Source organism: Bosea sp. BIWAKO-01 (assembly GCF_001748145.1).
Classification (GTDB): domain Bacteria; phylum Pseudomonadota; class Alphaproteobacteria; order Rhizobiales; family Beijerinckiaceae; genus Allobosea.
The window spans coordinates 3233110-3288144 of record NZ_BCQA01000001.1 but is presented as its reverse complement, the minus strand read 5'-3'; the positions used below and the strand labels follow the sequence as shown (position 1 = coordinate 3288144).

At 64.9% G+C, this 55035-nt stretch carries 57 protein-coding genes and 1 pseudogene (1 of these 58 only partly in view); 36 read left to right on the top strand and 22 right to left on the bottom strand.

Annotated elements, in window-relative coordinates:
• Positions 1 to 78: 78 nt before the first annotated feature.
• From BIWAKO_RS15160 to BIWAKO_RS15135, 6 genes are all read right to left on the bottom strand, one after another.
• Positions 79 to 468 carry a VOC family protein gene (locus BIWAKO_RS15160; RefSeq protein WP_244523453.1) on the bottom strand — a complete coding sequence of 130 codons (390 nt, stop codon included), beginning with the start codon at positions 466 to 468 and terminating at the stop codon, positions 79 to 81.
• A 118-nt stretch (positions 469 to 586) separates the two neighbouring features.
• Positions 587 to 1261, bottom strand: a complete 675-nt coding sequence (locus BIWAKO_RS15155; protein ID WP_069879363.1) for a GntR family transcriptional regulator — start codon at positions 1259 to 1261, stop codon at positions 587 to 589.
• Between the two features lie 25 nt (positions 1262 to 1286).
• Complete coding sequence (locus BIWAKO_RS15150) at positions 1287 to 2183, bottom strand: dihydrodipicolinate synthase family protein (RefSeq protein ID WP_069879362.1); 897 nt, start codon at positions 2181 to 2183, stop codon at positions 1287 to 1289.
• Positions 2184 to 2277: 94 nt separating this feature from the next.
• Positions 2278 to 3096, bottom strand: coding sequence for a carbohydrate ABC transporter permease (locus tag BIWAKO_RS15145; RefSeq protein WP_069879361.1), 819 nt, complete (start codon positions 3094 to 3096; stop codon positions 2278 to 2280).
• A complete protein-coding gene (locus BIWAKO_RS15140; protein ID WP_141740366.1) occupies positions 3093 to 4007 on the bottom strand; it encodes a carbohydrate ABC transporter permease in 915 nt (304 codons plus the stop codon). The genes BIWAKO_RS15145 and BIWAKO_RS15140 overlap by 4 nt, the downstream gene beginning before the upstream one ends.
• Before the next feature lie 148 nt (positions 4008 to 4155).
• On the bottom strand, positions 4156 to 5508 hold the full coding sequence (locus BIWAKO_RS15135) for an ABC transporter substrate-binding protein (RefSeq protein WP_069879360.1): 1353 nt from the start codon (positions 5506 to 5508) through the stop codon (positions 4156 to 4158).
• Between the two features lie 188 nt (positions 5509 to 5696).
• Here BIWAKO_RS15135 and BIWAKO_RS15130 point away from each other — a divergent pair, with 188 nt between their 5' ends.
• From BIWAKO_RS15130 to BIWAKO_RS15105, 6 genes are all read left to right on the top strand, one after another.
• The gene (locus BIWAKO_RS15130; RefSeq protein WP_069879359.1) at positions 5697 to 6725 is read left to right on the top strand and encodes an aldo/keto reductase; all 1029 of its coding nucleotides are present in this window, start codon (positions 5697 to 5699) and stop codon (positions 6723 to 6725) included.
• 4 nt (positions 6726 to 6729) lie between these two features.
• A complete protein-coding gene (locus BIWAKO_RS15125) occupies positions 6730 to 7569 on the top strand; it encodes an amidohydrolase family protein (RefSeq protein WP_069879358.1) in 840 nt (279 codons plus the stop codon).
• 1 nt (position 7570) lies between these two features.
• Positions 7571 to 8026 (top strand): RbsD/FucU family protein, encoded by a 456-nt coding sequence (locus BIWAKO_RS15120; protein ID WP_069879357.1) that lies wholly within the window; start codon positions 7571 to 7573, stop codon positions 8024 to 8026.
• A gap of 100 nt (positions 8027 to 8126) precedes the next feature.
• Positions 8127 to 8522, top strand: coding sequence for an OsmC family protein (locus BIWAKO_RS15115; protein WP_069882519.1), 396 nt, complete (start codon positions 8127 to 8129; stop codon positions 8520 to 8522).
• A 128-nt stretch (positions 8523 to 8650) separates the two neighbouring features.
• Positions 8651 to 9625, top strand: coding sequence for an ornithine cyclodeaminase family protein (locus BIWAKO_RS15110; RefSeq protein ID WP_069879356.1), 975 nt, complete (start codon positions 8651 to 8653; stop codon positions 9623 to 9625).
• Between the two features lie 83 nt (positions 9626 to 9708).
• The gene (locus BIWAKO_RS15105; RefSeq protein ID WP_069879355.1) at positions 9709 to 10620 is read left to right on the top strand and encodes an MBL fold metallo-hydrolase; all 912 of its coding nucleotides are present in this window, start codon (positions 9709 to 9711) and stop codon (positions 10618 to 10620) included.
• A 15-nt stretch (positions 10621 to 10635) separates the two neighbouring features.
• Here BIWAKO_RS15105 and BIWAKO_RS15100 read toward each other — a convergent pair whose 3' ends face one another.
• The 3 genes from BIWAKO_RS15100 to BIWAKO_RS15090 are packed head-to-tail and all read right to left on the bottom strand — an operon-like array spanning position 10636 to position 12563.
• Entirely contained in the window at positions 10636 to 11733 is a 1098-nt protein-coding gene (locus BIWAKO_RS15100; protein WP_069879354.1) for a YeeE/YedE family protein, read from the bottom strand.
• A 30-nt stretch (positions 11734 to 11763) separates the two neighbouring features.
• Positions 11764 to 12147 (bottom strand): ArsR/SmtB family transcription factor, encoded by a 384-nt coding sequence (locus BIWAKO_RS15095; RefSeq protein ID WP_069879353.1) that lies wholly within the window; start codon positions 12145 to 12147, stop codon positions 11764 to 11766.
• The gene (locus tag BIWAKO_RS15090; RefSeq protein WP_069879352.1) at positions 12144 to 12563 is read right to left on the bottom strand and encodes a thioredoxin fold domain-containing protein; all 420 of its coding nucleotides are present in this window, start codon (positions 12561 to 12563) and stop codon (positions 12144 to 12146) included. Before BIWAKO_RS15090 ends, BIWAKO_RS15095 begins: the two co-directional genes overlap by 4 nt.
• Before the next feature lie 50 nt (positions 12564 to 12613).
• Between BIWAKO_RS15090 and BIWAKO_RS15085 the strand changes: the two genes are divergently transcribed.
• Positions 12614 to 13354 carry a cytochrome c biogenesis CcdA family protein gene (locus BIWAKO_RS15085; protein WP_211201783.1) on the top strand — a complete coding sequence of 247 codons (741 nt, stop codon included), beginning with the start codon at positions 12614 to 12616 and terminating at the stop codon, positions 13352 to 13354.
• Between the two features lie 13 nt (positions 13355 to 13367).
• Positions 13368 to 13931 (top strand): thioredoxin family protein, encoded by a 564-nt coding sequence (locus tag BIWAKO_RS15080; protein ID WP_069879351.1) that lies wholly within the window; start codon positions 13368 to 13370, stop codon positions 13929 to 13931.
• A gap of 82 nt (positions 13932 to 14013) precedes the next feature.
• Here the strand turns inward: BIWAKO_RS15080 and soxX are convergent, their stop codons facing one another.
• Positions 14014 to 14637, bottom strand: a complete 624-nt coding sequence (gene soxX, locus BIWAKO_RS15075) for a sulfur oxidation c-type cytochrome SoxX (protein ID WP_069879350.1) — start codon at positions 14635 to 14637, stop codon at positions 14014 to 14016.
• A 13-nt stretch (positions 14638 to 14650) separates the two neighbouring features.
• Positions 14651 to 15442: a sulfur oxidation c-type cytochrome SoxA gene (gene soxA, locus BIWAKO_RS15070; protein WP_069882517.1), complete on the bottom strand. Its 792-nt coding sequence runs from the start codon at positions 15440 to 15442 to the stop codon at positions 14651 to 14653.
• Positions 15443 to 15658: 216 nt separating this feature from the next.
• On the opposite strand from soxA, the gene soxY reads away from it, so the two are divergent.
• The 10 genes from soxY (at position 15659) to BIWAKO_RS15020 (ending at position 23514) form a co-directional block, all read left to right on the top strand.
• On the top strand, positions 15659 to 16123 hold the full coding sequence (gene soxY / locus BIWAKO_RS15065) for a thiosulfate oxidation carrier protein SoxY (protein ID WP_069879349.1): 465 nt from the start codon (positions 15659 to 15661) through the stop codon (positions 16121 to 16123).
• A gap of 52 nt (positions 16124 to 16175) precedes the next feature.
• Positions 16176 to 16505, top strand: a complete 330-nt coding sequence (soxZ, locus tag BIWAKO_RS15060) for a thiosulfate oxidation carrier complex protein SoxZ (protein WP_043238560.1) — start codon at positions 16176 to 16178, stop codon at positions 16503 to 16505.
• A 100-nt stretch (positions 16506 to 16605) separates the two neighbouring features.
• Entirely contained in the window at positions 16606 to 18303 is a 1698-nt protein-coding gene (gene soxB, locus BIWAKO_RS15055) for a thiosulfohydrolase SoxB (protein ID WP_069879348.1), read from the top strand.
• A gap of 48 nt (positions 18304 to 18351) precedes the next feature.
• Positions 18352 to 19623, top strand: coding sequence for a sulfite dehydrogenase (soxC, locus tag BIWAKO_RS15050; RefSeq protein WP_069879347.1), 1272 nt, complete (start codon positions 18352 to 18354; stop codon positions 19621 to 19623).
• Positions 19607 to 20332, top strand: coding sequence for a c-type cytochrome (locus BIWAKO_RS15045; protein ID WP_069879346.1), 726 nt, complete (start codon positions 19607 to 19609; stop codon positions 20330 to 20332). Before soxC ends, BIWAKO_RS15045 begins: the two co-directional genes overlap by 17 nt.
• Positions 20332 to 20682, top strand: coding sequence for a c-type cytochrome (locus BIWAKO_RS15040; RefSeq protein ID WP_069879345.1), 351 nt, complete (start codon positions 20332 to 20334; stop codon positions 20680 to 20682). Before BIWAKO_RS15045 ends, BIWAKO_RS15040 begins: the two co-directional genes overlap by 1 nt.
• Before the next feature lie 33 nt (positions 20683 to 20715).
• Positions 20716 to 21240, top strand: coding sequence for a DsrE family protein (locus BIWAKO_RS15035; protein ID WP_069879344.1), 525 nt, complete (start codon positions 20716 to 20718; stop codon positions 21238 to 21240).
• A gap of 64 nt (positions 21241 to 21304) precedes the next feature.
• Entirely contained in the window at positions 21305 to 22582 is a 1278-nt protein-coding gene (locus tag BIWAKO_RS15030) for an NAD(P)/FAD-dependent oxidoreductase (RefSeq protein ID WP_069879343.1), read from the top strand.
• 82 nt (positions 22583 to 22664) lie between these two features.
• Entirely contained in the window at positions 22665 to 23054 is a 390-nt protein-coding gene (locus tag BIWAKO_RS15025; protein WP_141740363.1) for a c-type cytochrome, read from the top strand.
• Positions 23055 to 23220: 166 nt separating this feature from the next.
• Positions 23221 to 23514 (top strand): Rdx family protein, encoded by a 294-nt coding sequence (locus BIWAKO_RS15020; RefSeq protein WP_069879341.1) that lies wholly within the window; start codon positions 23221 to 23223, stop codon positions 23512 to 23514.
• Positions 23515 to 23595: 81 nt separating this feature from the next.
• Here BIWAKO_RS15020 and BIWAKO_RS15015 read toward each other — a convergent pair whose 3' ends face one another.
• From BIWAKO_RS15015 to BIWAKO_RS14995, 5 genes are all read right to left on the bottom strand, one after another.
• The gene (locus BIWAKO_RS15015) at positions 23596 to 24336 is read right to left on the bottom strand and encodes a helix-turn-helix transcriptional regulator (protein ID WP_176733328.1); all 741 of its coding nucleotides are present in this window, start codon (positions 24334 to 24336) and stop codon (positions 23596 to 23598) included.
• Positions 24337 to 24533: 197 nt separating this feature from the next.
• The gene (locus BIWAKO_RS15010; RefSeq protein WP_069879340.1) at positions 24534 to 25307 is read right to left on the bottom strand and encodes a Crp/Fnr family transcriptional regulator; all 774 of its coding nucleotides are present in this window, start codon (positions 25305 to 25307) and stop codon (positions 24534 to 24536) included.
• A gap of 187 nt (positions 25308 to 25494) precedes the next feature.
• Positions 25495 to 26619: a DegT/DnrJ/EryC1/StrS family aminotransferase gene (locus tag BIWAKO_RS15005; protein WP_069879339.1), complete on the bottom strand. Its 1125-nt coding sequence runs from the start codon at positions 26617 to 26619 to the stop codon at positions 25495 to 25497.
• Positions 26616 to 27131 carry an acyltransferase gene (locus tag BIWAKO_RS15000; RefSeq protein ID WP_069879338.1) on the bottom strand — a complete coding sequence of 172 codons (516 nt, stop codon included), beginning with the start codon at positions 27129 to 27131 and terminating at the stop codon, positions 26616 to 26618. Before BIWAKO_RS15000 ends, BIWAKO_RS15005 begins: the two co-directional genes overlap by 4 nt.
• A gap of 492 nt (positions 27132 to 27623) precedes the next feature.
• The gene (locus BIWAKO_RS14995; protein ID WP_084651420.1) at positions 27624 to 28544 is read right to left on the bottom strand and encodes an alpha/beta fold hydrolase; all 921 of its coding nucleotides are present in this window, start codon (positions 28542 to 28544) and stop codon (positions 27624 to 27626) included.
• Between the two features lie 127 nt (positions 28545 to 28671).
• Here BIWAKO_RS14995 and BIWAKO_RS14990 point away from each other — a divergent pair, with 127 nt between their 5' ends.
• Complete coding sequence (locus BIWAKO_RS14990; protein WP_141740099.1) at positions 28672 to 29595, top strand: LysR family transcriptional regulator; 924 nt, start codon at positions 28672 to 28674, stop codon at positions 29593 to 29595.
• Between the two features lie 48 nt (positions 29596 to 29643).
• Here BIWAKO_RS14990 and hemN read toward each other — a convergent pair whose 3' ends face one another.
• Positions 29644 to 30993 (bottom strand): oxygen-independent coproporphyrinogen III oxidase, encoded by a 1350-nt coding sequence (hemN, locus tag BIWAKO_RS14985; RefSeq protein WP_069879337.1) that lies wholly within the window; start codon positions 30991 to 30993, stop codon positions 29644 to 29646.
• A 309-nt stretch (positions 30994 to 31302) separates the two neighbouring features.
• Between hemN and BIWAKO_RS14980 the strand changes: the two genes are divergently transcribed.
• The 14 genes from BIWAKO_RS14980 (at position 31303) to BIWAKO_RS14910 (ending at position 47692) form a co-directional block, all read left to right on the top strand.
• On the top strand, positions 31303 to 32517 hold the full coding sequence (locus BIWAKO_RS14980; protein WP_069879336.1) for an amidohydrolase: 1215 nt from the start codon (positions 31303 to 31305) through the stop codon (positions 32515 to 32517).
• 558 nt (positions 32518 to 33075) lie between these two features.
• Entirely contained in the window at positions 33076 to 33894 is an 819-nt protein-coding gene (locus BIWAKO_RS14970) for a hypothetical protein (protein ID WP_244523452.1), read from the top strand.
• 151 nt (positions 33895 to 34045) lie between these two features.
• Positions 34046 to 35638 (top strand): arylsulfatase, encoded by a 1593-nt coding sequence (locus tag BIWAKO_RS14965; protein WP_069879334.1) that lies wholly within the window; start codon positions 34046 to 34048, stop codon positions 35636 to 35638.
• An 81-nt stretch (positions 35639 to 35719) separates the two neighbouring features.
• Entirely contained in the window at positions 35720 to 38269 is a 2550-nt protein-coding gene (locus tag BIWAKO_RS14960) for a fused MFS/spermidine synthase (protein WP_141740098.1), read from the top strand.
• Between the two features lie 68 nt (positions 38270 to 38337).
• Positions 38338 to 39336: an HAD family hydrolase gene (locus BIWAKO_RS14955; RefSeq protein ID WP_371332182.1), complete on the top strand. Its 999-nt coding sequence runs from the start codon at positions 38338 to 38340 to the stop codon at positions 39334 to 39336.
• A 2-nt stretch (positions 39337 to 39338) separates the two neighbouring features.
• Positions 39339 to 40244, top strand: coding sequence for a polyphosphate kinase 2 family protein (locus tag BIWAKO_RS14950; protein WP_069879333.1), 906 nt, complete (start codon positions 39339 to 39341; stop codon positions 40242 to 40244).
• Between the two features lie 23 nt (positions 40245 to 40267).
• On the top strand, positions 40268 to 41242 hold the full coding sequence (locus BIWAKO_RS14945; RefSeq protein WP_069879332.1) for a formylglycine-generating enzyme family protein: 975 nt from the start codon (positions 40268 to 40270) through the stop codon (positions 41240 to 41242).
• A 92-nt stretch (positions 41243 to 41334) separates the two neighbouring features.
• The gene (locus BIWAKO_RS14940) at positions 41335 to 42321 is read left to right on the top strand and encodes an AAA family ATPase (protein WP_069879331.1); all 987 of its coding nucleotides are present in this window, start codon (positions 41335 to 41337) and stop codon (positions 42319 to 42321) included.
• A 12-nt stretch (positions 42322 to 42333) separates the two neighbouring features.
• Positions 42334 to 43335, top strand: coding sequence for a DUF58 domain-containing protein (locus tag BIWAKO_RS14935; protein ID WP_069879330.1), 1002 nt, complete (start codon positions 42334 to 42336; stop codon positions 43333 to 43335).
• Complete coding sequence (locus tag BIWAKO_RS14930; RefSeq protein WP_074471557.1) at positions 43332 to 43829, top strand: DUF4381 domain-containing protein; 498 nt, start codon at positions 43332 to 43334, stop codon at positions 43827 to 43829. The genes BIWAKO_RS14935 and BIWAKO_RS14930 overlap by 4 nt, the downstream gene beginning before the upstream one ends.
• A 2-nt stretch (positions 43830 to 43831) precedes the next feature.
• Entirely contained in the window at positions 43832 to 44845 is a 1014-nt protein-coding gene (locus BIWAKO_RS14925) for a VWA domain-containing protein (protein ID WP_069879328.1), read from the top strand.
• Complete coding sequence (locus BIWAKO_RS14920; protein ID WP_244523451.1) at positions 44842 to 45759, top strand: vWA domain-containing protein; 918 nt, start codon at positions 44842 to 44844, stop codon at positions 45757 to 45759. The genes BIWAKO_RS14925 and BIWAKO_RS14920 overlap by 4 nt, the downstream gene beginning before the upstream one ends.
• Complete coding sequence (locus BIWAKO_RS14915; RefSeq protein WP_069879326.1) at positions 45756 to 46397, top strand: tetratricopeptide repeat protein; 642 nt, start codon at positions 45756 to 45758, stop codon at positions 46395 to 46397. The genes BIWAKO_RS14920 and BIWAKO_RS14915 overlap by 4 nt, the downstream gene beginning before the upstream one ends.
• Complete coding sequence (locus tag BIWAKO_RS14910; RefSeq protein WP_176733327.1) at positions 46394 to 47692, top strand: BatD family protein; 1299 nt, start codon at positions 46394 to 46396, stop codon at positions 47690 to 47692. The genes BIWAKO_RS14915 and BIWAKO_RS14910 overlap by 4 nt, the downstream gene beginning before the upstream one ends.
• Positions 47693 to 47972: 280 nt before the next feature.
• Here the strand turns inward: BIWAKO_RS14910 and BIWAKO_RS37105 are convergent, their stop codons facing one another.
• Entirely contained in the window at positions 47973 to 48101 is a 129-nt protein-coding gene (locus BIWAKO_RS37105; RefSeq protein ID WP_274533584.1) for a hypothetical protein, read from the bottom strand.
• A 296-nt stretch (positions 48102 to 48397) separates the two neighbouring features.
• On the opposite strand from BIWAKO_RS37105, the gene BIWAKO_RS14900 reads away from it, so the two are divergent.
• The 3 genes from BIWAKO_RS14900 to BIWAKO_RS14890 all read left to right on the top strand — a co-directional run bounded on the left by BIWAKO_RS14900 (position 48398) and on the right by BIWAKO_RS14890 (position 51213).
• Positions 48398 to 49051 carry a hypothetical protein gene (locus tag BIWAKO_RS14900; RefSeq protein ID WP_141740096.1) on the top strand — a complete coding sequence of 218 codons (654 nt, stop codon included), beginning with the start codon at positions 48398 to 48400 and terminating at the stop codon, positions 49049 to 49051.
• Positions 49052 to 49072: 21 nt separating this feature from the next.
• A complete protein-coding gene (locus tag BIWAKO_RS35960) occupies positions 49073 to 50047 on the top strand; it encodes a hypothetical protein (RefSeq protein WP_069879323.1) in 975 nt (324 codons plus the stop codon).
• A gap of 143 nt (positions 50048 to 50190) precedes the next feature.
• Positions 50191 to 51213 (top strand): LysR substrate-binding domain-containing protein, encoded by a 1023-nt coding sequence (locus tag BIWAKO_RS14890; protein WP_069879322.1) that lies wholly within the window; start codon positions 50191 to 50193, stop codon positions 51211 to 51213.
• On the opposite strand, the gene BIWAKO_RS14885 is transcribed toward BIWAKO_RS14890, so the two are convergent.
• The 4 genes and pseudogenes from BIWAKO_RS14885 to BIWAKO_RS14870 all read right to left on the bottom strand — a co-directional run.
• Positions 51138 to 52502, bottom strand: coding sequence for an MmgE/PrpD family protein (locus BIWAKO_RS14885; RefSeq protein ID WP_069879321.1), 1365 nt, complete (start codon positions 52500 to 52502; stop codon positions 51138 to 51140). The two genes, BIWAKO_RS14890 and BIWAKO_RS14885, sit on opposite strands and share 76 nt — an antisense overlap.
• A gap of 47 nt (positions 52503 to 52549) precedes the next feature.
• Positions 52550 to 53572 (bottom strand): serine hydrolase domain-containing protein, encoded by a 1023-nt coding sequence (locus tag BIWAKO_RS14880; protein WP_069879320.1) that lies wholly within the window; start codon positions 53570 to 53572, stop codon positions 52550 to 52552.
• 31 nt (positions 53573 to 53603) lie between these two features.
• Positions 53604 to 54401 (bottom strand): ABC transporter ATP-binding protein, encoded by a 798-nt coding sequence (locus tag BIWAKO_RS14875; protein WP_069879319.1) that lies wholly within the window; start codon positions 54399 to 54401, stop codon positions 53604 to 53606.
• Positions 54398 to 55035 (bottom strand): annotated as a pseudogene (locus BIWAKO_RS14870) (ABC transporter ATP-binding protein) (its annotated part continues 151 nt past the right edge of the window); the annotation flags it as partial. The pseudogene BIWAKO_RS14870 and the gene BIWAKO_RS14875, both read right to left, overlap by 4 nt.

Sequence of the window (55035 nt, the reverse complement as noted above, 5' to 3'; positions counted from 1 at the left end):
CACCCGCTCCGATGATCTGACCTTCTATGCTTGCATCGGCTTTCCCGAAAACCGCAGTCCCCGTTTCGGGCCGATGCTTCAGACGAGCGCCGACTGCATCTCGATCTGATAGCCCTCCGGATCATCGAACACGAATGCCCTGATCCGGAGCGCCTCGTGGCTGCGCGGCGGCTTCAGCGCAGAGACACCGACACTCTCGACATAGGCATGCCAGGCGTCGACATCGGCGACGCGGATGCAGATCTGCACCGGCTTGACCGGATGGGCGCGATGGCTGCCACGGCTCTCGTCGACGAGGCCGACATAGCCCCCCGCGGTGACGCGGTAGATCTTCGACCAGCCCTGGTCGATCGCAAGCTCGAGCCCGAGCACGTCCTCGTAGAAGCCCATCGCCTGCGGCAGATCGCGATAATAGAGGAAGGTGATGAGCTTCTGGGTCGCGTCATGCGACGGTCTTGCAATCGTCAAGGTTTGTCTCCGAACCACGCTGCTATTTGCCCATCACCAGGTTTGGCAGCCAGGTCGTCAGCTTGGCCGCGCCGGCCAATACGTCGTTCTCCGGCCCCGATATTCAGTAGCCCATGCTTCAGTAACTCATGGCCCGGTTGCGGGCGTTCCCGATATGCGCGCTCATCTCGGCTGCGGCCCGTTCGGGATCACGCGCCTCGATGGCCGAGATGATCTTCAGGTGATCCTGCATCACCGGAACCAGGATGTGGTTCTGGATGCGCGTCTCGTACTGACGGATCAGCCTGATCTTCAGCCAGGTGACGCGGAAGGCCTTGGAGACGATGTCGTTGTCGAGATGATCGATGATCGCCTCGTGCATCAGCCGGTCGACATCCTCGGCGTCCTCGATCAGCGTCTCGTCGCCCCCCGCCTCGGCCCTCCGGATGATTGCTTCGTGGCGTTCACGCTGTTCGGCGATCTCTTCGTCCGTCGCCGTTTTCACGTAGAGCGCAGTCGCCTCCTTTTCGAGGAAGAGCCGGAACTGGAACGCATTGCGGATCAGGTTGAGATCGACATGGGCAACCTGCATGCCGCGCTGCGGCACGGTCTTGATCAGACCTTCCGCCTCGAGGCGCGGGATCAGTTCGCGAATGGCGCCGAGCGGCAGGCCAGTCATCGCCACGAGCTCGCGCTGGGTGACGAACTGACCTGGCTTGATCTCGCGCGCCAGCAGCCGCTCGGTGAAGCTGACATAGGCCTTGTCCCGCAGCTTCAGCGGTTCGCCATCGCGCTCCTGATCGTTCTCGCCCATGCGCTCCTGTTCCTCTCGTGGCTCCTCAGGCGGCCTTGGCCCGCGTAATCGTGTCGAAGGCTGCGAACAAGCGCTGTCGCTGCGCCTCGTTCAAGGCCTCGAGCGGCGGCCGCATCGCGCAATAGCCCTTGTCGCCATGCAGATGGCCGACCAGGGCCTTGACTGCCGGCAGGACCGGATAGCTGCAGACCTCGTCGACCAGCGCATTCACCACCGGGCTCTCCGTCCCTTCATAAACCATCGGCCGAAGCAGCCCCGGCACGAGATTGGCGACGCCGCAGATCGAGCCCTGAGCACCGGCCCTCACCGCGCGGGCGAGCAGCCGTTCGTCACCGACCAGGATGGCAAGCTCACCGTGAGCCTTGAGCAGGGCTTCGGTATTCGCATAGCTGCCCGAGGAATCCTTCACCCCACTGACGATGCCCGGAAACGCCTTCTTCAGCCGCTCGACCAGCCCGACGCTGATGTCGACCGCCGTGACCGATGGGATGTGGTAGAGGATGGTGTTGCGGGCGGACGGCCCCAGCTTCTCGAAGAACTGCGAGAACCAGACAAAGAGGCCCTCGTCGCTGACACCCTTGAAGTAGAAGGGCGGCGCGACCAGCAGGCCCTTGGCGCCGATATCGAGCGCGACCTTGGCCTGCTCGATCGATTCATGCAGCGAGGCAGCGGCGACGCCGGCATAGATCTGCGTGCCAGGATCGACGCCGGCGCCGACCAGCGCGCCCAGCATCGCGGTACGCGCCGGCAAGCCAAGCGCCGCGCCCTCGCCCGTCGTGCCGAACAGCGTGACGGAGTCACAGCCTTCCGCCAGCACGTGGCGCGCATGCTTGACGAGGCGAGGCAGATCGACTGCTCCGCCCTCCCGCATCGGCGTCGTGATGGCGCAGGAAAGGCCAAAGCGGTTTGGGTCGATAGCCATTGGAGGGAGCTTTCCTGAGATATGAATGTCTGACATGTTAGTCTGCAGTCAACCCTGACGCAAGGTCGGGAGGTCGCGGAAATCGGGATGCGGCTCAGCCATCCTTCAGCCCCCCGGCCGACAATCCGGCGACGATCTCACGCTGGGCCAGCACCGTCAGCAGCAACACCGGCAGCGTCACCAGCAGCGCGGCGGCGGCGAGCGGCCCCCAGGAAATCTGCTCGAAGGTCAGGGAGTTGTAGACGGCAGACGGCAAGGTCCGGCTGTTCTTGCCGCCGAGCACGACCGAGAAGATGAAGTTGTTCCAGGAGAAGATGAAGGCGAGGATGCCGCCGACCACGATGCCGGGCCGCGCCAGCGGCAGCGCGACATGGCGGAAGGCCTGCCACGTCGTCGCACCGTCGATGCGCGCCGCATCCTCCAGTTCCATCGGCACATTCTCGAAATAGCCGATCATGATCCAGACGATGATCGGAATGGTGATGACGAGATGGGTGATCACCAGCGCGCTGATGCTGCCGACGAGCCCGGTCATCTGGAACAACAGGAAGAGCGGGATCAGGTAGGACAAGGCCGGCGTCATGCGGGCGACCAGGATCAGGATCGCGAACTTCGTCGCCTTGCCGCGGGCGATGCCGTAGCCCGCTGGCACGCCGACCCCGAGCCCGATCAGCACGGCCCCGCCCGTGACCAGGATCGAATTCCAGAGATAGAGCGCGAAGTTGTTCTTCTCGAAGACGTTGAGATAGTTCGCCAGCGTCGGCGGGTTCGGGATGAAGACCGGCGGGAAAGCGGTGTTGTCGAGTTCGTTTTTGAACGAGAGCGACAGCATCCAGAGGAAGACGAGGACGGCCGGCGAAACCAGTACGAAGACCGAAAGCGCAAAACCGATCTTGGAGGCGAGCCGCTTCATTCCGCGTTCCACTTCGACTTCTGGCGCGCGTAGAGCAGCAGCAGCGAGAGCATGATGATGATGACGAAGAAGATCACCACCACGGCCGAGGCGTAGCCGATCTTGTAGAACTGGAAGGCCTGCAGATAGAGGAAGATGTTGAGCGTCTCAGACGCCGTGCCCGGCCCGCCCTGGGTGATCACGAAGATCGTGTCGAAGGCCTTCAGCGCATCGATGGTGCGGATCACGATCGCCACCATGATGAAGGGCCAGACCAGCGGCAGCGTGATGTGGCGGAACATGTGCCAGGAGTTGGCGCCGTCGATCAGCGCAGATTCATAGGGTTCCTTCGGCAAGCCGGCCAGACCGCCGAGCACGATCAGCATGACGAGCGGCGTCCAGTGCCAGACTTCGACCAGGATCAGCGTCGGGATCACGGTATGGGGATCGTAGACCCAGGGCTGGGGTCCAACCCCGACGAGCGATAGCAGGTAGTTCAGCACGCCGAGCTGCGGGTGGAACATCATCGTCCAGACCAGCGCGACAGCGACGGGCGTCGCCATCATCGGCATCACGAAAATGGTGCGCAGCAGCCCTCGGAACGGGAACTCGCGGTGGAAGACCAGGGCCGCCGCCGTACCGAAGACGATCGGCAGCACCACGGCGAGGACCGTGAAATAGGCGGTATGCCCCATCGATTCGAGGAAGCGCGTATCGCGGAACAGCTCCGAGAAGTTCTGCAGGCCGACGAATTCCGGGCCTCCGCCGATCTTCCAGTCATGGCCCGACATGTAGAGCGTAAACAGCCATGGGAAGACGATCACCCCGAGGATGACCAGCACGGCTGGCAACGAGAACAGCCAGTAGCGCGGCGTAAAATCCGCTGAATGTCTCGCAGGCAGCACCTTGGGCGTCGCGAGATCCGCTGGCATGGCGGTTGTGTTGGTCATGTTCTGCGCTTTGCTGAAAACGGTTTGTCATGCCCGCCCTGTGGCAGGCATCCGCGTCGTGAACATCGCCCTCCCCGAACGGGGAAAGCCATCATGGCCAGGGCATGCCCGGCCATGATGGCGATGGTCGTCAGCCCTGTTCGCTCTTGACCAGGACCGGCGCGAAGGTTTCGGTCGCCTTCTTCAATTCCGCAGCGACATCGGCACCGCCGAGCGCATTGGTCAGCGCCACGCCGAAGACATCGCGGAATTCGGTCACCGGAACAATCTGCGGCAGCGCAGCGCGGGCGACCTTGGCCGAGCCAAGCAGACACTCGAAATACTGCTTGCCGAATTTCGACTGCGAGATGGTCTCGGTGTCGAGATAGGCCGAGGCCCGCCCGGGCGCCCCGGCGCCGGCCTTGAGCATCGCGATCTGCTGCGCCTTGCTTGTCATGAACTGGAGATAGAGCCAGGCGGCCTGCTTTTTCTGCGAGCCGCGCGAAATGCCCATGCCATCGGCGAACATCCCGGCATGATGCGCCTTCGGCCCGGGCGGTGTGATGCCGTAGCCGACCTTGCCGACGATGCGCGACTTCGTCGGGTCCTCGAGCGGCGTGGCAAAGCCGATGCCGTCGAGCCACATCGCGGCGCGACCCTGCATGAAGGTGGTCTGGCATTCATTCCAGTTGAAGCCGACCTGACCGGCCGGGCCGGTCTCCCTGTTCAGCTTCTTGTAAAGCTCGCCTGCCCACGCCGCTTCGGGCGTATCGGTGAGCAGCTTGCCTTCGGGCGAGGTGGTCTCGATGCCCTGGCCGAGCAACAGGCTGGCCCAGACCGGGACATTAGCGTTCTTCAGGCCGCGCGAGACGAAGCCGGCGATCCCCTTGGCCGGATCATGCAGCTTGGCCGCGACCGTGGCGATCTCGTCCATCGTCTTGGGATAGGCCACGCCCTTCGCGTCGAAGAGCTCCTTGTTGTAGTAGATCATCCAGTAATCGACGAAGAACGGGATCGTATCGAGCGATCCGTCGGCCTGGCGGGCGTAGGCGACCGGTCCCGCGCCAAAATCATCGAAATTGAAGTCCGGCGAGGTCAGCGAGGCGTCCTTGATGAAGGGCGTCAGATCCTCGAACCACTTGCCCTTGGCGGCCATGCGCTTCTGCACATGCAGCGAGATGCCGCTGACGTCGAAGCTCGGCTTGCCCGAGGCGAACTCGATGACCGCCTTCTGGCGCTGCTGCTGCTCCGGCACCTGTTCGGCCGAAACCTTGATTCCGGTGAGCTCGGTGAATTCCTTCTCGGCCGCCTGCATCAGGTCGGAACGCGGGTTCTTCACCAACAGCACGTCGATCGTCGTGCCGGCAAAGCGCTTCCAGTTGAAGGCCGCCTGCGCATGGGCTTCGCGCAGAACCATCGGCGAACCGACGGCGCCCGCCGCGCCCAACGCTGCAGCCCCGCGCAGAAGCGCGCGCCGGCTCGGCCTCAGAATGCTGTCTGTCATGATTGTCCTCCCTGTGGACGCGAATTGCGGCCCGTTGACGAGCCTGCCTGATTATCCGGCTGTACGCCGGTCCCGTCGAGACTTTGCTCTTCGGATCCGGTGCTGACGCTAATCGCGTTCGAGGTCGGTTGCAAGCTGACATGTTGGCGTGCACATAGTCGCTGCAGTACATTCATGGACCCGTCGCCATGCCCCCAGCTGCGCCGCCCCTCCCCATGCGAACTCTTGGCCGTACCGGGTTGAGCGTTTCCACGCTCGGCTTCGGCGGGGCGCCTCTCGGCGATCTCTATGCAAGGCTCGACGAGGCTCAGGCCGTCGCAACCGTGGAGGCCGCCGTCGCCGGCGGCGTCACCCTGATCGATACCTCGCCGCTCTATGGCCACGGATTGTCCGAGCATCGCATCGGTGCGGCATTGCGCCGGGTCGGCCGCGAGAATGTGCTGCTCTGCAGCAAGGTCGGCCGCGTCGCACAGCCCTTCGCGGGGCGCGGCACCGGCTCGGGCTATCTGGGCGGCCTGCCGCATGGCATGCGTTTCGACTATTCCTATGACGGGGCCATGCGCTCGCTCGAACAATCGGCCCTCAGGCTCGGCACGGACCATATCGATATCGTCCTGATCCATGACGTCGACATCTGGACCCATGGCGCGGACGCTATCGAGAACCGGTTCTTCGAGGCAATGGCCGGCGCCTACCGCGCGCTCGACAAATTGCGGGCGGCCGGTACGGTCAAGGCGATCGGAGTCGGGGTCAATGAAGCGGAGATGTGCGAGCGCTTTGCCCATGCCGGCGACTTCGACACGATGCTGCTGGCCGGCCGTTATTCGCTGCTGGAACAGCCGGCGCTCGCATCCTTCATGTCGCTCGCGCAGAAGAAGGGCATCGGCCTGATGCTCGGCGGCGTCTTCAATTCCGGCATCCTGGCCACGGGCTCCGTTGCTGGCGCCAGGTACAATTACAAGCCGGCTCCGCCCGAGATCCTCGCGCGGGTTGCCGCCATCGAGACGATCTGCCGGCACCACGAGGTGCCACTGCGCCGTGCGGCGCTGCAGTTCCCGCTGGGCCACCCCGCCGTTTCCAGTGTCGTCCTGGGGGCGGTCTCACCCGCGGAGGTCGCCGACCAACTTGCCGAAATCGCCGCGCCGGTTCCGTCCGAGCTCTGGAGCGCGCTCAAGGCCGAAGGCCTGCTCGGCGCTGACATTCCTGTGCCGGAATAGCCCGATGCGGATCGACGCCCATCAGCATTACTGGCAGCTCTCACGCGGCGACTATGGTTGGCTGACCCCGGCACTGGGCCCGATCCACCGCGACTTCGGGCCACTGGACCTGGCACCGCTGCTGGCACGGCACGGCATCGCGCGCACCATCCTGGTCCAGGCCGCGCCGACCGAGGCAGAGACGGCATTCCTGCTCGGCATCGCAGAGGACGACCAAAGCGTCGCCGGCGTTGTCGGCTGGTGCGATTTCGATGCACTCGATGCGTCCGAGCGGATTGCCCGCCTGAGCGGCAACCCGCTGCTGGTCGGGCTCAGGCCCATGGTCCACGACATTCCCGACGAGAACTGGCTGGCCCGCCCTTCCCTTGCGCCCGCCTTCGCGGCGGTGGCAGCCCATGACCTCGTCTTCGACGCGCTGCTGCGACCGCGGCACATTGCGCCACTATTGGCCGTTCTCGATCGACATCCGACGCTCGCCGTCGTTGTCGACCATGCCGCAAAGCCGGATCTCATCAGTGGGGAGATCGCGAATTGGCGCGAGGATATCGCCGCGGTCGCAGCGCGGCCCCAGACCTTCTGCAAGATCTCGGGCCTCGTCACAGAAGCCTCGGCCGGCTGGACCATCGAGACCCTGCGCCCGGTCGTTTCGCATCTGCTCGCCGTCTTCGGTCCCGATCGCCTGCTCTGGGGCAGCGACTGGCCCGTCGTCACCTTGCGGGCCGACTATTCCCGCTGGTTCGAAACCGTCGCGGAATTGCTGGCGCCCCTGCCCGAAGCCGATCGCGCCGCGATCATGGGCGGCAATGCCCAAAGGCTCTATCTCTCCCACCGAGGACGCAACTGATATGCTGAAGGGCATCGACCCTGTCTTGAGCGCCGATCTGCTCTGGGTTCTGGCCGCGATGGGCCATGGCGACGATCTGGCCATTGTCGATGCCAATCATCCGGCCGATACCGTTGCCAGCGCGACCGCCAGCGGAAGGCTGATCCGACTGCCCGGCCTTTCGATGGCCCGCGCGACCCGCGCCATCCTCTCCGTCCTGCCAATCGACGATTTCGAGCCCGGCTCGCTGCGTCGCATGGAGGTTGTCGGCAAGCCCGACGAGATCCCGCCGGTCCAGGCCGAGGTTCAGGCCGAAATCGACCGCGCCATGGGAGAGCCCGTGCCATGCCTAGGCATCGAACGTTTCGCCTTCTATGCCGCGGCGAAGGCGAGCTTCGCTGTCGTCCAGGTCGGCGACCCACGGCCCTATGGCTGCTTTCTGCTGCGCAAGGGCGTCATCGCGGGTCTTCCAGGCTGAGCCCGCACGAGGGTTGGCAAGCGCGCCTGCGCCGCTCAGGATCGTGACGCCGTCGGCGCAGCTTCGACAGCCTGCGCTGACGAGCCTGGAGGATGGCTTCATGGCCCGCGCGAACGCCCATATTGGCACGACGAATTTTGCGACGACGATCAGGATGGGCGGCGGCCGTACGCTGGTTGCCGACGAACCGGCGGCCTTGGGCGGAGCCGATGCCGGGCCAGCGCCCTATGACCTGCTGCTCGCCAGCCTCGGCGCCTGCACGGCCATCACCTTGCGAATGTATGCCGAGCGAAAGCAGTGGAGCCTGCAGGCTGTCGATATCGATCTGCACCACGTCAAGGTCGAGAACCGCTCGAAGATCGAACGCGTCATCACGCTGACGGGCGATCTGTCTGCGGATCAGCGGGCGCGTCTCGCCGATATCGCCGAGCGTACACCCGTGACCCTGACGCTGAAGGCCGGCGCCGACATTGCGACACGACTGTCCGACGGCTGACACCCTCGTGAGTCTGTTTCCGTTCCGGCACTCACGCCGCTAGAAGAACCACACTGGGCGAGCGATCGCGCCCGTGCGTCTTTGGCCCGATCCAGCTCATCCGAGTCCCGTCTGCTGCGAGCCTGCCCATGCCTGACACTCTCCTCTACCTCCGTGAAGCAGACATCGCCGGGCTCGATCTCGATCCAGCGCTCGCCCGCGCGGCGGTGAGGACGATCTTCAAGGCGCATCACGACGGCCAGACGCTGAGCAAGCCCAAGCTTGCGCTCGAAATCGGCCCCGGCCACGCCTTCCAGTCGCTTTGCGCGGCCTCGCCCGCGATCGGCATGGCGGCGACAAAATGGCTCGGCATGGCACCCGCCGCGAATGGCGCGGGCACGCCCGGCATCCACGCGATGATTGCTCTCAACGATTATACATCCGGCACGTTGCTGGCCGTCCTCGACGGCAACCTCGTCACGGCGATCCGCACGGCCGCGATGTCGGCGGCAGCAGCAGAGTTCCTGGCGCGCCCCGAGAGCCGCACCATCGGCCTCATCGGCTGCGGCCTGCAGGCCCGTTCGCATCTTGCCGCGTTCAAGTCCCTGCTGCCCGGCCTGAGCGAAGTTCGCGCGTTCGGGCGAAGCCGCCGCACCACCGATCTCTTCATAGAGCACGCCCGCGAGCAGGGCTTTGCGGCGAAGGCCCTTGATGATGCCGGCGACGTCGTTCGCACCAGCGACGTGGTCATCACGACCGTGCCCATGCAGCCCGGCTTCGCGCCCTTCCTCGATCCTGCCTGGTTGAAGCCGGGCGCCTTCGTTGCTGCCGTCGACGTTGCCCGCAGCTGGCTGCCGGATGGCTTGCGCAAGCTCGACCTCTTGGCCACCGACGATCACCGGCAACAGGCAGAGAGCCCACCTATCGCCGGGGACGTCGGCCCGCTCGGCAGCTTTGATGCCGACCTGACGGAACTTGCCGGCGGGGTCCGGCCCGGACGCCTCGACGCGGAGCAGCGCGCCATGTTCATTTTCCGCGGCTTCGCGCTCGCCGATCTCGCCGTGGCGGCTACTGTCTATCGCGCGGCCCTGACCAGGGAAGCCGGCCTGCGCCTCCCGCGCTGAGATCGCGTCTGCAAACAGGAAGACAAGGCAACGGAGCTCTGCTAGCGTCACATATTCATCCATAGGAATATGTGAGACCTTCAATGCTTGACCGGCGCGCCTTTACTCTCGGAGCCAGTCTGACGGCGGCGGCCTCGTTCTGCGGCGGTGCGGCACGAGCCCAGGTCGTGGCGCGGGCCGGGCTCGGCAAGGCCGAGATCCTGGTGCTGAGCGATGGGGGCTTCCAGCTGCCGCTCTCGATGATCGCACGCGATACGCCGCTGCCCCAGCTCGAGGCGATGACCGGCAGCAAGGGGCCGGCCGAGACCGTGCTGAACGTCACCTGCCTGAAGCGCGGCAGTGAGACGATCCTGTTCGATTGCGGCGCCGGCGCGCACTTTCTTGCGGGCAGCGGCAAGCTCGCATCAAGCCTGGAGGCTGCCGGTATCGCGCCCGACAGTGTGAGCCATGTCGTCTTCACCCATTTGCACCCGGACCATCTCTGGGGCGCGCTCGACGAGTTTGACAGCCCGGCATTCCCCAATGCGACCTGGCTGGCGGCCCGCGACGAGGTGGCGTTCTGGACTGATGCCAAAGTCTATGAGCGTCTCTCCGAAGACCGGCACGCCTTTGCAGCCGGCGCACAGCGTGTCCTAAAGGGTCTCCAGGACGGGCTGAAGACCTTCGCCGCAGGCGAGGAGGTGCTGCCGGGAATCGCGGCTGTCGCGACGCCCGGGCATACGCCGGGACATGTCTCCTTCGAGATTACGGACGGCAGCGACAGGCTCCTCGTGCTGGGCGACGCGGCGACGCATCCGGTCGCATCCTTCGCACATCCGGAATGGCGCCCAGCTTCCGATCATGACGCGGATCAGGCGGTTCAGACCCGCAAGACCGTGCTTGGCCGGGCCGCCGACGAGAAGCTGCGGGTGATTGGCTATCACCTGTCGAAGGGCGGGATCGGCACGGTCGAGCGTAGCGGGCAGGCCTTCCGCTTCATCCCGTCCGCGGCCTGATCGGCAGGCGAGCGCTCAGTCGCAGCGACGGCGACGCCCGAGGCGTTCGGCCAGCATCTCGCGCACCGAGCCTTCGACCAGAATTGCAATGCCGATGCGGGCGCCGAGCATCATGCCGGCGACCGCCAGTGGCCAGGACAAGGCCATCAGCGAGCCGGCCGTGACGCCCTGCCCGATGGTGCAGCCGCCCGCGAGAATGCCGCCGAACCCCATCAGCGCGCCGCCAGCCAGATGGCGGCGCATCTCGTGGTGATCGTCGAAGGCCTCCCAGCGGAACTCGCGATCGTACAGCGCCGAGGCAAAGGCGCCGAGCATCACCCCCAGAATGGTGCCGACCCCGAAATCGAGGAACCCGATCGGGTGGGTCAGGACTGCATAAAGTGCCCGGCCGATCGGCGAGACGAAGGTCAGGCTCTGCGGGCGCGGAAACGCGGCGAACTCATCGATAGCTACGCCCGTCGCCCACCAACCTGCGACGACACCAAATCCGAGCGTCAGTCCGGCCAGCAACAGCCGCGGCGAACGCCACAGGCGGGGATCGACCACCACAGCCAGGATCAGCACCGGGGCGGTGGCGAGAACGATAGCGAGGCGCGAGTCACCGAGGCCGAACCAGGCGAGCAGCGAGGGCAGGTCGCCTTGCACCCCACCGGGGAGCGGCAGGGCCACAGTCTCGAGCACATCGATTCGAAAGGGCGCCAGCATGCCGCGGAGCGTGGCATAGGCGACGGCGCCAAAAACCATCATCACGATCAGGCTGCGCAGATCGCCGCTACCGAGGCGAACGAGAGAGCCAAAGCCGCAGGTGCCGACCAGCGCCATGCCGATCCCGAAGACCGTGCTGCCGAGCAGGATCGAGAGCCAGGGCAGGGCCGAGGGCACATAGGTCGAGAGCCGGGGCGAAAGCCAGCCGAGTCCGACCAGAAGCTGCGTGCCCAAGAGCGCAACGGCGAGCGCAAGCCCGAAGATGCGCAGGCGGCGCGTATCGCCACCCATCCAGGCATCCTCGATCGCCCCGAAGGAGCAGAGCCGGGCACGCCGCGCAGTGAAGCCGCAGGCTGCGCCGATGACGACGCCGATCAGCGTCACGGCCCAGGTCGGCAGAGGTTCCATGATCGTCAGGCGCCCCTGCCGGCCCGCAATTCAATCACGCGAGCGGTCCGCGCTCTCGGGGCGGTTGCAGAAGATGTCGTAGATCACCGAGATGACCTGGCGCACATCGTCATTGGCAAGGCTGTAATAGATCGCCTTGCCGTCGCGACGCGTAGTGACCAACTGGTCGAGCCGCAGTCGCGCCAACTGCTGCGAAACCATCGGCTGGCGCAGCGAGAGGATGTTCTCAAGTTCCGTGACGGTGCGCTCACGCTCGGCCAGCAGGCAGAGCAGCAGCAGCCGGTTTTCGTGGGACAGGGCCTTCAGGAAATCGCTGGCCTTGCGGGCCTTGCGCATCAATTGATCGAGCTCGGCCGAGAATTCGGCACCGTCGCGCAGCTCGGCTTCAAGGGCCTTGGAGACAATCGCGCTCATTTTCGTTCCATTGTCGCGGACTGGCCGCGGGTTCGATGGCTGGGACTGTCCATGCCAGCAAGCATCTTGCCAAGCAAACCCCAGAATGCGTCGTCGCCGATATAGCCGGTGATCCGGCCGACCTCGCGCCCCTCATCCATCAGGACGAAGGTCGGTGTGAAGCGAACCGGTGCAGCAAGTCCAGGCTCATCAGTACGGGTGGAACCGAGATCGACGCGCCTCAGTGGTGCTGCCTTGCCCTCCCGCGTGTTGGCATAGACAGGGGCGACCTCCCGGTCCCAGCGGGCGCACCAGATGCAGCCGTCGCGTTCGAACATCACCAGCTCTGCCGCCCGCAACGGCAGGCTGACAAGCGCCACCCCCACCAGTGCTGCGAGGCCGGCATGCCCGCTCAGCCATTTCGCGATTGCTTTCATCCGACAAACATAGTCGTATTCATATGTTTAAACAATTGGCGGGTTGAACCTTGTTCGACATCTCGATCGCAGGGGCCTTCGCAGCCGGTCTGCTCTCCTTCCTGAGCCCCTGCGTGCTGCCCCTGGTGCCGCCCTATCTCTGCTTCCTGGCGGGTGTCGGCATCGGCGAACTGTCCGGCTCGGAGGGCGCGCTGACGACCGCGCAGCGCCGTCGCATCATCGCCATGGCCGCCGTTTTCGTGCTCGGTTTCGCCACCGTCTTCGTCGCACTCGGCGCCACCGCCTCGACCATCGGGACCTGGATCACCGCCCATTTCGACACGCTGTCCATCGCCGCCGGCGCAGTCATCCTGGTCATGGGCCTGCATTTTCTCGGCTGGCTGCGGATTCCCCTGCTCTACCGGGAGGCCCGTTTCCAGACATCCGCACGCCCCGCCGGCCTGCTCGGCGCCTATTTCGTCGGGCTTGCCTTCGCGTTCGGCTGGACGCCCTGCGTCGGGCCGGTGCTGGCGACGGTGCTGATGGTCGCGGGCGCCGAGGGCAGCGCCTCGCGCGGCGCGCTTCTGCTCGCATCCTATGCACTCGGCATCGGCCTGCCCTTTCTGCTGGCGGCGGTCTTTGCCGGTCCCTTCCTGACCTGGCTCTCCCGCTTCCGCCGGCACATGGCCGTCATCGAGAAGACCATGGGCGCCGGGCTCGTCGTGACGGGCCTGCTGTTCATCACCGGAATGATGCCGGCGCTGGCCGGCTGGCTGCTGCAGACCATGCCGATCCTCGGCACGATCGGCTGAAGGGAGAGTTTCCATGCTGACCCGACGCGGACTTCTCGGCTCTGCGCTCGCCGCCTGCTTCGCGCCTCGGGCCCTCGCCGCCGCCAGGCTCGGCGACGACGGGCTCTACCAGCAGGACTGGTATCTCGAGAGCTTCCTCGATCTCTCCGAGGACATCGAAACCGCGACCCGCAACGGCAAGCGCCTCGCGATAATGTGGGGCCTCAAGGGCTGCCCGGCCTGCCGGCGAATGCATGAGGTGCATCTCGCCGATCCCAAGATCGAAGGATACATCAAGGCCAATTTCGAGGTGCTGCACCTCAACCATATCGGCGCCCGCGAGGTCACCGATTTCGATGGGCGCAAACTGGGCGAGAAGGCGCTCGGCGAGGCCTATGGCGTGCGCTTCACTCCGACGATCCAGTTCATGCCCGAGAGCGCAGAGGGACTTGGCCAACGAAAGCCGCAGGCCCGCGAGGTCGCGCGCATGCCGGGACTGCTCGAACCACGCGATTTCCTCGCCATGTTCCGCTTTGTGCGAGAGAAGGGCTACGAGACCGCCACCTTCCCGGAATGGCTGAAGCGGCAAGGCGCCTGACGTCGGCGACCTCAAGACGCAATCATCCCGGCCACGGAGGAACCGAGGCCGGGATGGCGTCTACTGCCGCTGGGCATTGCCGCTACTTGTTCACTGGTGATTCCGGGTCGAACAGATAGCCCATCACGTCCTTGATCTGCTGTTCGCTCAGCACCTTGTTGGTGCCGAAGCGAGGCATGTTCGAACAGGGCACCACGGCCTGTGAATTGTAGATCTTGGTGTAGGCGTCCTTGATCGCCTCGGCGTCGTATTTCCGGTCCTTGCCATAGGCGGCGAGGCTCGGGCCGAGCGTGCCATAGCTCAGCTCCTTCGGGTCGAGCTGGTGGCAAGCGAAGCAGTTGCCCCCGGAAACGGTGTCCAGCGGATCCGAAAACTGGCCGCCCCGGCCGTTATTGGCGACCTTGTAGCCTTCCTTCCAGTTGCCGAGGAACTTGCCGTCGGCGGGATAGCTGACCCTGGCAAGCTCGCGCTTGGTGATGGCCTCCGCATCTGCGGACGAAACCTGATTGCGATGGACGTTGCAGGCCGCCAGCGATTCATCCGGCGTGATGCGAGCCTGCCATTCCGCCGGCGCCTTGCCGAAAGTGGACTTCACATAGGCCTCGATCGTCGCCTGGCTCGGCTTGGCGGGCTTGTCCTGCGCCGAGGCCGGAGCGCAGAGCGCGAAGGCGCTGAGGGTGAGGGAGACGAAAGCTGATCTGATCATCGGTTCCGCCCCCTCAGCGCTTGATCGAAGGCACATTGAGCTCACCGCCGGCCGCCTGCTTGTTCAGGAAGACGGTCAGCGCGGTCAGGCTGTCCGAGCCGAAATCCGGCATCGGCCAGCGCTGCTGCCGATAACAGTCCCAAAGCCGGTGCTGCATCGTGCGAAGCGCGCTCTGGGAGACGCGATAGGTCGGCCAGGTCGCCATCGTCGCCTGCGCGGTGGCGCCCGGCACGGACAGGTTTGGCAGGCCTTGCAGGCGGATGCGCTTGCCTTCCTCGGCGTGGCAGGTGGCGCAGGAGAAATCCATCACGCCGCCGCGCCGGTAGAACAGCTCCTCGCCGACAGCCGCCATCTCAAGTTCCTTGGCGTGCTTGAGCTGCGGCTCGAGCTTCATGCCGTTCGACTTGTTGGCGATGAAAGCCGTCAGGTCCTCGAGATCGGAGGCCTTTCCAGGGGAGGAGAAGCGCCGCGACAGCACGTCCTTGGTGTCGAACCCCTGGACCTTGTCCATGCACCAGAGCAGGCGCTGCTCCAGATCCATGACCTTGTCGGCATCAGCGAAATGGCGCGGCAGCCGCGCATAGACGCCTTCCAGCTTGCCGGCGCCCTCGCCGAGATCGCAACCTTCCAGCGAGACATTCTTGGTGCCGCGCTTCGTCGTCCAGATCTCTTCGCCGCGATCGACGGCGAGGTAGCCGGGATTGGAGAACGGGTCCGAGAGCATCTGGCGATAGCGCTCGATCTCCTTCTCGCTGTCGTCCTGCGGCGGCGATTGTGCGGTCAGATGCCCGGCCGCGAGCGTCATGGCCGCGGCAAGAACTGCCGCGCCGATCACAGTGAGCTTCATGCCCTGCCCTTTCGTTTCCCCAGCCGGCCGCTTCATGCGACCTTCATTCCCGGCTTTCTTGATTTGAAAGCCTTTACATTCACAAAAAACAATATCACGATATGTCGAAATGATGTGCGACGGACGGTCGCGTCGTCAAGAGCTAACCAGAATAATTCCAGGGAGGATGTCCGAATGGATTTTCAGCAAGCGGGGCTGTCGCGCCGTCGCGCTCTCAAGGCGGGTGCCTTCGCCGCCGTGGCCAGCCTTCTCGGCGCAAAGCTGGCCTTCGCGGATGAAAAGACGGTCGCGGACGAACTGAAGAAGCTCTATGGCGACAAGCCCTTCGCCGCGGGCAAGATCAAGCTCGACGTTCCCGAGATCGCTGAGAACGGCCTCGTCGTCCCGATCAATATCGAGGTCGAAAGCCCGATGACGGACGCCGACTACGTCAAGGCCGTGCATGTCTATGCCGACGGCAACCCGCTTCCCGGCATCGTCAGCTACAGCTTCACGCCGGCTTGCGGCAAGGCCTCGGCCGCGACCCGCATGCGTCTTGCCCAGACCCAGAACATCGTCTGCGTCGCCGAGATGTCGAACGGCGCGCTGCACATGGCCAAGGCCAATGTGAAGGTCACGATCGGCGGTTGCGGCGGCTGAGGCCTGCGCGCTCCAGCCCCGACAACGACAAGATCACGGTGAGGATACACCCATGAGCACCAAGCCCACCCCGCGGGTCCGCGTTCCCGCCAAGGCCGCCGCAGGCGAGATGATCGAGATCAAGACGCTGATCTCGCACGAGATGGAATCCGGCCAGCGCAAGGACGCCAAGGGCGAGACCATCCCGCGCAAGATCATCAACAAGTTCAGCGCGAGCTTCAACGGCAAGCCGGTCTTCTCCGCCGATTGGCATCCCGCGATTTCGGCCAATCCGTACCAGTCCTTCTTCTTCAAGGCGACGGAATCGGGCGAGTTCACCTTCACCTGGAAGGATGACGACGGTTCCGAATACACCGCCAAGAACAAGCTGACGGTCGGCTGATGTCCGCCGGCCGCGCCTCGGCCGGTTGCTCGCATCGAACGGACAAGCGGGGCGAAACGTCCCCGCATGAGGGCGGCTGCGCGCCGCCCAAGGGTGGATCATGATCTCACGGCGCGATTTTCTTCAGGCAACATCGGCTGCTGCGGCCATCACGCTAGCTTCCGGATTGGGCCCGCTCGGCCGCGCAGCCGCGCAGCAGCGCCTGTCCCAGGCCGACATCCTGCGCTTCGACCCGCTCGGCACCGTGACGCTTCTCTACGTCACCGATATCCACGCGCAGCTCGTGCCGCTGCATTTCCGCGAACCCTCGATCAATCTCGGCGTCGGTGAGGCCAAGGGGCAGCCGCCGCACCTGACCGACGCGGAGTTCCGGGAGCATTTCAAGATCGCCACGGGCTCGGCCGACGCCTTTGCCCTGACTTCTGACGACTTCACCTCGCTTGCCCGCCAATACGGCCGGATGGGCGGGCTCGACCGCATCGCGACGCTGGTCAAGGCGATCCGCGCCGAACGCGGAGACGACAAGGTCCTGCTGCTCGATGGTGGCGATACCTGGCAGGGCAGCTGGAGCTCGCTCCAGACCAAGGGGCAGGACATGGTCGATGTCATGTCGGCCCTGAAGACCGATGCCATGGTCGGCCATTGGGAGTTCACGCTCGGTGCCGAGCGCGTCAAGGAGATCGCCGAGAGCGCATCCTTCGCCTTCCTTGCCCAGAACATTCGCGACAAGGAATGGAACGAACCCGTCTTCAAGCCGCGCAAGGTCTTCGAGAAGGGCGGCGTCAAGGTTGCGGTGATAGGCCAGGCGCTGCCGCGGACTGCCATTGCCAACCCGCGCTGGATGTTCCCGGACTGGGAGTTCGGCATCCGCGAGGAGGAGATTCAGAAGCAGGTCGAGGAGGCCCGTGCCGAGGGCGCAGCCATCGTCGTGCTGCTCTCGCATGACGGTTTCGACGTCGACAAGAAACTGGCCGCGCGGGTCAAGGGCCTCGACGTCATCCTGACCGCCCACACCCATGACGCGATGCCCGGTGTGGTGCGCGTCGGCAATACCGCCCTCGTCGCCAGCGGCTCGCATGGCAAGTTCCTGTCGCGGCTCGATATCGCGGTGAAGGACGGCAAGGTCGCCGATATCCGCTTCAAGCTGATGCCGGTCTTCTCCGAAGCGATCACCCCCGATACCGAAATGGCAGCGCTGGTCAGGGCGCTCCGTAAGCCCTTCGCCGCCGATCTCGCCCGCGAGATCGGACGGACCGAGTCGCTGCTCTACCGGCGCGGCAACTTCAACGGCACCTTCGACGACCTGATTTGCGACGCGATGCTCAGCCAGCGCGACGCCGAGATCGCGCTCTCCCCCGGCTTCCGCTGGGGCGGGACGCTGCTTCCGGGCGAGCCGATCACCTGGGAGGCGATCACCAACGCCACCGCGATCACCTATCCCAACTGCTACCGCATGGAGATGACCGGCGCCCAGCTCAAGGAGATCCTCGAGGACGTCGCCGACAATATCTTCCACCCCGACCCCTATTTCCAGGGCGGCGGCGACATGGTCCGCATTGGCGGCATGGGCTACGCCATCGATATCGGCAAGCCGATGGGCAGCCGCATCTCCGGGCTGACGCATCTGAAATCCGGCAAGCCGATCGATGCCTCCCGGAAATACGTCGTTGCCGGCTGGGCCAGCGTCAACGAGGGCACGCAGGGGCCGCCGATCTGGGATGTGGTTCGCGACCATGTCGCCCGCACCAAGACCGTTTCGATCACACCCAACGACGCCGTGAAGGTGACCGGCGCCTGACCCGCGCCGTCCTCCCTGAACCCTCCCAATCCAGAGGAATCTGCCGCCATGACCTCCCCCCGCAACCGCGAAAGCCTGAGCAGGCGCCGCTTCCTCGGCGCGGCCGGAATGGCTGGCGCGGGGCTGGCCGCCTCGGCTACCGGCGCCCGCGCCGGGGCTCCCGACCCGCTGATCACCGAAGTCCAGGACTGGAACCGCTATCTCGGCGAAGGCGTCGACAAGCGGCCCTACGGAATGCCCTCGCGCCACGAGAAACATGTCATGCGCCGGGACGTCTCCTGGCTGACGGCATCCCCGGAATCCTCGGTCAACTTCACGCCACTCCATGAACTCGACGGCATCATCACGCCGTCCGGCCTCTGCTTCGAGCGCCATCACGGCGGCATCGCCGACATCGAGCCGGCCAATCACCGCCTGATGATCCACGGCCTGGTCGAAAAGCCGCTGGTGTTCACCATGGAAGACATCCGGCGCATGCCGCGGCAGAACCGCGTCTATTTCCTCGAATGCGCCGCCAATTCCGGCATGGAATGGCGCGGCGCGCAGCTCAATGGCTGCCAGTTCACCCACGGCATGGTCCATAACGTCATGTATACGGGCGTGCCGCTGAAGGCCCTGCTCGAAGAAGCGGGTGTGAAGCCGACCGCCAAATGGCTGATGCTGGAAGGTGCTGATTCCTCCGGCATGAACCGGTCGCTACCGCTCGAGAAGGCGCTGGGTGACGTGCTCATCGCCTTCGCCATGAATGGCGAGGCGCTGCGGCCCGAGCAGGGCTATCCGCTGCGTGCCGTCATCCCCGGCTGGGAAGGCAATCTCTGGGTCAAGTGGCTGCGCCGCATCGAAGTCGGCGACAAACCCTGGATGGCGCGCGAGGAAACCTCGAAATACACCGACCTGCTGGCGGATGGCCGCTCGCGCCGCTTCACCTTCATCATGGACGCCAAATCCGTGGTGACCAATCCCTCGCCGCAGGCGCCGCTGAAGCATAAGGGGCGCAATGTGCTTTCGGGGCTTGCCTGGTCTGGACGCGGCACGATCAAACGCGTCGACGTCACGCTCGACGGCGGCAAGAATTGGCAGAGCGCCCGCATCGACGGCCCCGTTCTCGATAAGTCGCTGACCCGCTTCTATGTCGATTTTGACTGGGCCGGCCAGGAACTGCTGATCCAGTCCCGCGCCATGGATTCCACCGGCTATGTCCAGCCGACCAAGGACGAGCTGCGCAAGGTGCGCGGCGTCAATTCCATCTACCACAATAACGGCATTCAGACCTGGCTCGTCCGGGCGAATGGGGAGACCGAGAATGTCGAGATCGCCTAAGCTCGCCCTGCTTGCGGGTTTCGCGGCGCTCGCCGTCGTCGCAGCCGGCCCATTGATCGCGCAGCCTCAGAAGCAGGCCCAGCCCAAGCCGGTCCCGCACGCGGCCGGTCAGCCGGCGCATGCGAAACTCAATCTCGGCCGCCTGGCGTTGCCGGAAGAGATCAAGGCCTGGGACATCGACGTGCGGCCCGACGGCATGGGCCTGCCGCCCGGCAAGGGCACGGTGAAGCAGGGCGACGAGCTCTTCCAGACGCAATGTGCGAGCTGCCATGGCGAGTTCGGACAGGGCAATGGCCGCTGGCCCGTGCTGGCAGGCGGCCAGGGCAGCCTGACCTCGGACCGTCCGGAGAAGACGATCGGCTCGTTCTGGCCGGATCTCTCCACCGTCTACGACTACATCCGCCGCGCCATGCCCTATGGCAATGCGCAATCGCTCTCACCGGACGAGATCTATGCCCTGACAGCCTATCTGCTCTACCTCAACGACATCGTGAAGGACGAGGAGTTCGAGCTGTCTGATAAGAACTTCACCAGCGTCAAACTGCCGAACGCAGCGGCTTTCTATGACGATGACCGCGAAACCACCGAGAAGGCGTTCTGGGGCAAGGAGCCCTGCATGAAGGACTGCAAGGCCGAGGTGAAGATCACCGGGCGAGCCGCCGTGCTCGATGTGACGCCCGATTCCAAGACTGCCCCCAAGGTGGATTGATGGGGACAGGCCGCGCCATCGCAGAGTGCGCATCCCGGCCGGCCCTGGCCACACTGGCCGGCCTTGCGGCGCTGATCCACGCAATGTCCAGCGCACAGGCGGCCGGCGACCGCGCGCTCGGCGAGTATCTCTCGTCGGAATGCACCGCCTGCCACCAGACCAGCGGGCGCCATGATGGAGGAATTCCTGCCATCGTCGGCGTCCCCGCCGACCAGTTCATCGCACTGATGAACAGCTACAGGGACAAGCAGCGGGAGAACCAGGTGATGCGCACCATCGCCGGGCGCCTGAGCCAGGAAGAGGTCGAGGCGCTGGCAAGCTATTACGGCAGCCTCAAACCAGCTCCATAGACCGGAAGCCGGCGAACCCCGAGGGAGGGCCAAATGTCACATTCATCAGCGGACGCCACGCGTCGCAGCATGCTTCTCGCAGCGGCCTCCGGTCTTGCCGCGGCAGCCACACCAGCACGGGCTGCGCCGCGCGACCTCAAGCTCACCGACCTCCAGAAGGAAGCCGATGTCGCCTGTGTCTATCATTGTGATTTCGGCGATCCGCAGCGCTTCGTTCAGATGCTGACCAACATCGCAAACCATTACTCTGCCTATGGCGCCGATCCGTTCGCCCTGCAGTTGGTCGTCGTCGCGCATGGACAGGGCGTGAAGTTCTTCCTGAACGACCTCACCGACACCAGCTGGCGCGACGAGGCCATGGTGCCCAAGATTTTCGAACGGATCGAGGATGTTGCGAAGAACGGCCTCAAGATTCATCTCTGCGAGATCACCTTCGATCGGCTGAAGCTCGACAAGGCCAAGGCTCGCGATGCCGCGTTCATCAGCTTCGTGCCGTCGGGAGTGGCAGCCGTGGCTGCGCTGCAGGCCAAGGGCTTTGGCTACATGAAGGTCGGATAGGCACAGAAGAAGGCCTGCCGGGGTCAGGACCACCGGATTCACTGACGAAAATGGGGAGAGAGAGATGCTGATCGATCGCCGTTCACTGGTACTGTCCGGGTTGGCCCTCTCCGGAGCGACAACCCTTGGCGCCCCCGCGGTGCTCGGCCAGGCGAAGCCGCGCGTCGTCGTGGTCGGTGGCGGTGCGGGGGGTGCGACTGCCGCCCGCTACATCGCCAAGGACAGCAATGGCGCCATTGCGGTGACGCTGGTCGAGGAGAACGAGCGCTACCAGACCTGCTTTCACTCCAACCTCTTTATCGGCGGGTTCAAGAGCTATGACGAGCTCGTCCATGGCTACGACGCGCTGACGAAGAACAACGGCATCACGCTGGCCCGCGCCCGCGCCACCGCGATCGACCGCGACAAGAAGGAGGTCGTGCTCTCCACCGGCGAGCGCCTGCCTTATGATCGGCTCGTTCTCTCTCCCGGCATCGACCTCAAATATGATTCCGTCCCAGGCTGGTCCAAGGAGGCCGAAGAGGCGATGCCGCATGGCTGGAAGCCCGGACGCCAGACCCAGCTGATCAAGGAGCGGCTCGACGCAGTGCCGGATGGCGGCCTGATCGTGATGATCACTCCGCCCAATCCCTATCGCTGCCCGCCAGGTCCCTATGAGCGTGCCTCGATGTTCGCCCATGTCCTGATGCAGACCGGGCGCAAGCAGGCGAAGATTGTCATCCTCGATCCGAAGGAGAGCTTTTCCAAGCAGGGCGTCTTTCAGCCCGACTGGGAGAAACGCTACGGCACGATGATCGAGTGGCTCGGCCCCAAGGTGCATGACGGCATCAAGTCGGTCGACCCCAAGACCAACACCGTGGTGACCGGCTTCGAAACCTACAAGAACTGCGCCTTCGTCAACGTCATCCCGGCCCAGATGGCGGGCGCGATCGCGCGCGAGGCCGGGCTTGCGCCTGCCGGCGGCTATTGCGCCATCGATCCCGCCACGATGAAGTCGGCAGCCGATCCCGCCATCTTCGTCCTCGGCGATGCCTGCATTGCTGGCGACATGCCGAAATCCGCCTTCTCGGCCAACAGCCAGGCCAAGGTCGCGGCCATGGTCATCCGCGGCGAATTGTCCGGGTCTCGCACCTTCCCGCCGCGCTACGTCAACACCTGCTGGAGCCTCGTCGACACCGACGACGCCATCAAGGTTGGCGGTCGATATGAGCCGAAAGACGGCAAAATCGCCGCTGTCGAGACCTTTGTCTCGCAGCCCGGCGAGAGCGACGAGTTGCGCAAACAGACCCAGGCCGAGAACATCGGCTGGTATGCCGGCATCACCGCCGACATGTTCACGTGATTGGCCCAGGCGCCGATTGGAAGCATTCTGAATTTCCCGCCGCGCGATTCCGCGCGGCCTGCTTGCCGGTGAAGGAACCATGATGAAAGCGATTGCCTGCGCCACGATCCTGATCGCTACCGCGATCTTCGGGAATTCAGCCCAAGCCCAGGACGTCGCCGCCGGCGAGCGCTCCTGGAACAAGTGTCGCGCCTGCCACCAGCTTGGCGAAAGCGCCAAGAATACGGTGGGGCCCATCCTGAACGGTCTCTTCGGCCGGCATTCCGGTTCCGTCGAGGGCTACAGCTACTCCAACGCCAACAAGAACTCTGGCATCACCTGGGACGAGGCCGTCTTTGCCGAGTACATCAAGGATCCGCGGGCCAAGATCCCCGGCACCAAGATGGTCTTCGCCGGCATCAAGAACGAACAGGAGATCAAGGATCTCACCGCCTTCCTCAAGCAGTACGACAAGGACGGCAAGAAGATGTGAGCTAAAGCCGGCCTCGATCAGGCTGGCAGGCCGGCACACGCCTGCGCGCCGACGGGATCAGCCCTGTCGTCGCGTTGCTTGTTCCGTCAGGCTTATTTTGGCATGAGCGCTGTCAAGCGTTCCGAGCCCGGAACGGATTCTCTGCTCGCAAGCCAAGGCTCTCGCCATGTCGGACACCGTGCGCCCCCGCATTGCCATCACCTACTGCACGCAATGCAACTGGCTGCTGCGCTCGGCCTGGATGGCCCAGGAACTGCTCTCGACCTTCGGCCCCGATCTTGGCGAAGTCGCGCTCCTGCCCGGTACAGGCGGGACCTTCCAGATCCATTATGACGACGTGCTGATCTGGGACCGCAAGAATGATGGCGGCTTCCCCGACGTGAAGGCGCTGAAGCAGCGCGTGCGGGATCGCCTCGACCCAGGCCGCGACCTCGGCCATCTCGACCAGAGCCACGGCTGAGCGATCCTGCGCGAGCGAGCCTCACGATCCCGGCGCCCGGCCTGGTATCACCTGTCGGGCGCGCGTCTCCTCTGCCGCGCCCTACCGACCCGAGCCCGGCAAGTTGAAGCTCAGGACGGCGAGCTCTGTCCTGTTATGCGCACCAAGCTTGCGCATGACGTTGCGGACATGGACCTTGACGGTGCTTTCCTTCAGGTCGAGCTCATAGGCGATCACCTTGTTCGCCTTTCCATGCTGCACGGCCTCAAGCACCGCCGCCTGCCTGGGCGTGAACATTTGCCGTGGCCCGACCGGGTCTCCCGGCTTGCCGGCGCGACGCGACAACAGACTCCCCGACGGAATGAACACTCCGCCCGAACGCACCAGGCTCATCGCGCCGCGTGCCACGTCGAGGCTAAGCGTTGTCGGGATATAGCCTTTCGCGCCGGTCGCGATGGCCTCCAGCATCTCGTCGACGTCCTCGGTATCCGAAAGCAGGACCAGCGAGACATCGCCATCCACGGCAAGATCCTCGATCTCCCGTTCGATCTCCTTGCGGCAGCGCGGACCGCTCACATAGCGCAGAACGACCGTTCCCGGTCGCGGCGGGCTCGACCGCTCGCGACGCCATTCCGTCAGCGACGAAAACGTCTCGACTTCGTAATCACGACTTTGAGAGAGCAGGGATGAAGCCAGGCAATCACGGATCAATTGCCTGGCTTCGATGATGATGATCGCGGCAGGCTGCTCTCGGAGACGCGAAATCTCTTCGGCTCCCGAGCGAGTCAGGGATGGCCGCCGATCGGCCATGAGCGGCAGACTCTCATGTATATTTTCGAACATCATAACAATATCCTTAAATTAAAACGAATCGCCCCAAAATTTCGCCAAAATAAGTCTAAAAGGAGAACTGCCGCCGCTTTCTCCATGTATTAAATTTTACATAAATTCTAAGCCAGCCAAAGAAAATTATCCTGATACCCAAACAAATGTTACCTTTCTACCTCCCCCCCTTAGAACAAAAAATCGTGAAGACAACATCAGAGGACTGTCTCTGCCTCTGCACCATTGACGGAGAGACCAGCCATACGGCGCAGGCGCTCCATGTCGTAAATGCTGAACTGGCCGGACGCGAAGGACATCACCCGCTCAGCCTGCAGGAATTGCATGACGCGATGCAGGTGAACCCCGGTGACTCCGCAAGCCTCCGCCAGATGGCGTTTCCCGAGCGGCGTCTTGAACCCCCCGTCATGCATCAGCCCCCGGATCTGCAGGCGATCGTGTAACGTCACGACGAAATGGGCGAGCGCACGAGACGTCCGCCCCGCACCGAGCGCGGTCAGCGAATCCACAAGGCGGCGGCGCCCGGCAACCGCCGCACGCGTGATGCTCCGCATGAAGCTCTCGTGCCGGAACATCTCGTCGACTCTCGCCGGCGCGAAACTGCACAGCATGGCGGGGGTAAGGGCAATGATGGTGCTCTCTGACGGGCCCACCATCACCGTATCGAGACCGATCAGATCCCCGGGGAGGAGGATGGCGACGAGCTGACGCTCGCCGGATCCCAGAGCCCGGTACTCTGCAGCCCAGCCGGAGAACAGCGTGAACAACCCGGGCCGCGCGCCTCGTTCCAGGATCACGCTACCGGCTTCGGCAAACCTTTGCCCCTGCTTGAACTCTTCCAGGGTCGTAGCATCCGCATCCGACACGCCATGGAGCGCGGGGTTCTGCCGCAACGGGCATGTCAGGCACCACACGCGTTCCCGCGCAACGCCCGCATGGTTCGACGCCACGGCCGACTGGATGCGATGCATAACCCCCTCCGCCACGGCTGCGCGATGGCCTGAAGAGTTAACTTATGTTAACCGCCAATCCCCGATAAGCTGCATTTCTCGGACCCAGCTTCAACCGTTTCATTGTACTTTGGCGCCCCAAAGGACTCCCTGAGGGCGCCTTCGTGGCCTTGATGCGGGAAGCTGCGCGTGGTGACGATCGACGGCTTCAGGCATCGACCGCGCGGACATGCCGCTCCTCGCAGCACCGGATAAGAGCGGAAGCGACCCGCGCCAGCTGGGGCGCGACAAGTTCCGGGAAGATCGGCAGCGAGAGAAAGCGCCGCGCCAGCCGCTCCGAGACTGGAAAGTCGCCGGGCTCGTAACCCAGCCCCGCATAGGCCGGCTGCAGATGAACCGGGCGAGGATAGTGGATGCCCGTCGAAACCCCCGCCTTGGCGAGTTCCGTCCGCAGCCAGTCCCGCTCTTCGCTCTGGATCGCGTAGACATGAAAGACGTGTTCCGCACGCCGGGCCGGAGCCGGAAGCTGCAGCTCAGTGTCTCCCAGCAGCCGCTCATAGGCCGCAGCGATCCGTTTGCGCTTCTGTGTCCAGCCATCGAGATAGGGCAGCTTGACCTGCAGCGCGACGGCCTGGATCGCGTCGAGGCGCAGATTGAAGCCCGGCCTGACGTGATTGTAACGTCCCTCCTGCCCCCAGTCGCGCAAGCTGCGCAGCAGCTGAGCGGCCTTGGAATCGTCAGTGATCACCGCGCCCCCCTCGCCGCAGGCCCCGAGATTCTTGCCGGGATAGAAGCTGAAGCAGCCATATGAGCCGAAGGCGCCTGCCCGTATGCCATCGCGCTCCGCGCCATGGGCCTGGCAAGCATCCTCGATCACAGTGATGCCGTAGCGATTGGCGATGGCGCCGATCGCCGCCATATCGGCAAGCCTGCCATGGAGATGGACGGGCACGACGGCACGGGTCGCCGGCGTGATTGCAGCCTCGAAGGCTTCCGGCGACATGGTGAAGCTGTTGGGATCGACATCCACCAGAACCGCCTTCGCCCCCGCATAGTGGATCGCGGCCACCGTTGCGACGAAGGTCATAGGCACCGTGATCACCTCGTCCCCGGGTTCGACGCCGGCCGCGAGCAGGGCCAGGTGCAGGGCTGCCGTGCCGCTGCTCACGGCCACGGCTTCACCGACACCGCAATATTCAGCGAACGCGCGCTCGAAGGCCGCGACCGGTTCACCCAGGACATAGTTGCCGCTGCGCAGGAAGGAGAGGACGGCCGCCTCAAGCGGCTCCTGCACCGTCTTGAACTGAGCCTTGAGATCGAGAAATGGGATCATGAGGTTTCCCCCAGCACGGTTTCAAACAACCTGGGCGCAGTGGCGTTGGCGCCGGAATGGCCGATGACGCTGGCCGGGACCCCGGCGACCACCGCGCGGGCCGGCACATCACGCAGCACGACTGCGCCGCAGCTGACCACGGCGAAGGTTCCGATCTCGACCCCGCAGCCAATGGTGGCATTCGAGCCGATCGACGCCCCTCGGCGCACGACCGTGGCCTCCTGGGCCCACGCCTGCGCCTCTCGCGATCCCCCCGGGCCGGCCGCGCGCGGCATCCGATCATTGGTGAACATCACGCCATGGGCGATCATGACCTGATCCTCGAGCACCACCCCCTCACAGATGAAGGAATGCGAGGAAATCTTGCAGCGCCGGCCGATGCGGCTGCCGCGCTGGATCTCGACGAAGGGGCCGATCCGCGTGCCCGAGCCGATCGTACAGCCATAGAGATTGACGAGATCGGGATGGCTGACGACGACATCATCACCGAAGTCCACGTCGATGATGGGCATGGCGCTCCCCTTCCCTGCTCCGGCAGAACGCTAGCTTGCAAAAGGGGAACCGGAACGATGGGAAAAGGGCGCGCCTCGTTCGGATGAAGCCTATAGGCGGACAGCCCGGAGCAGTAGGCTCCCTACACCTTCCGACGAATTGCTTCTCCTCCCGTGGCAGCAGGACCTTGCTGGCCGCGCCACCAAGGTCTGCGGCGCCCCCGCCCGACGCAGCGCCTGACAATCGCCGGGGATGACCGGAGACGCCGGCCTGGCGCACTGCCGCGGGCGCAATTCTCTCGGTTTTTATTCGTGAATGAGCGGCCTGGTTGGCCGACGCAGAGCAGATGCGCACTCTTGCTCAGTGGACCGTCACCGCCAGCGCTCGACCCTGTCGGACAGAAGAGCCACCGCCTCGGCAGATCGGCCCTCCGGTTCAGCGAACGTCTAGGTGACGGCGACGCGTGATCGGGGCAACGGCAGTGCCGCCCCGACGCGAATGGGTCGTCGCTCTCACGGCCGCCCGGCGTCCAGGAAGCTGCGGACCAGAGCGATGGTCGCCGCAGGATTCTCCTCCATGATCCAATGTCCGCTACCAGGCACGACCGCACCCTGGACGTTCTCTCCCGCGAACTTCATGACCGCAGCCATGCCCGGTCCGAAGGATTTCTCCCCCCCGATCGCCAGCACAGGGACCGTCAGCTTGCCCTTTGCCAGGAAGGCCTTGTTGTCGACAGCATCCTGATCGAAGGCCGCGAACTGGGCAAAGCCCGCGCGCATCGCCCCTGGCCTGGCGTAGAGTGCCGCATAATGCTCTCGCGCAGCTTCGCTGAACCGGCTGGGGGTCGCCGAGAACTCATTCCAGAAGCGATCGAGATAGATGCGCTCGCGGCCGGCGACGAGCCGCTCCATGTCAGGGCCGCCGAAGCGAAAGTGCCAGAGCAGCGGGTTCTTCAGGATCTCCTCCCAGGGGCCGACGCCCGGCAAGGGGGCATCGATCAACACGAACTTCGTCACGCGATCGCGATACCCGGCGGCAAGCGCAAATCCGACCATGTTGCCAATGTCATGGGTCACCAACTCCGCCCGGTCCACCTTCAGGGCATCGAGGACGCCGGCAATGTCGGCAGCCTGGTTCTTCTTGTCGAAACCCCTTTCGGGGATGGCCGAAAGGCCCATGCCACGCAGGTCGGGAACGATCACGGTCCGGTCCCGCGCGAGATCGGCCGCCATCTCGCCCCACATGTCGCCGGTTTCCCCATAGCCGTGCAGCAGAACGACCGCCGGCCCCTGTCCGCCGACCCGAACGTGCAATGTCGTGCCGTTGGTCGGGATCTCCTGCGTGCGGAAACCCGCTGGAAACGGGACAATCTGCGCCAACGCGGGGGCGGCGAAAAGAAGGGCGCCGGTAACGGCGGCCAGGAAGCGAAGCATCGCGATCTCTCCTCATGTCTGGCCGGGCGCTCCAGGGCACGGCCTTGCTCTCGACGAGATGATGGCGCTGCGCCATTGTCTGGAATAGCCGCCAGAAGGCGAAACAGGTTTCCGGAAATAGCGAACAATGATGAAGCTCGACGGAGTCGCAGCATTCGTGACGGTCGCGGAAGCCGGATCAATCACCGCTGCGGCCCAGCGCATGGGACTGGCCAAATCCGTGGTCAGCGAACGGCTGGCGGAGCTGGAGCGGCTGGTCGGCACGCGGCTTGTGCAGCGAACCACCCGCAAGCTTTCGTTGACCGAAGGCGGCATTGCCTTCCTCGAACGGGGCAGACGCTTGTTGCGCGAGGCCGAGGAGGCCGTGGCTGAGCTCGCCGAACGGCGAAGCGAGCTGGTCGGACCACTGCGGATCTCCGGCCCCGTCAGCTTCGGGGTGTTGCATCTGGGTCCGGCGATCTTTTCCTTCCTGGCGACCAACCCCAAGATCGAGCTGGCATTGGAGTTGGAGGATCGCTTCATCGATGCTGCGGCGGATGGCTACGATGCCGTCATCCGCCATGGCCCAATTCATGACACGCGACTTGTCGCGCGGCACATTGCAAGTAGCCGCCGCGTCCTCGTCGCCTCGCCTGCCTACCTGGATGCCTATGGCAGACCGGGGACGCTGATCGAACTCAGGCAGCATCGCGCGATCCTCTACATGAACCGGGACTCGGACTGGCGGTTTCACAGCGAGAGCGGCGCAGTCGTGGTGCGAGCGCAGCCGGCCGTGCGCGTCAATAACGGGCTGATGATGCGCGACGCCGCCCTGGCAGGGCTTGGCATCACCTTGCTGCCGACCTTTGTCGTCCATGAGCAGGTCGCCCGCGGCGACCTGCAGATCGTCGATGTCGGGATCGCGGCCGAAGGCGCTGAAGTCCACGTCGCCCATCCCCGCGATCGCGCAGCCTCCGTCAAGGTACGGGCCTTGACGGAACATCTGCGCCAGAGCTTCGGGAATCCGCCCTATTGGGAGACAGCGGTCGCCCAGGCCTCGCCGATGTCGTGAACGCGACGCATCCTTGGCACCCCACTGCGCCGCCGAAGCACTCTGCGCTCAGACGGAGCGGCTGTAGCTGCGCCCCGGCTGAGCGAGATAGGCATCGAAGACCGAGGCCACCTTGCGGACAAGCAGGCGCGAATACTCCGGCATCAGCACGCGGCTGCCATCGAAGCGAATGACCCCGTCCCGCGCCAGCGCCTTCAGTCGCGGGAAGGACGGCGCCAGATCCTCCGGGCTCGCCTTGTGCTTGGCGCAGACGGCGCCGATATCGACCGTGAAATCGCACATCAGGCGTTCGATCAGCTCGGCACGCAGCCGGTCGTCAGCACTGAGCCGGAAGCCCTTGGCCGTGGCCAATGCCCCGCTCAGCACACGCTCGGCGTAGCGGCCGTTGACCACCTCGTTCTGGACATAACCGGCGGGAAGGCGGCCGATCGCCGAGGCGCCGAAGCCGATCAGCGCCTCGGCGCCGTCGGTGGTGTAGCCCTGGAAATTGCGGCGTAGCGCACCGTCCGCCCGCGCCTGCCCCATCGCATCGTCCGGCAGGGCGAAATGATCGAGGCCGACGCGGATATAGCCGGCGGCGACCAGCGCCTGGGCGATCGCCTCGGCCTGCTCATGGCGCTCGGGACCGTCAGGCAGATCGCTCTCGTCGATCCTGCGCTGATGCTTCTTGAAGCCGGGCACATGGGCATAGCCGAAGACCGAGAGGCGGTCCGGCCGCAGCGTGACGCAGCGCTCGACCGTCTCGATGCAGGATTTGACGGTCTGTTTCGGCAGGCCGTAGATCAGGTCGAAATTCAAGCCGCTGATGCCAGCCGCTCTGAGCCCGGCGGCGACCCCTGCCGTCTGCTCGACGCTCTGGATGCGGTTGATCGCCTTCTGCACCACTGGGTCGAAGCTCTGTATGCCGAGGCTCGCCCGGTTGACGCCCGACGCGGCCAGTGCCTCGGTCATGGCTTTTGTCAGCCTGCGGGGGTCGATCTCGACGGCGATCTCGGCGTGGGGATCGATGGCAAAACGCTGCCGCAGGAGCGCAACCAGCCCGAAGAATTCCTCGGGCGTGACAATCGTCGGCGTGCCACCGCCAAAATGGACATGCTGGACCTGCAGCGGCGCGGTGAGCCGATCGGCAACGAGCTCGATCTCGCGGTTCAGGACTGCGAGATAATCGGCGATTGGCTGATCACGCAGGGCAACCGTGGTGTGGCAGCCGCAATACCAGCACATCGAGCGGCAGAACGGGATGTGGAGATAGAGCGAGGCCTTCGTTCCGGACCTCAGCGCCTGCAGCCAATCGCCATAGCTCCCCGCCCCAACCTCGCCCGTGAAGTGCGGAGCCGTCGGGTAGCTGGTGTAGCGCGGAAGGCGTTCGTCGAAATACTGCGCCCGGACATCGGTCATGACACGTATCCCTGTCTTGCCAGAGTCGATTTCAATGGCCCGTGTCTAGCGCAGCCCGGCCGACGCTCCTTGATCCAGGACAAACGCCACGATCGATGAGGCTTGCCACCGACACGAAAGGATTGGGCTTTGCGCGACCGCCATGGCTCCCAACGCAGTTCCGCCCATCGCTCAGAGCTCTTGCCAAGCACGGGCTCCTCTTCTGGAATAAGCCACGCGCCGCCTGCGCTGTCGTCGCAGGTGCTGCCGAGGCAAGCCCCCGGGTTTGCCGCGGCAGTTGCGTGCACGAAAACGGGGAACAGACCACACATGACGAAAACGCGGTTCGATATCTGGCTCGACCAGCATCACGCTGAGTTCACGGCGATCCGGCGCGACATCCATGCCCATCCGGAGCTTGGCCTGGAAGAACACCGCACGGCCGCGCTGGTCGCGGGCAAACTCCGGGAATGGGGCGTCGAGGTGACGGAAGGCGTCGGTGGAACGGGCGTCGTCGGCGTCATCCGCGGCCGCCGGCCGGGCCAGGGCGCGATCGGGCTGCGCGCCGACATGGACGCGCTTGCGCTCATCGAGGAGACAGGGCTGCCCTACGCGTCGCAGAATCCGGGCCGCATGCATGCCTGCGGCCATGACGGACACACGACCATGCTCCTCGGCGCGGCGCGCTACCTCGCCGAGAATCCCGATTTCGCCGGGAGCGTGAATCTGATCTTCCAGCCGGCCGAGGAAGGGCGCGGCGGAGCGCTCGCCATGCTGAAGGACGGGCTGTTCGCGCGCTTCCCCTGCGATGCGATCTACGGCCTGCATAACTCACCCGGCATGCCGGCCTCGTCCTTCGGCACGTGCAACGGCCCGATGCTGGCTGCTGCCGATAGCTGGCAGGTGATCTTCCGCGGTGTCGGCGGGCATGGCGGCTCGCAGCCTCACCTCTCGACCGACATCACCTATGCCCAGGCCCATTTCGTGCTCGGATTGCAGGGCATCATCGGACGCAATGTCGCGCCGCTAGACACAGCCGTGATCAGCGTCGGCTATGTCCATGCCGGCTCGGCGGAAGCCAGCAATGTCATCCCGGCGGAGCTCGTCATCGGCGGCACGGCGCGCACCTACGCGCCGGAAATCCGCGATCTGGTCGAGCGACGGATTGCCGAACTTGCCGCGGCAACCGCGCAAGCCTGGGGCTGCACCGCGGAGACTTCCTATCGGCGCGGACCGAGCGCCTTGCGGAATCAGCCGGATCAGGTCGCAGTCGCAGTGGCCGCTGCGTCCGCGTCGGTCGGCGCCGACAATGTCAATGGCGCGATCCGGCCCGGAACCGGGGCCGAGGATTTCGCCGAGATGATGCAGATCAAGCCGGGCGCCTTCATGCGCATCGGCAATGGCGTCGAGGCGGACGGCTCCTTCAAGGGGCTTCATACGCCGCTCTTCGACTTCAACGACGAGATCATTCCCGACGGCATTCGCTACTGGGTGAATATCGTCGGCGAAGAACTCGGCGAGGATCTACGAGCAGCAGCGGCCTGAAGTTGCACGCGCCATGAGCCCGCGTCGCCCAGAATGACGCGGGCTCATGTTCCGCGGCCGCACAAGGGCACAGTCTGCCCGTTACCGTTACAGGCAACAGTTCCAGCCGCGCAAAACGGCGCCACACTGGCAGTATGCACCACAGATGCGGGCCCTCAGCGCTTCGGCCGGAGGCTGCCATGGAACAGGCGCAAAAGCGTGGACTGACGAGGCTGCTGCTGCGCTGGCCGGAACGGCGCGCCGAGCTGCGGGAAAGGTTCGCCCGCGACTCCGGCTTTGCAGAGCTGTGCGAGGCTTATGAGGCTGCCTGTGAGGCTGAAGCCTATTGGACGAAATCGACACTGCCAGTCGGCCCAGCGCGAGCCAGGGAATACGAGGCCCTCGTCTCCGCGACAGAACAAGATATCTTGATCCGGCTAGCGCTTTCTTAAGGGAGAAGCACCGGATTCTGGCGAAATTCATCGAATACTGTCTTGCTCCATGCTGACTCGCGAGGCATCATCGCGCTTTCAGGGACGAATTGCGGGTTTTCTCCACTCCTAGCTGTCGAGGCGAGTGATGGGCGGGCGCATTGCAAGGCTGCATGACGGGAATCCTCCTCCCCAACTCATCCTTGCAGCGTTGGACACCCTGCTCGCTCATGAGGCGTTGCGCCTTTCCGAGCGCAACCGGCGCTTCCTCTCCTTCGTCGTCACGCAAACCGTTTCGGGCCATTCGGACCGGATCAAAGCCTACTCGATCGGCGTCGACGTCTTCGGCCGCGACGACAGTTTCGACCCTGGCACGGACCCGATCGTGCGGATCGAGGCGACACGCCTGCGCTCGGCACTGGCAACCTATTACGAGACGGCGGGAGCAAGCGCACCCATCAGAATCGCGATGCCGCCCGGCAGCTACGTTCCATCCTTTACGTGGCGGCCGTCAGGAAATGGCTCCACGAAACCGGCCTTCGCCGCCGAGGCAGCCAGGATCGCGTCCGCCAGCGCCAGCCTGCCGACAATCATCATCAAGAACCTGACGGACCGCGCGGCCCGGCTTGCGGCAACTCATGGCGACCTGTTCATCGAAACCATCATGAAGCGGCTCGTCTCAGCCGGCTTCAGGCTGTTCGCGATGCCGTCTGCCGAGCGCAGAGCCGCCGCGATCGCGATCAGCAAACTCCTCCTGCACCCCGACGAGACTTACGCTCTCGATATCGCGGTCCATCCAATGTCGACCGGCCAGCGCTTTTCCTGGTGCGCGACCGATCTGCGCAGCGGAGAGATCATCTGCTCCGATTTCGTCGATGAGATCGAACGCGACGTGCCATGCGCGAGCACCATCGACATGATCGCCGCGCGGGCCGTCCAATCCGTGTCAAAGGCCCTTGCCGGCTGAGCAGATCAGCCACCGCCCTCGCAGGTTACCGTAACAGTTACAGGCTTAAGCCTCTGCGGATGCCATGCGACCCTCGCCCGGCGCGCCTGGGCCATGTTCGGCATCTCTGTCGAGCTGGCCCGGAGCGTCGATCCGGCACCGGGAGTGATTGATGGAACGCCACAAGTTCATGGCCGCCGCAGCCCTGGCACTGACGCTAGGGCTCTCCGGCGGAGCAGCGAAGGCCCAGACTGCGCCTCCCGCCAAACCCAATATCCTCGTCATTTTCGGCGACGATGTCGGCCAGGCCAACATCAGCGCCTATACGCATGGGGTGGTCGGTTACAAGACGCCGAACATCGACCGCCTCGCCCGGGAAGGCATGATGTTCACGGACTACTACGCCGAGAACAGCTGCACGGCGGGGAGATCCTCCTTCATCACCGGGCAGACGCCACTGCGCACGGGCCTTTCGAAGGTTGGCATCCCCGGCGCCCCAGTCGGCCTGCAGAAGGGCGATATCACCATCGCCCAGGCGCTGAAGCCGCTCGGCTACGCCACCGGCCAGTTTGGCAAGAACCACCTTGGCGACAAGGACGAGTATCTGCCGACCAATCACGGCTTCGATGAGTTCTTCGGTAACCTCTATCATTTGAACGCGGAGGAAGAGCCTGAACGGCCCAATTGGCCGAAGGACGATCCGACATTCGTCAAGCTGATGTCCCCGCGCGGTGTTCTCAGGACCTCCGCCGACGGCAAGATCGAAGACACGGGCCCGCTGACGCGCAAGCGCATGGAGACCGTCGACGACGAGACCACCGGCTCCGCGATCGACTTCATGCAGAGGCAGGTGCGCGCCAACAAGCCGTTCTTCACCTGGATGAATTTCACCCGCATGCACGTCTTCACGCATGTGCGGCCGGAATTTCGCGGTAAGAGCGGCATGGCGGGCAACGAATACGCCGATGGCATGTGGGAGATGGACCAGAATGTCGGCAAGCTGCTGAAGACGCTCGACGATCTCGGCATCGCCAACAACACGATCGTCGTCTTCACGACGGATAATGGTCCCAACGCCTTCACCTGGCCGGACGCTGCGACCACACCGTTCCGCTCGGAAAAGGATACGAACTGGGAAGGCGCGTTCCGCGTCCCGGCGATGGTCCGCTGGCCAGGCCAGGTCAAGCCGGGCGAAATCGCCAACGGCATCGTCTCGGGCCTCGACTGGTTCCCGACTCTGCTTGCCGCTGCAGGCGATACCGGCGTGAAGGACCGCCTTCTCAAGGGCTGGCAGCCGCAAGGCAATCCGACGACCTTCCGGAACCATCTCGATGGCTACAACCAGATCGACTATCTCACGGGGAAGTCCGACAAGAGCGCGCGCAACGAGTTCTACTATTTCAACGACGATGGCGCTCTCGTCGCCATGCGCTTCGACAACTGGAAACTCGTCTTCGAAAAGCAGGAGCAGCCTGGCCAGATGGATGTCTGGGCGAATCCCTTCACCCCCCTGCGCCTGCCCAAGATGTTCAATCTGCGCATGGACCCCTACGAGCATGCGGAGATCTCCGGCAGCGGGTACGATCAGTGGCGGACCGAGAACGCCTATCTCGCCGGCCAAGGAGTGATGAAAGCCACGCAGTTTCTCGAGAGCTTCGTCGAATATCCGCCGAGCCAGCGCCCCGCGAGCTTCGGCGTCGATCAGGTCCGCAAGCAGGTCGACAGAAAGATCGACGAGTCGTTCAGGAAGCGCGGTCTAGAGTGACCTTGTAGCTCTGCTATGTTGCGGCCGGCGTCGCGAGCGCCGGCCGAACTCCTGAAGATGAGCCTAGGGCTGGAATCCGGCATGAGTGTTGGGACAGATGCGTCGAGGCGGCGTCGCGGCGCTAAGGCGATCCCGGATCGCGCCGCCCTTGCCGTTCATGCTTCGCTCGCCCTGCCCGCCGGCCTGTTGTTCATCTCCGGCGCCGCCGCGCTGATCCTCCAGGTGATCTGGATCAGGCAGCTCTCGACCGTGGTCGGGGTCGAGGTCTACGCGGTGACGACCGGCATCAGTGCCTTCTTCGCCGGCCTGGCAGCCGGCGGTCTGATCTTCGGCCGTATCGCCGATCGCAGCCAACAGCCCTTGCGTCTCTATGCTGCTCTCGAGGGTGGCGTCGCCATTCTCGCCATTGCTGCGACACTCGGCCTGTCGCAGGCAGCCCCGCTCTTTGCCCGCCTCGAACTGACCAGCCCACTGCTCGCCTGGGCGATGGTGTTCGCGCTCGTCGGCTTGCCGGCCGTCCTAATGGGCGGCACGCTGCCTGCACTGACACGTTTCGCCGCCCCCCAGCGCCAAGGGATCGGGCAAGTTGGCGGGCGCCTGTATGCAGCCAACACGGCGGGCGCCATCGCCGGCGCCCTGCTCGCATCGTTCCTTGTCATTCCCGCGGTCGGCATGCGCGGCTCGGCGCTCGTGGCCGCCGCAATCTGCCTGGTTGCGGCCCTTGCGGCGTTCGCGATGAACCCGAAGGCAAGCGTCGCGAGCGTCGACGCGGTCAAGCCGACCGATAGCAGCTTCTCGCGTTCGGCCGCGCTGGCCATCGCGCTCTACTCGGTCGCGGGAGGCATCGCGCTCGGTTACGAGGTGGTGTGGTCGCAGACGATCGTGCCCTTCATGAGCACGCGCAGCTTCGCCTTCTCCGTCCTGCTCGCAACCTACCTCACCGGGCTCGCACTGGGCGCGGCCATTTTCGCGCGCTGGGCCGATCGCGTCACGAAGCCATGGAGCGTCTTCGGCCTGCTCATCGCGGGGGCTGGCCTGTCGGCCGCTCTGGCCATCGCCGTGCTCGGCCCCTGGTTGAGCCAGTTCCAGGGCCTCGTCGAGGCAGCAGCGCTGAATCTCACAGGCAATGCCTTCGCCGGCATGTCCGCCCGATTTGCCGTCGCCGCGATCTGCGTCGTCCTTCCCAGCACATTGTTCCTTGGCGCGGCCTTTCCAGCAGCGTTGCGCCTGATCGTCGATCCCCGACATATCGGGCGCGGCGTTGGCATGATCATCGCCTTGAATACCCTTGGCGGCATTCTTGGCAGCGCCCTCACCGGCTTCGTCCTCATTCCCGCACTCGGCCTCGTCCGCACGCTCGCGATACTCGCCGTCGCCGCCGCTCTGGTGGGCGCGATCGCCGCCTTGCGCGAACGGCGCTCCGGCTCAATGGCCTGGATCGCGGCGCTCGCGATCAGCGCTGTCACATGCGCGACCGCCGTCCTCCTGCCATCCGATCGCCTCGCCAAACTGCTGCCCGGCGCCCGCGGCGCGAACCTCACGTTCTATGACGAGGGCCTGGGCGGCACGGTCGCCGTCGTCGAGCGCAGCTCGGGCCGAAACCGCTTCCGCCGTCTCTACATCCAGGGTGTCTCCAATTCCGGCGATGCGATGCCGTCCCTGCGCTACATGCGAATGCAGGCGCTGCTGCCGCTGATCATTCACAACCGCGAGCCGAAATCGGCTTTGGTGATCGGTTTTGGTACCGGCATCACCGCGGGTGCGCTGCTGACTTATCCCGGCCTGGAACAGCGCGTCGTTGCCGAGTTGCTGCCGAGCGTCATCCGGGCGGCACCGAATTTCGAGGGCAGCTTCCAGGCCGCGACCGATCCGCGGCTCGACATTCGCCTGCGCGACGGGCGTCGCGAGCTTCTGCGCAACCCGGATCGCTACGACCTGATCACGCTTGAACCGCCGCCGCCGTCAGCCGCAGGTGTCGCCAACCTGTATTCGAGCGATTTCTACACGCTGGCGCAATCACGCCTTGCCGAGGGCGGCCTCGTCGCGCAGTGGCTGCCCCTGCCCACCCAGAACGACGAAGACACGCGGTCTCTGGTACGCAGCTTCCTCGATGTCTTCCCGCACGCCACCCTCTGGACCACCGAGCTGCATGAGATGCTGCTGATCGGTTCGCAGCAGCCGGTCACTTTGGATCTGCAGAGGATCGCCGGCCGCTTCGCACAGCCGGAGGTGGCAAAGGCTCTGAGAGATGTCGGCGTCGATACCCCTGCGGCCCTCCTTGTGACCTTCGTCACCGATCGGCAGGGGCTGGAGCGCTATGCAAGCGCGGCCCGCCCCGTGACGGATGACGATCCGCGCATTGAATATGCGGGCTGGGTGCGGCGGCTGGAACTGGCCCGGACATTGCCTCTCCTCATGGAGATGCAGGGCGAACCACCGGTCATCGGTGCCGACGATGCGTTCCGGGCCGATCTTGCAAACGAGCGCAGCAGGCTCCTGACATTCTACGATGCCGGCCTTGCCGCCTATGTCGGCGACCGGGCGCGCTGGGCGCGGCAGATGCGGCGCGTGACCCAGGCCGATCCCACCAACCCCTATTACAGCTGGTTCACGGGGGGCCCTCGTGAATGAGCGAGCGCGGGAACGTCCCGTGGAATGCCCGCCCCCTGAAACCCGACATTGAGAAGGAGAACCCGGTGCTGAACGTTCGAGCTGCCTTGACCGCGTTGTTCCTGGTCTCATCCTGGGCGTGGAATGGCGCTGTCGTCGCCCAATCCAACCCGCTGCCATCCTGGAATGAGGGCAAGGCAAAAAGGGCCATCGTCGAGTTCGTGGGGAAAGTGACGCAGGAGGGAGGGCCCGATTTCGTCAAGCCGGCGGAGCGCATCGCCACCTTCGACAATGACGGCACGCTCTGGGCCGAACAGCCGGTCTATTTCCAGCTTCAGTTCGCCTTCGACGAGGTGAAGCGGCTCGCTCCCCTGTATCCGGAGTGGAAGAGCAAGGAACCCTACAGGTCGGTCCTTGCCGGCGACATGAAGGGTCTCGCCGCCTCCGGAGAGAAGGGCCTCCTGCAGATCATGGCGGCCACCCACGCCGGAATAACCACGCGGGAATTCGAGCGATTGGTCGCCAATTGGCTCAACACCGCGCGGCACCCGACGAAGAAGCGCCCCTATACCGAGATGGTCTACCAGCCGCAGTTGGAACTCCTGACCTATCTGCGCGCCAACGGCTTCAAGACCTTCATCGTCTCGGGCGGCGGCGTCGAGTTCATGCGCGTCTTCGCCGACAAGGTCTATGGCATCCCGCCGGAACAGGTCATCGGTTCATCCGGCGCCGTGACGTTCAGGATGAACCCGAGCGGCAAGCCCGAGCTGTTCAAGGACGCCAAGGTCGAGTTCATCGATGACGGCCCCGGCAAGCCTGTCGGGATCAACCGCTTCATTGGTCGGCGTCCGATCCTGGCCTTCGGCAATTCCGACGGCGACCTGCAGATGCTGCAATACACCGCGGCTGGCGATGGGTCACGCTTGGCTCTCATCATCCATCACACCGATGCCGAGCGCGAATGGGCCTATGACCGCAAGTCCCCTGTCGGTAAGCTCGACAAGGCCCTCGACGAGGGCCACGCCAAGGGCTGGACCATTGTCGACATGAAGTCGGACTGGAAGGCCGTCTTTCCGCCGGAGCCGTAGCGATGAACAAAGAGGACGTGGTCAAGCGCTTCAGGATCACGGACGGCGACAAGTTTCGGCTTTCCGACGTCGACCCCGCCGACGTTTGCGGTTTCGACATTGAGAAGGACGACGCCAAGGAGCTGCTGGCAGCCGGGGTCAAGCGACTGCACGCGCTGCAGGAGCGACTCTACGCCGAAGGGCGCTGGTCGCTCCTCGTCATCTTCCAGGCGATGGATGCGGCCGGCAAGGACGGCACGATCGAGCACGTCATGTCGGGCATCAACCCGCAAGGCTGCGAGGTGACGTCCTTCAAGGCTCCAAGCACCATCGAGTTGCGGCACGATTTCCTGTGGCGCACCACCTGCGCACTGCCGGAACGCGGTCATATCGGGATCTTCAACCGTTCCTATTACGAAGAGGTCCTGGTCGCGCGGGTCCATCGCTCGGTCCTTGAAGCGCAGAACCTCCCGCCCAAGCTGATCACAGACGATATCTGGCGCGAGCGTCTCGAGAGCATCCGTGATTTCGAGCAGCACCTTTCGCGCAACGGCGTCGCGATCCTGAAGTTCTTCCTGCATGTCTCGAAGGACGAACAGCGGCGCCGTCTCCTCGCCCGGATCGACGAACCTGACAAGAACTGGAAATTCGACTCCAGGGATCTGGCCGAGCGCGGTCATTGGGACGAGTATATGGGTGCCTATGAGGATGCGATCCGGGGTACCGCAACGAAGAGCACCCCCTGGTACGTCATTCCCGCAGATCACAAATGGTTCACGCGGCTCGCCGTGGCGGCAGCCATAGGCGAAAAGCTCGAACAGCTCGACCCACAGTTTCCGACGGTTGACGACGACATGCGCAAGGCCATGGCACAGGCGCGCAAGGTATTGGCGAGCGAGGAACGGTCCCAGCGCGCCAAGGCGGATTGAACAGCGGCGGAGGCCCGACGACCATGACGGATGGCGCGGTACTGGACAGGATCGACACGCTGAGCGGCATGATCCGCATTCCCGGCGGAACCTTCCGCATGGGCTCAGACAAACACTATCCCGAGGAGGCGCCCAGCCATCGTGTCACAGTCGATGGCTTCTGGATCGACGCGACCCCGGTCACCAACGCGCAGTTTCGCGCCTTCGTCGAAGCGACCGGCTACGTCACCTTCGCCGAGATCCCGCCGGACCCGAAGGATTATCCCGGCGCCCTGCCCCATATGCTGCGAGCGGGCTCGCTGATGTTCAACCCACCGACCCACGCAGTCGACCTGCGCGACTGGTCGCAATGGTGGAAATTCCAGTTCGGCGCGACCTGGCGCAAACCCTATGGTTCGGGGTCGTCGATCAAGGGGCTCGACGACCACCCGGTCGTGCATGTCGCCTATCGCGATGCCGAGGCCTATGCGGCCTGGGTCGGAAAGGCCTTGCCGACCGAGGCAGAGTGGGAATTCGCCGCACGCGGCGGGCTTGAGGATGTCGAGTTCGCCTGGGGCGACGAGTTGACGCCCGGCGGGCGTCATATGGCCAACACCTGGCAGGGCAATTTCCCGCACGAAAATACGCGGGAGGACGGGTTTGCGCGCACCTCGCCCGTCACCGCCTTCCCCGCCAACGGCTATGGCATCCACGACATGATCGGCAATGTCTGGGAGTGGACGACGGATTTCTGGTCGACACGCCATCAAGGCGATGCCCCGAAGGCTTGCTGCGTGCCGCAGAATCCCCGCGGCGGCCCCGAGACCGACAGCTATGATCCACGCCAGCCAGAGATCCGTATTCCGCGCAGGGTCCTGAAGGGCGGCTCGCATCTTTGCGCTCCGAGCTATTGCCGGCGTTATCGTCCGGCCGCCCGCCATGCCGAACCGGTGGATACCTCGACGAGCCATGTCGGCTTCCGCTGCGTGGTCAGGGCCGGGGACAACCGTCAGACCTGAGCGGAGCTGTAACGGTTACGTTGCTGACTGGAGCTGCGCTTCGTTCAGAGTTCCGACGGGAACTCCAATCGCGCCTCGGAAGGAGCAGGTTCATGAGCGACGGCATGGGATCGGCGGCCCGGGACGCTGTCGCCGATCTGCAGAAGCGGATCAATCAGGATATCATCGGCCAGGAACGCGTCGTCGAACGCCTCATTGTTGCGCTGCTTGCCAATGGCAATGTCCTGCTCGAGGGCCTGCCGGGTCTCGCCAAGACCCGCGCCATCAAGAGCCTTTCGAATAACCTCGAATCCGATTTCAGCCGAATCCAGTTCACGCCGGACCTTCTGCCTTCGGACGTCACCGGCGGCGAGATCCTGCGCGGCGACGGTCAGTTCGAATTCCGCAAGGGGCCGATCTTCGGCAATCTTGTCCTCGCCGACGAGATCAACCGTGCCCCGCCCAAGGTCCAGTCGGCACTGCTGGAGGCGATGGAGGAACGGCATGTGACGGTTGCCGGCAAGCGCTACGACCTGCCGGCCCTCTTCATGGTGCTCGCGACCCAGAATCCGATCGAGCAGGAGGGGACCTATCCTCTCCCGGAAGCGCAGATGGACCGCTTCCTCATGCATATCCGGATCGACTATCCCAGCGATGCCGATGAAGTGAAGGTGATGCGGCTCGTTCGTGCCGAAGCCGCTGCGGCCGCGGATACAGCCACGCAGCCTCCGCCGAAGATCCCGCAGAAGCTCATCTTCGAGGCGCGCTCCGAGATCGACCGGGTGACGACGAAGGAGGTCGTCGAGACCTATATGGTCGCCCTCATCGCTGCGACGCGCAGGCCCGCCGAATTCGGCGACAAGCTGAAGAACTGGATCGCAGTCGGCGCGAGCCCGCGCGGCTCGCTCGCACTCGATCGCTGCTCGCGCGTCCATGCCTGGCTCGAGGGGCGCGACTACGTCACCCCCGAGGATGTCCAGGCGGTTGCCCATGACTGTCTGCGCCACCGCCTCTCGCTGAGCTACGAGGCTGGCGCCGATGGCATGAATGCGGACGGTGTGCTGGACGAGATCGTGAAACTGGTTGCGGTCGCGGCCTAGGCGGAGCGGCTCATGGCGCTGATGCGGGCAAGACAGGACGTTGGCAGCGCCGCCCCGGCGGCGGGTGCCCGCGCCTTTGTTTCGCTCGATGACCTGCTCCGCCTGAAGCACCGCGCGAAGGGTTTCAGCTTTCTCCCTCACCAGCCGGTTCACAGCCTGCTCGCCGGCCGGCACGCCTCGCGGCTGCGGGGACGCGGCCTGAACTTCGAGGAGCTACGGCACTATTTCGAGGGAGACGATACTCGCTCGATCGACTGGCTGGCGACAGCTCGCCTCGGCACTCCCCATGTCCGCGTCTATTCGGAGGAGCGTGACCGGCCGGTCCTGCTGATCGTCGACCAGCGCAGCACCATGTTCTTCGGCAGCCAGCACGCGATGAAATCGGTCGCGGCCGCTGAGGTCGCGGCGCTCGGCGCCTGGCGCGTCACCTCGCTCGGTGACCGGATCGGCGCGATCGTCTTCGGCGACGAGCGGATCGTCGACGTCAAACCTCAGGGGCGCGACATGGGCGCCATCCGCGTAGTCTCAGAGGTGGCGAGGCAAAACCAGGCGTTGGGTCAGCCTGCGCCAGTCGACAGCGCCGGGCAACTCAACGAGGCGCTCCGCCATGCCACACGCATCGCGACACATGACTGGCTGGTCTGCGTGATTTCCGACATTGCCGGCGCTGACGACGACACCAAGAAGCTGATCACCCGCCTCTGTGCCCATAACGACGTTCTCGCAGCCTATATCCACGATCCGCTCGAACATGATCTGCCAGACGTCGGCCCGGCCGTCTTCAGTTCCAGCCGCGGGCAGATCGAGGTCGATTCCTCGGCGCCCACCCTGCGGAACCGCTACGCCAGCGAGCATGCCGCCTGGCGGGTGCAACTGAGGGATCTATCGCGCCACCGTGCGATTCCAGTGCTGCCGATCTCAGCTGACCGCGATGTCGCAGCGCAGCTCCAGGAATTGATCGGCAAGCGCACCGCGCAACGCACGGCGGCGGCGCAGGGACGGGGGCCGCGATGAGCGACGACCCAGGAAGCCTCGATAATCTGCGCGGCCTGGCCCTTCCGCCCGAGACCTCATTCTGGCCCCCTGCAGCTGGCTTGTGGATCCTGGCAGCAGCCGTCGTGGCCGCGCTCGCAGTCCTGGCTTGGCGGGCCGTCCAGCGCTATCGCGCCGCCGCCTATCGCCGCGCCGCCATCACCGAGCTGGAGGTCATATCCGCGGGCATCGATCGAAATGATCCCGCCATCGTCGAACGCATCTCGGACGTGATGAAACGCGTCGCCATGGTCGATTACGGTCGGGCGCAAGTCGCCTCCCTCAGCGGCCAGGCCTGGGCCGATTTCGTCGCGACGGAAGCAAGTGAGGGCTTCGACGCGGCGACGATCCGCCGCCTTCTCATGGAAACCTTCGACGCCGGGCGCGAGCCAAAGGCCTCCGGGCTGCGCCTCCTGGTCGGGCATGCCGAGCTATGGGTTCGCGCCCATCGCGCGCCCCTGAAGGCGGAGGCCTGACGATGCTCACCTTCGCTTATCCCTGGACCTTTCTGCTGCTGCCGCTGCCGGTGGTCGCGTGGTGGTTGCTCCCGGCCCATGCCAGCAACCGCACGGGCCTGCGCGTTCCGTTCTTCCACCGGCTTGCCACGCTCAGTGGCCAGAGTCCGCATCAGGGCGGCGTCATCGCGCCGCGCCGAACCATTCCCCTGCTGGTCCTGATCCTTTGCTGGCTCCTTGCCGTGGCCGCCATGGCTCGGCCGCAATGGATTGAGCCCCCGCTTCATCGCGACATTCCGACACGGGATCTGCTCGTCCTTGTCGATCTGTCCGGGTCGATGGACACGAAGGACTTCGTCGATGCCTCCGGCAAGACCGTCGACCGGCTGACGGCCGTCAAGCAGGTGCTCGACGACTTCCTGTCGCGCCGGAAGGGAGACCGGGTCGGTGTCGTGGTGTTTGGCGATGCGCCCTTCACGCTTGTGCCGTTCACAACCGACCTCGACCTCTGCCGCGCCTTGCTGCGCGACACCGTCGTCGGCATGGCCGGGCCGCGCACCGCCTTCGGCGACGCCATCGGCCTTGGAATCGGGCTGTTCGACCGCAGCACGGTCAAGGCGAAGACGATCATCGCACTGACCGACGGCAACGACACGGCCAGCAAGGCGCCGCCGGCCGAGGCGGCGCGTATCGCCAGGGACAGGGGCATCGTCATCCATACCGTGGCTGTCGGCGATCCCACGGCCGCCGGCGAGGACAAGCTCGACGAGGCCGCGCTCAAAGAGGTCGCCAGCACGACGGGGGGCGGCTTCTTCCGCGCACTCGACCGCAACCAGCTCCAGGAGATCTACCAGCGCCTCGATCAGATCGAGACGCGCAAGATCGACAGCGTGAGCTTTCGCCCGAGGCGGGATGTCTATTGGGTGCCCCTGGCCGCGGGCCTGATCCTGTCGCTGCTGACGCAAGCCCTGCGCCTGTCGCGGCGTCGCAGGTCCGCCACAGGCACGCAACACAAGATTCCGGAGGGCGCGCGATGATGGACGCCCTCGCCGCCCTTCATTTCCAGCGGCCACTCTGGCTGCTTCTGCTCGTCGCTGCGCTAGCAATCGCGTTCATCGAACACCATAGGGCCGATACCGTCGGGCGCTGGCGACAGGTCATCGATCCTGCATTGCTGAAATACCTGCTCGTCGACAACGGCCCGGTCTCCCGGGTAACGCCCAATGCCGTTCTGCTGATTGCCTGGCTGCTCGGAACGATTGCCGTTGCAGGGCCGGCCTGGCAGCTCGAGCCCTCGCCCTTCGCCGATGCGAAGCCGCCGGTCGTCGTCATCCTCAAGATCACGCCATCGATGACCACGCAGGATCTGGCACCAACGCGACTTGACCGGGCCCGCCAGAAACTCGCGGATCTTCTCGCGCTGCGCGACGGCGCATCAAGCGGGCTGATCGCCTATTCCGGCTCGAGCCATCTCGTCCTGCCACCGACGCAGGATAGCGCAATCGTGCTCAACCTCGCCAAGGCCCTGGCGCCGGAGATCATGCCCCTGGAGGGAGACGATCTGCCAGGTGCCGTCGCCATGGCGCAGCGGGTCCTGGCGGGAAACGCACATGGCGGCTCGATCCTGGTGATGGCGGATACCGTCTCGAACGAGGCCACCGCAAAGCTCTCCGGAGTCACGACGTTTCCGGTGACCTTGCTCGCCATGCTGCCTCCCGAACTGGACAGCGCCGGGCTCTCCGATGCCGCCCGCGCGCTCGATGCCAGCATCATCGCCACGACACCGGATCAGGCGGACGTAAAAGCGCTTGCGAGCCGTCTCGACCGTGCCGGACGCGCAGCCGGCGTCGCCGGAGAGGGGGCGCACTGGCGGGAGGCAGGCTATTGGCTGACCCCGATTTTCGCCCTGCTGGTACTGCTCTGGTTCCGCCGCGGCTGGGTGCTGGCATGACCCGCGCAATCGCCAGGATGTGGACCCCTTACGCCGTCATCGCCGCCGCGGCGTTGCTTGCGCTCGCGGCCGCCGCGCAGCAGGTCGGCTGGCGCAACCTGTTCCTGACGCCCGATCAATTCGGGCGGATCCTCCTCGACCGCGGGCGTGCCGCCGAGGCCGCCCGCGCCTTCCGCAATCCGCTCTGGCGCGGCATCGCATTGTTCCGTGCGGGCGAACTCAAGGAAGCATCGCAAGCCTTCGCCGCCTCCGACACCGCTGAAGGTGCCTTCGACCAGGGCAACGCCCTGATCATGCTCGGCCAGTATGACGACGCGGTCAGGCGCTATGACCGCGCTCTCGCCCTCCGGCCCGATTGGCCGGATGCCGTTGCCAATCGTGAGATTGCGCGCATCCGCAGCGAGCGCAAGAAGGTGGAAGGCGGCATCAATGACGACACTGAGTCCAAACCCGATCAGCTCGTCTTCGACAAGACGAAAAAGGGTGGCGAGGACACCACGCTCGATGCCGCAAAGGCGATGTCGGACGAATCCGTACGGGCGCTCTGGCTGAAGCAGGTCCAGACCAGGCCAGCCGATTTCCTGCGGGTGAAGTTCGCCTATCAGCTACGCACGGACAATCCAGGGGCGCAGCCGTGATCCGCCTCCTCTTTCTCCCGCTTCTGCTGATCCTTGCCGTTGCGGCGCTGGCTCAGACCCCGGCCGGTGTACCGGTGGTGCGAACTTCGCTCGCCCCGGCGGACGGCATCGTCATTGGCCAGCCGGTGCGCCTCCATGTCGAAGTCCTGTTTCCCGGCGACATGCCAAGGCCGCCGCTGGTCAAGGTCCCGGAGACGGCGGGCGCCCAGGTAATGCGCTTCGAGACACAGGGGATCACGATCCGGGACCACATCGACGCCCAGGACTATGTCGGTCAGCGCTTCGAGTTCGTGGTCTTCCCGAGGCGAGGCGGCGATATCGGCATCCCCGCAGCCGATATTACGCTTCTCGACAAATCCGGCGATCCCATCGGATCGGCCACAGGTGAAAGCAAGCACATCACCGTCACCATTCCGCCAGGGATCGACGCGTCCGGCCCGGTTCTGGCGGCGTCACGGGTCGGAGTGAGCGAAAGCTGGTCTCCGGATCCAGCCTCGACGACCTTCAAGGCAGGGAGCGCCATCACGCGCACCATTCGGCGCCAGGCTGCAGATGTTCCTGCTCTCGGCATGGCCGAATTTCGCTTCACGGCACCGGAGGGCGTTCGGGTCTATGCCGATCCTCCGACCGTCGAGGACAAGGTCGATCGGGGTTCCGTTGAAGGCCATCGCACGGACAAGGTGACCTATGTCTTCGAGAAGCCTGGCAACTACATCTTGCCAGCCCTTTCGCAGCCCTGGTGGGATACCGATGACAGGCAAGCCCGCACGGAGACACTGGCCGGGGTCACCGTAAACGTCGCCGCGGCAACAGCCCCATCGCAGCGGCCACGCTGGCAGGAGATCATGTCGGATTGGCGCAAACTCGTCGGCCCAGTGCTCGGCGCCGCTCTGCTCCTGCTCGCATCTGCCATAATCCGGCCTCGGCTGATCACGGCATGGCGCTCGCGCCGGCAGCGCCATCTTGCGTCGGAAGCCTTTGCGCGGAGGAGACTTCTCCGCATCGCCGGTAGCGGGGATGCCTCGACGACCTATCGCGCGCTTACGGCATGGCTGGAGCGACTGTCTCCGGAAAACCGAGACGCCGTCAGACGGGAGCCGCTGATCACGCAGCTTGAGCGCTCCTTGTTTGGAGGCAAAGGCAGCTGGACCAGCCAGAATGGAGCCGAGCTGGCCACTCTGCTCGCGCGTCTTCCAAAGACCCGAACGCACGTCGTCGCGGCCACCTCGCCGCCCCTGCCTCCGCTCAACCCGCAGCAGTCATTGCTACGCCCGCTCATGCGGGAGACGCCATGACCGCAGTTGAAGAAAACCCGTCCTGACGATCCGGAGCTTTCGCTTCCGAACACAACTCTTCAAACGGCTTCAAAGCGGAGACTGACATGCAGCGCCTCAAGGCCCGCCTCCAGAATACGGTCGCCCTCATCGCAACGATCACACTCCTTCTCCCGCCGCCAACCATCGCTTTTGCCCAAACCCCGCAGACGGCAGCCGCCTCGACAACCGCGCCGCAGGCTAACGCGACCCAAGCCTGGCCGCGAACCGTTTCGGATGCCACGGAGGACATCACCATCTATCAGCCGCAGATCGAGAGTTGGCGGGGAGATATCCTCGAAGCGCGTTCGGCCGTGTCGATCCAGCGTCCGGGCAGCCAGGCGCCGACGCTGGGCGTGATCTGGATGAAAGCGAGAACCTCGGTCGACAAGGAAAGCGACCTCGTCGCGCTGGATGGCATCGAGCTCACCAGGGCGAACTTTCCCTCGGACGCCGCCAATTCCAACGCCTATCTGACGACCTTGCGCGGGCATGTTCCCAGCGGCCTGCGAACGATCTCACTCTCGCGCCTGCAGGCCAGTCTTGCCGCTTCCGAGGCCGAGACCGGCCAGACACAAGCCGTACGCAACGAGCCCCCCAGGATCTTCTACAGTGAAACACCGGCCCTGCTCGTCTTGATCGACGGCAAGCCCCAGTTGCGCCAGGTTGTGCAGCAAGCTGTTGCGCGTGATCAACACACCCGCGCTGATCCTGTTCGACGAGGCCGCCGGCGCCTACTACCTGCGCGCCCTGAAGACGTGGTGGAGCGCCAAGGCGCCCGAAGGTCCCTGGGCCGTGGCGGCTCAGCCTCCGGCCAGTCTCGCCGACGCGTTGAAGGCAGCCGGGACCCAGGTCAATCTGATGGACACACCACCGGCGGACATCGAGGCCGCCGTTACGGGGGGCGTGGTCCCGACCCTGCATGTCAGCCTCGGACCGGCGGAGCTGATCCAGACGGAGGGTCGGCCGGAATATCTGCCGATTCCGGATACGCAGCTGCTCTATATCAAGAACACCAGCAGCCATGTCGTCATCGACGTCCCCAGTCAGGAGAACTATGTCCTGATTTCGGGGCGCTGGTTCAGCTCCAGATCGCTCGCCAACGGCCCCTGGAGCTTCGTTGCGGGCGACAAGCTCCCGGCGGATTTCGCCAAGATCCCTGACAGCCACCCGAAGGGCGCGGTGCTCGCCTCGGTGAGCGGCACGATACAGGCGCAGGACTCCCTGATCGACAATCAGATCCCGCAGACCGCCACGGTCGACCGCAAGAAGGCAAAGGCGAGTGTTCGCTATGACGGCAAGCCCGAACTGAAACCGATCGAAGGCACCAGCCTCGAATAGGTCGCCAATGCCGCCGTACCGGTGATCAAGGCCGGCAGTTCCTATTATGCGGTCCAGAACGGTGTCTGGTTCGTCGCCAGCAGCGCGGCCGGCCCCTGGGCTGTCGCGGCCGAAGTCCCGGCAGCGATCTACTCCATTCCGCCGAGTTCGCCCCTGCATTTCGTGACTTATGTCAGGATCTACAGTTCCACCCCCGAGACCGTCTATGTCGGCTATACGCCGGGCTATTACGGCACGGTCGCCGCGCCTGGCGGCGTCGTCGTCTACGGCACCGGCTATGTCTATCCGGCCTGGATCGGATCGGCCTGGTATCCGGCGCCTCTGACCTATGGATACGGCACGGCCTTCGCCTGGGGCGCGGTTTCCGGATTCACCCTGGGAGCCATTGCCGGAGCAGCCTGGGCTGGTGGCGCCTGGGGCTGGGGCGGCGGCTGGGGTTGGGGCCACAACAATGTGGTGATCAACAATTTCAATACGTTCAACCAGTTCAACTTCAACCACGCCAACATCTACAATCGCTGGACGAACAATTCGGTGCATAGCCGCATCGACACCCGCATCGCCAACCGGGGCGGGCTCACGCCGGGCCAGCGCGCCAATCTCGGCAACGCGCGCGCCAATCTGAATGCACGGGGTGAGTTGGGCGAGCGAGCCGGCAATCTGCGCCAGAATGCCGGGAACATCCGTGCGAATGACCACTATGCCGGTCGCGACGGCGAGGTCTTCCGCCGCGGGAGCAATGGCTGGGAGCAGCATCAGAACGGTCGCTGGGCGAATGCGGGTGGCGGAGAGATCCGCAATCTCGACCGGGAGCAGATCGGCAGGTTCCATGGCGAGCGGATGGAGAACTTCCGAGGAGGCGGTGGGTTCGCGGAGGCAGGCGGCTTGCGTGGCGGCGGCTTCACCGGGGGCGGTGGCTTCCATGGTGGAGGAGGTTTCCGCGGCGGCGGATTTCACGGCGGCGGTGGCGGATTCCACGGAGGTTTCCGTCGCTAGCGGAGGCGCCGGTGCGGCCACGGCCGGCCGCATCCGGCCACTGCACCTCCACGCATCGCCCCGGGTCTCGTTCGCGGCAAGCTGTTTGCTTGTCGCGCCCGGCATGGCAGGTTGCCATCCGCCGGACAGGGAGATGCGACGCAATGGAGCTGAAGTGGCTGGAGGACTTTGTGAGCCTCTCGACAACCTTGAGTTTCTCGCGCTCGGCCCGGGAGCGCAACGTCACGCAATCTGCTCTGAGCCGCCGCATCCGACAGCTCGAGAGTTGGGTCGGCCTGTCCTTGTTCGACCGCAGCAGCTACCCGATCGGCATTACGGAGGAGGGCAAGATCTTCCTGCCGCGGGCGCGTGAGATCCTGAAGCTGGTCCAGACCTCGCGACAGGAAGCGCGCCAGCAGTATGACGACACGGCCGAAGTGCTGGTCTTCGCCACCCTCAACACCTTGTCGCTGACCTATTTCCCCGGCTTCGTCCGGCGCATCGAGGAGCGGCTTGGTTCGCTCAAGACCCGGTTCTGCGACCAGTATTCGTCTTATGACGGTAACGTCGCGGTCCTGAACCAGGGCGAATGCGATTTCCTGCTGACCTATGCGCATGAGACCGTGCCGCTGCTGCTCGACCCCGCTCGTTTCATCTATCGCCGCCTTGGTTCCGAACGGGCGATCCCGGTCTCGATCGCCGGCGCCGATGGCAGGCCGGTGCATGCTTTGCGCCCCACCGGGGAGCCCGTCCGCATGCTCAGCTATGGCAGTTGCTCGTTCTTTGCCCGCCGTCTGGCCAAGCTCTTCGCCGACCGGCCCGCCCCCCATGTCACCGTCTACGAGAACCCGATGTCGGTTGGTCTCAAGGCAATGGTTTTGGCTGGGCGCGGCATGGCCTGGATCCCGGAAAGCCTGATTACCGAGGAGCTGCGCAGCGGCGTTCTCGTGCCGGCGGCCGATCCTTCCTGGGAACTGACCGCCGAAATCCGCCTCTACCGTACGGCTGCGCCAAGCCGGCCGGGTGCGGAGCAGTTCTGGGCCGCCGTCGATGAGAACATGCCCTTGGGCATTCCGGACGCGCCTGTACGCCCGAGGCCGGGCCGGCTCTCCTATGCGCAGCCCGTCGCCACCAATGCGGGGGACAGGAAGTTGAGATTGGCCGCGGCGTCGATGCCGGCGAGCTGATCGTAAAGCGCCGCGATCTCAGCCTCGTTCATCGTGGCCGCACAGCAATCGAGGAATTTCGAACCGCGATCCATGTCGTCGAAGGGATCCGCAATCGAGCCCTTTGCCTCGGAGCGCTCCGCGGTCAGCATTCGCCCGTCCGCAAGCTGCACAGTCACCCGATGCGGCAGGCGCCCGGCAGCGGCCTCCTCGCTCTTGTCATAGGCCCTCATGACGGTGCGGGGCAGGAGTTCGCGCACAGCCTGGCGCCGCACCGCCTCAGGCGTGAAATCGGCCAGCGACAAGCGGTCCTGCAGGAGCGCGAGCGCAACGCAGTAATGCATCGAGAAACGGGCCTGCATCTCGTCTTCCGGGTCGGGATAGGCGAGGTTGCGCGCATTCGCGATACCGACCAGCGTCTCCACCGCAAGCACGTCTCCGCTCGTGAAGCCATATTCAGCCTTCAGCCCGAGGATCGCGTCCACCGTGTAATGGGTAGAGCCGCAGCAGGGATGACGCTTGGGGATGAGGCCCTCGCTCTCGATGACATGCGGCTCGGCAATGGCCATCCCGGCCCATCCCGCCGCGCTCGCATCGCCGAACAGCTCGGCCACCCCCATCGGGCATTCCAGGATGTCGAGACGACCGGTCATTCCGGCCGCCGCAAGCGCAGCCGCATCAACGGCATTGCGGGCGGCAAGCCCCGCATGCAGTGGCTTTGCCGGCGTCCCGAACTGCCCCTTGGGCCCGGCCGCCATGCTTGCCGCGACGCTCATGGCGCGCGCGATACCCGCCGCATCGAGCCCCATCAGCCACGCCGTGCCCGCTGCGGTTCCGATAGCCCCCACCGTCGAGGTCGCGTGCCAGCCGAGTGTGTAATGCGCCGGATTGATGCCTCGCCCGACTATCGCCTGCGCCTCGAGCCCGACGAGATAGGCGTCCACGAAGCTGCGCCCGTTCGCGGCTCGCCCATGCGCCACGGCAAGCAGGGCCGGCACGAGCACAGCCGAAGCATGGGTGATGCCCGGCCGGAAATTGTCGTCGTAATCGAGAGCATGCGCCGCCGTGCCGTTCACCAGCGCGGCGACGGCTTCCGGTGCCCTGCCGCCACCTATGACGCCGGCTGCACCGGACGGCCCGATGCTGCTGGCGAAAGCCGCACGCACAGACTGCGTCGCCTGATCATCTGCGCCGGCAATCATGCAGCCGATCGTATCGGCGATCGCATGACGCGCACGCGTCCGCGCCAGAGGAGCGAACACGGGTTCGGACCGGCTCCAGGCCGCAATGCGTTCGATGGCACTCGACATAGGCTCTCCAGACCTCCGCTGACAACGACGAGAAGGGCCGGCGTCCGTCAGCCCGCGCGCGCGTCGAGGATGAGGCGCAGCAGGCGCCCGAAGGCGAAGCGGTTTACCTCCTCGCCCTTTTTGTCGGTGTTGACGCGGTGCACGATCACCAGGTCGAGCGAGGGAATGACGAGGCAGTACTGCCCGCCGACGCCCTGTGCGCTGTAGCTGCCATCCGGCAGCACGACACCCGGAAAACCAGCACCGGAGCGCGACACCCACCACATATAGCCGTAGCCACCACGCGGGCCTGCATCCGAGAGCGGCAGGACACTGGTCGCCACCCAGTTGGCCGGCACCACCTGCCGGCTGCCCCAGCGGCCCTGCCGCAGGAACATCAGGCCGAAGCGGGCGAGATCGCGCGTCGACATCCGGAACGGATAGGCCGGGTGCACGGAGCAGTCGTCCGGCTCGATCCAGCCGTCGCGACGTTCTTCGTCGAAGCGGAAATCCTGCATGCCGAGCGGCCGGGCGATGCGCGCCTGGAAGTCATCATGGATGCCGGCACCGGTGAGCGTGCCGAAGATCGTGCCGAGAGCGTTGAAGTCCCAGTTGTTATAGGACCAGAAGGTGCCCGGCGCATGCGAATGGCGCGGCTCCTTGATCGACTTCATCCAGGCCGATTCATACCCGGCCGGGTGAAAGATACCCGAGCGCGCCGTCAGCAGGTCGTAGATCGTGGCCGCCTTCTCGCGTTCGCTCAGGCCGTCCTTGTCGTCGATTCCGAGCTGCGCCAGACTGCGCGACAGGTCGATGGTGCCTTCGTCTTCATGAATACCGATGAGAGCGCTGAGGAAGCTCTTGCGGATCGAATGGCACTGGTAGCGATGGCTAAGATCGCCGCGGCTCGCGACGACGCGGCCACCTTGCACGATCATCAGCGTCGCAGTCGCGATCGCGTCGGCATAGCTCCAGATCCGGTCGAGGCCATCCTTGGACCAGCCCGCATCAGCGGGGTTGACCACACTCCAGTCCTCATGCGGCCAGGCCGCATCCGCAGTCTGGCCCTCGCCCGAAACGTCTTTGCGCATGGAAAAATCGCCTTCCCCCTGAGGATTGCCGTCACGAGGCTGGCCGGTACCCCGTGCTCGCCTCCAGGAATTCACGCGTGTAGGGCTCGGCAGCGCGGCCGGCGCGCACATCCTCCGCGCTCATCTCCTCGATGATGCGCCCTTCGCTCATCATGCCGACGCGCTCGCACAGATGCGTCACCACCGCGAGGTCGTGGCTGACCATCAGATAGGTCAAGTCGCGGGCGCGCCGGAGCTGCTTCAGCAGGTTGAGGATTTCGGCCTGAACCGAGACGTCGAGCGCCGAGGTCGGCTCGTCGAGGAGCAGCAGTTCCGGCTCGATGATGAGCGCGCGTGCGATGGCGACGCGCTGGCGCTGGCCGCCCGAAAGCTCATGCGGGAAGCGATAACGGAATGACGGACCGAGCCCGACGGCGGACAGGATTTCGTCGATGCGTTCCTGATGCCTGTCGAACCCGTGAATCCGGAGAGGTTCGGCCAGGACGTATTGCACCATCTTGCGCGGATGAAGCGACGCATAGGGGTCCTGGAAGACCATCTGCACCCGGCGAAAAAAGCTCTTGTCGCGCTGGCGCGGCACCACCGTGTCGCGGAACCTGATCGTGCCCTCGTAATCGCGGTTGAGCCCGACGAGCGCGCGCAGGATCGTCGACTTGCCGCAGCCGGACTCCCCGATCAGCCCGAAGGCTTCACCGTGACCGAGCGTGAAGGAGACGTCGTCGACCGCGGTCATCGCGGCTGCACCGCTGCCGAAGGTGATGTTGAGATGGCTGACGGCAAGAGCGGTGTCCCGCGCAGCCCCAGAGGCGTTCGTGGCCGGAGCACTCATGTCGCCACTCCGCTGCGGATCGTCGGCCCGTCGAGCCAGGCCGGGTCGCGGCTCGGGACCTGGAGCATGTCGGTGGCGCGGTCGAGCCGCGGCAGGCTGTCGAGCAGCGCGCGCGTATAGGGGTGACGCGCATTGCGGAGGTCGCGTGCGGCGATGTCCTCCATGATCCGGCCGGCATACATGACCAGCACCCGGTCGCAGAAATCGGCGACGAGGTTGAGGTCATGGCTGATGAACATCAGACCGGCGCCACGCCGCGTGACCAGCTCGTCGAGAATGGTCAGGACCTGCCTTCGCACCGTCACGTCGAGGGCCGAAGTCGGCTCGTCGGCAATGATCAGGTCCGGCTCGGGAATGAGCATCATGGCAATCATGATGCGCTGCCCCATGCCGCCTGAAACCTCGTGCGGGAAGAGCTGGTAGACGCGGTCGGGATCGCGGATCTTCACCGCCTCGAGCATAGCCAGCGCCCGCGCCTCGGCCTCGCGCCGGCCGACCTTGTGATGCAGGCGGTAGGCTTCGGTGATCTGCTGGCCGACCCGCATCAGTGGATTGAGCGAGAATTTCGGGTCCTGCAGGATCATCGAGATGCGGTTGCCACGAATGCTCCGCATCTGCCGCTCGCTGGCAGCGA

Excerpts from the sequence above, each read along its gene's own strand:
- BIWAKO_RS15155 (WP_069879363.1), bottom strand. The coding sequence starts at position 1,261 with ATGGGCGAGAACGATCAGGAGCGCGATGGCGAACCGCTGAAGCTGCGG.
- BIWAKO_RS15150 (WP_069879362.1), bottom strand. The coding sequence starts at position 2,183 with ATGGCTATCGACCCAAACCGCTTTGGCCTTTCCTGCGCCATCACGACG.
- BIWAKO_RS15145 (WP_069879361.1), bottom strand. The coding sequence starts at position 3,096 with ATGAAGCGGCTCGCCTCCAAGATCGGTTTTGCGCTTTCGGTCTTCGTA.
- BIWAKO_RS15140 (WP_141740366.1), bottom strand. The coding sequence starts at position 4,007 with ATGCCAGCGGATCTCGCGACGCCCAAGGTGCTGCCTGCGAGACATTCA.
- BIWAKO_RS15135 (WP_069879360.1), bottom strand. The coding sequence starts at position 5,508 with ATGACAGACAGCATTCTGAGGCCGAGCCGGCGCGCGCTTCTGCGCGGG.
- BIWAKO_RS15130 (WP_069879359.1), top strand. The coding sequence starts at position 5,697 with ATGCCCCCAGCTGCGCCGCCCCTCCCCATGCGAACTCTTGGCCGTACC.
- BIWAKO_RS15125 (WP_069879358.1), top strand. The coding sequence starts at position 6,730 with ATGCGGATCGACGCCCATCAGCATTACTGGCAGCTCTCACGCGGCGAC.
- BIWAKO_RS15120 (WP_069879357.1), top strand. The coding sequence starts at position 7,571 with ATGCTGAAGGGCATCGACCCTGTCTTGAGCGCCGATCTGCTCTGGGTT.
- BIWAKO_RS15115 (WP_069882519.1), top strand. The coding sequence starts at position 8,127 with ATGGCCCGCGCGAACGCCCATATTGGCACGACGAATTTTGCGACGACG.
- BIWAKO_RS15110 (WP_069879356.1), top strand. The coding sequence starts at position 8,651 with ATGCCTGACACTCTCCTCTACCTCCGTGAAGCAGACATCGCCGGGCTC.
- BIWAKO_RS15105 (WP_069879355.1), top strand. The coding sequence starts at position 9,709 with ATGCTTGACCGGCGCGCCTTTACTCTCGGAGCCAGTCTGACGGCGGCG.
- BIWAKO_RS15100 (WP_069879354.1), bottom strand. The coding sequence starts at position 11,733 with ATGGAACCTCTGCCGACCTGGGCCGTGACGCTGATCGGCGTCGTCATC.
- BIWAKO_RS15095 (WP_069879353.1), bottom strand. The coding sequence starts at position 12,147 with ATGAGCGCGATTGTCTCCAAGGCCCTTGAAGCCGAGCTGCGCGACGGT.
- BIWAKO_RS15090 (WP_069879352.1), bottom strand. The coding sequence starts at position 12,563 with ATGAAAGCAATCGCGAAATGGCTGAGCGGGCATGCCGGCCTCGCAGCA.
- BIWAKO_RS15080 (WP_069879351.1), top strand. The coding sequence starts at position 13,368 with ATGCTGACCCGACGCGGACTTCTCGGCTCTGCGCTCGCCGCCTGCTTC.
- soxX (WP_069879350.1), bottom strand. The coding sequence starts at position 14,637 with ATGATCAGATCAGCTTTCGTCTCCCTCACCCTCAGCGCCTTCGCGCTC.
- soxA (WP_069882517.1), bottom strand. The coding sequence starts at position 15,442 with ATGACGCTCGCGGCCGGGCATCTGACCGCACAATCGCCGCCGCAGGAC.
- soxY (WP_069879349.1), top strand. The coding sequence starts at position 15,659 with ATGGATTTTCAGCAAGCGGGGCTGTCGCGCCGTCGCGCTCTCAAGGCG.
- soxZ (WP_043238560.1), top strand. The coding sequence starts at position 16,176 with ATGAGCACCAAGCCCACCCCGCGGGTCCGCGTTCCCGCCAAGGCCGCC.
- soxB (WP_069879348.1), top strand. The coding sequence starts at position 16,606 with ATGATCTCACGGCGCGATTTTCTTCAGGCAACATCGGCTGCTGCGGCC.
- soxC (WP_069879347.1), top strand. The coding sequence starts at position 18,352 with ATGACCTCCCCCCGCAACCGCGAAAGCCTGAGCAGGCGCCGCTTCCTC.
- BIWAKO_RS15045 (WP_069879346.1), top strand. The coding sequence starts at position 19,607 with ATGTCGAGATCGCCTAAGCTCGCCCTGCTTGCGGGTTTCGCGGCGCTC.
- BIWAKO_RS15040 (WP_069879345.1), top strand. The coding sequence starts at position 20,332 with ATGGGGACAGGCCGCGCCATCGCAGAGTGCGCATCCCGGCCGGCCCTG.
- BIWAKO_RS15035 (WP_069879344.1), top strand. The coding sequence starts at position 20,716 with ATGTCACATTCATCAGCGGACGCCACGCGTCGCAGCATGCTTCTCGCA.
- BIWAKO_RS15030 (WP_069879343.1), top strand. The coding sequence starts at position 21,305 with ATGCTGATCGATCGCCGTTCACTGGTACTGTCCGGGTTGGCCCTCTCC.
- BIWAKO_RS15025 (WP_141740363.1), top strand. The coding sequence starts at position 22,665 with ATGAAAGCGATTGCCTGCGCCACGATCCTGATCGCTACCGCGATCTTC.
- BIWAKO_RS15020 (WP_069879341.1), top strand. The coding sequence starts at position 23,221 with ATGTCGGACACCGTGCGCCCCCGCATTGCCATCACCTACTGCACGCAA.
- BIWAKO_RS15015 (WP_176733328.1), bottom strand. The coding sequence starts at position 24,336 with ATGTTCGAAAATATACATGAGAGTCTGCCGCTCATGGCCGATCGGCGG.
- BIWAKO_RS15010 (WP_069879340.1), bottom strand. The coding sequence starts at position 25,307 with ATGCATCGCATCCAGTCGGCCGTGGCGTCGAACCATGCGGGCGTTGCG.
- BIWAKO_RS15005 (WP_069879339.1), bottom strand. The coding sequence starts at position 26,619 with ATGATCCCATTTCTCGATCTCAAGGCTCAGTTCAAGACGGTGCAGGAG.
- BIWAKO_RS15000 (WP_069879338.1), bottom strand. The coding sequence starts at position 27,131 with ATGCCCATCATCGACGTGGACTTCGGTGATGATGTCGTCGTCAGCCAT.
- BIWAKO_RS14995 (WP_084651420.1), bottom strand. The coding sequence starts at position 28,544 with ATGCTTCGCTTCCTGGCCGCCGTTACCGGCGCCCTTCTTTTCGCCGCC.
- BIWAKO_RS14990 (WP_141740099.1), top strand. The coding sequence starts at position 28,672 with ATGATGAAGCTCGACGGAGTCGCAGCATTCGTGACGGTCGCGGAAGCC.
- hemN (WP_069879337.1), bottom strand. The coding sequence starts at position 30,993 with ATGACCGATGTCCGGGCGCAGTATTTCGACGAACGCCTTCCGCGCTAC.
- BIWAKO_RS14980 (WP_069879336.1), top strand. The coding sequence starts at position 31,303 with ATGACGAAAACGCGGTTCGATATCTGGCTCGACCAGCATCACGCTGAG.
- BIWAKO_RS14970 (WP_244523452.1), top strand. The coding sequence starts at position 33,076 with ATGGGCGGGCGCATTGCAAGGCTGCATGACGGGAATCCTCCTCCCCAA.
- BIWAKO_RS14965 (WP_069879334.1), top strand. The coding sequence starts at position 34,046 with ATGGAACGCCACAAGTTCATGGCCGCCGCAGCCCTGGCACTGACGCTA.
- BIWAKO_RS14960 (WP_141740098.1), top strand. The coding sequence starts at position 35,720 with ATGAGTGTTGGGACAGATGCGTCGAGGCGGCGTCGCGGCGCTAAGGCG.
- BIWAKO_RS14950 (WP_069879333.1), top strand. The coding sequence starts at position 39,339 with ATGAACAAAGAGGACGTGGTCAAGCGCTTCAGGATCACGGACGGCGAC.
- BIWAKO_RS14945 (WP_069879332.1), top strand. The coding sequence starts at position 40,268 with ATGACGGATGGCGCGGTACTGGACAGGATCGACACGCTGAGCGGCATG.
- BIWAKO_RS14940 (WP_069879331.1), top strand. The coding sequence starts at position 41,335 with ATGAGCGACGGCATGGGATCGGCGGCCCGGGACGCTGTCGCCGATCTG.
- BIWAKO_RS14935 (WP_069879330.1), top strand. The coding sequence starts at position 42,334 with ATGGCGCTGATGCGGGCAAGACAGGACGTTGGCAGCGCCGCCCCGGCG.
- BIWAKO_RS14930 (WP_074471557.1), top strand. The coding sequence starts at position 43,332 with ATGAGCGACGACCCAGGAAGCCTCGATAATCTGCGCGGCCTGGCCCTT.
- BIWAKO_RS14925 (WP_069879328.1), top strand. The coding sequence starts at position 43,832 with ATGCTCACCTTCGCTTATCCCTGGACCTTTCTGCTGCTGCCGCTGCCG.
- BIWAKO_RS14920 (WP_244523451.1), top strand. The coding sequence starts at position 44,842 with ATGATGGACGCCCTCGCCGCCCTTCATTTCCAGCGGCCACTCTGGCTG.
- BIWAKO_RS14915 (WP_069879326.1), top strand. The coding sequence starts at position 45,756 with ATGACCCGCGCAATCGCCAGGATGTGGACCCCTTACGCCGTCATCGCC.
- BIWAKO_RS14890 (WP_069879322.1), top strand. The coding sequence starts at position 50,191 with ATGGAGCTGAAGTGGCTGGAGGACTTTGTGAGCCTCTCGACAACCTTG.
- BIWAKO_RS14885 (WP_069879321.1), bottom strand. The coding sequence starts at position 52,502 with ATGTCGAGTGCCATCGAACGCATTGCGGCCTGGAGCCGGTCCGAACCC.
- BIWAKO_RS14880 (WP_069879320.1), bottom strand. The coding sequence starts at position 53,572 with ATGCGCAAAGACGTTTCGGGCGAGGGCCAGACTGCGGATGCGGCCTGG.
- BIWAKO_RS14875 (WP_069879319.1), bottom strand. The coding sequence starts at position 54,401 with ATGAGTGCTCCGGCCACGAACGCCTCTGGGGCTGCGCGGGACACCGCT.